The 57671-nt window shown below is 63.5% G+C and carries 56 protein-coding genes (2 of these 56 cut by a window edge); 26 read left to right on the top strand and 30 right to left on the bottom strand.

Going from position 1 to position 57671, the window contains the following annotated elements; translation table 11 throughout:
• From ORS3428_RS19435 to rpsF, 7 genes are all read right to left on the bottom strand, one after another.
• Window positions 1–248: the 5' end (the start) of a replicative DNA helicase gene (locus ORS3428_RS19435; RefSeq protein WP_071100252.1), read on the bottom strand. The gene continues 1243 nt to the left of window position 1, outside the view; 248 of the gene's 1491 nt are visible here — the first part of the coding sequence; the start codon lies at window positions 246–248; the stop codon falls past the left edge of the window.
• Window positions 249–568: 320 nt separating this feature from the next.
• On the bottom strand, window positions 569–1534 hold the full coding sequence (locus ORS3428_RS19430) for a small ribosomal subunit Rsm22 family protein (RefSeq protein ID WP_071099904.1): 966 nt from the start codon (window positions 1532–1534) through the stop codon (window positions 569–571).
• Between the two features lies 1 nt (window position 1535).
• Window positions 1536–1859 (bottom strand): YnfA family protein, encoded by a 324-nt coding sequence (locus ORS3428_RS19425; protein ID WP_071099903.1) that lies wholly within the window; start codon window positions 1857–1859, stop codon window positions 1536–1538.
• Between the two features lie 233 nt (window positions 1860–2092).
• A complete protein-coding gene (locus ORS3428_RS19420) occupies window positions 2093–3379 on the bottom strand; it encodes an SAM-dependent methyltransferase (RefSeq protein WP_071099902.1) in 1287 nt (428 codons plus the stop codon).
• 234 nt (window positions 3380–3613) lie between these two features.
• The gene (gene rplI, locus ORS3428_RS19415) at window positions 3614–4198 is read right to left on the bottom strand and encodes a 50S ribosomal protein L9 (protein WP_071100251.1); all 585 of its coding nucleotides are present in this window, start codon (window positions 4196–4198) and stop codon (window positions 3614–3616) included.
• A gap of 209 nt (window positions 4199–4407) precedes the next feature.
• Entirely contained in the window at window positions 4408–4656 is a 249-nt protein-coding gene (rpsR, locus tag ORS3428_RS19410) for a 30S ribosomal protein S18 (RefSeq protein WP_006203718.1), read from the bottom strand.
• On the bottom strand, window positions 4656–5117 hold the full coding sequence (gene rpsF, locus ORS3428_RS19405) for a 30S ribosomal protein S6 (protein WP_071099901.1): 462 nt from the start codon (window positions 5115–5117) through the stop codon (window positions 4656–4658). Before rpsF ends, rpsR begins: the two co-directional genes overlap by 1 nt.
• Window positions 5118–5587: 470 nt before the next feature.
• On the opposite strand from rpsF, the gene ORS3428_RS34045 reads away from it, so the two are divergent.
• On the top strand, window positions 5588–6235 hold the full coding sequence (locus tag ORS3428_RS34045) for a pilus assembly protein (protein WP_244508040.1): 648 nt from the start codon (window positions 5588–5590) through the stop codon (window positions 6233–6235).
• Complete coding sequence (locus tag ORS3428_RS34040) at window positions 6193–7242, top strand: hypothetical protein (protein ID WP_244508039.1); 1050 nt, start codon at window positions 6193–6195, stop codon at window positions 7240–7242. Before ORS3428_RS34045 ends, ORS3428_RS34040 begins: the two co-directional genes overlap by 43 nt.
• A gap of 70 nt (window positions 7243–7312) precedes the next feature.
• Here the strand turns inward: ORS3428_RS34040 and ORS3428_RS19395 are convergent, their stop codons facing one another.
• Window positions 7313–9241, bottom strand: a complete 1929-nt coding sequence (locus ORS3428_RS19395; protein ID WP_071100250.1) for an LTA synthase family protein — start codon at window positions 9239–9241, stop codon at window positions 7313–7315.
• A gap of 298 nt (window positions 9242–9539) precedes the next feature.
• Here ORS3428_RS19395 and fabD point away from each other — a divergent pair, with 298 nt between their 5' ends.
• The 7 genes from fabD to gmk all read left to right on the top strand — a co-directional run bounded on the left by fabD (window position 9540) and on the right by gmk (window position 16089).
• Window positions 9540–10481 (top strand): ACP S-malonyltransferase, encoded by a 942-nt coding sequence (fabD, locus tag ORS3428_RS19390; protein ID WP_071099900.1) that lies wholly within the window; start codon window positions 9540–9542, stop codon window positions 10479–10481.
• Between the two features lie 59 nt (window positions 10482–10540).
• The gene (gene fabG, locus ORS3428_RS19385) at window positions 10541–11278 is read left to right on the top strand and encodes a 3-oxoacyl-[acyl-carrier-protein] reductase (RefSeq protein WP_071099899.1); all 738 of its coding nucleotides are present in this window, start codon (window positions 10541–10543) and stop codon (window positions 11276–11278) included.
• Between the two features lie 201 nt (window positions 11279–11479).
• Window positions 11480–11716: an acyl carrier protein gene (locus ORS3428_RS19380; RefSeq protein WP_006203723.1), complete on the top strand. Its 237-nt coding sequence runs from the start codon at window positions 11480–11482 to the stop codon at window positions 11714–11716.
• 34 nt (window positions 11717–11750) lie between these two features.
• On the top strand, window positions 11751–13013 hold the full coding sequence (fabF, locus tag ORS3428_RS19375; RefSeq protein WP_071099898.1) for a beta-ketoacyl-ACP synthase II: 1263 nt from the start codon (window positions 11751–11753) through the stop codon (window positions 13011–13013).
• Between the two features lie 88 nt (window positions 13014–13101).
• Entirely contained in the window at window positions 13102–14358 is a 1257-nt protein-coding gene (gene mltG / locus ORS3428_RS19370) for an endolytic transglycosylase MltG (RefSeq protein WP_071099897.1), read from the top strand.
• Window positions 14359–14518: 160 nt separating this feature from the next.
• Window positions 14519–15409: a YicC/YloC family endoribonuclease gene (locus ORS3428_RS19365; RefSeq protein ID WP_071099896.1), complete on the top strand. Its 891-nt coding sequence runs from the start codon at window positions 14519–14521 to the stop codon at window positions 15407–15409.
• A gap of 5 nt (window positions 15410–15414) precedes the next feature.
• Window positions 15415–16089, top strand: a complete 675-nt coding sequence (gene gmk, locus ORS3428_RS19360) for a guanylate kinase (RefSeq protein ID WP_071099895.1) — start codon at window positions 15415–15417, stop codon at window positions 16087–16089.
• A 15-nt stretch (window positions 16090–16104) separates the two neighbouring features.
• Here the strand turns inward: gmk and ORS3428_RS19355 are convergent, their stop codons facing one another.
• From ORS3428_RS19355 to lptF, 8 genes are all read right to left on the bottom strand, one after another.
• Window positions 16105–16398, bottom strand: a complete 294-nt coding sequence (locus ORS3428_RS19355; protein ID WP_071099894.1) for a type II toxin-antitoxin system RelE/ParE family toxin — start codon at window positions 16396–16398, stop codon at window positions 16105–16107.
• Window positions 16395–16703, bottom strand: a complete 309-nt coding sequence (locus ORS3428_RS19350) for a type II toxin-antitoxin system RelB/DinJ family antitoxin (protein ID WP_071099893.1) — start codon at window positions 16701–16703, stop codon at window positions 16395–16397. Before ORS3428_RS19350 ends, ORS3428_RS19355 begins: the two co-directional genes overlap by 4 nt.
• Window positions 16704–16799: 96 nt before the next feature.
• Window positions 16800–17633, bottom strand: coding sequence for a 16S rRNA (adenine(1518)-N(6)/adenine(1519)-N(6))-dimethyltransferase RsmA (gene rsmA, locus ORS3428_RS19345; protein WP_071100249.1), 834 nt, complete (start codon window positions 17631–17633; stop codon window positions 16800–16802).
• Between the two features lie 23 nt (window positions 17634–17656).
• On the bottom strand, window positions 17657–18679 hold the full coding sequence (gene pdxA, locus ORS3428_RS19340; RefSeq protein WP_071100248.1) for a 4-hydroxythreonine-4-phosphate dehydrogenase PdxA: 1023 nt from the start codon (window positions 18677–18679) through the stop codon (window positions 17657–17659).
• Window positions 18680–18968: 289 nt separating this feature from the next.
• Window positions 18969–19892: a peptidylprolyl isomerase gene (locus tag ORS3428_RS19335; protein ID WP_071099892.1), complete on the bottom strand. Its 924-nt coding sequence runs from the start codon at window positions 19890–19892 to the stop codon at window positions 18969–18971.
• A gap of 187 nt (window positions 19893–20079) precedes the next feature.
• The gene (locus ORS3428_RS19330; RefSeq protein WP_071099891.1) at window positions 20080–22485 is read right to left on the bottom strand and encodes an LPS-assembly protein LptD; all 2406 of its coding nucleotides are present in this window, start codon (window positions 22483–22485) and stop codon (window positions 20080–20082) included.
• Complete coding sequence (lptG, locus tag ORS3428_RS19325) at window positions 22485–23567, bottom strand: LPS export ABC transporter permease LptG (RefSeq protein ID WP_071099890.1); 1083 nt, start codon at window positions 23565–23567, stop codon at window positions 22485–22487. The genes ORS3428_RS19330 and lptG overlap by 1 nt, the downstream gene beginning before the upstream one ends.
• A gap of 2 nt (window positions 23568–23569) precedes the next feature.
• The gene (gene lptF, locus ORS3428_RS19320; protein ID WP_071099889.1) at window positions 23570–24766 is read right to left on the bottom strand and encodes an LPS export ABC transporter permease LptF; all 1197 of its coding nucleotides are present in this window, start codon (window positions 24764–24766) and stop codon (window positions 23570–23572) included.
• Window positions 24767–25116: 350 nt separating this feature from the next.
• Here lptF and ORS3428_RS19315 point away from each other — a divergent pair, with 350 nt between their 5' ends.
• Window positions 25117–26643 carry a leucyl aminopeptidase gene (locus ORS3428_RS19315; RefSeq protein WP_071099888.1) on the top strand — a complete coding sequence of 509 codons (1527 nt, stop codon included), beginning with the start codon at window positions 25117–25119 and terminating at the stop codon, window positions 26641–26643.
• Between the two features lie 12 nt (window positions 26644–26655).
• Window positions 26656–27105 carry a DNA polymerase III subunit chi gene (locus ORS3428_RS19310; protein WP_071099887.1) on the top strand — a complete coding sequence of 150 codons (450 nt, stop codon included), beginning with the start codon at window positions 26656–26658 and terminating at the stop codon, window positions 27103–27105.
• Between the two features lie 200 nt (window positions 27106–27305).
• Here the strand turns inward: ORS3428_RS19310 and ORS3428_RS19305 are convergent, their stop codons facing one another.
• Window positions 27306–27713: a hypothetical protein gene (locus ORS3428_RS19305; RefSeq protein ID WP_157895975.1), complete on the bottom strand. Its 408-nt coding sequence runs from the start codon at window positions 27711–27713 to the stop codon at window positions 27306–27308.
• Window positions 27714–27880: 167 nt separating this feature from the next.
• Complete coding sequence (locus ORS3428_RS19300; protein ID WP_083355237.1) at window positions 27881–29059, bottom strand: amidohydrolase; 1179 nt, start codon at window positions 29057–29059, stop codon at window positions 27881–27883.
• Window positions 29060–29158: 99 nt separating this feature from the next.
• Here ORS3428_RS19300 and ORS3428_RS19295 point away from each other — a divergent pair, with 99 nt between their 5' ends.
• Both ORS3428_RS19295 and ORS3428_RS19290 read left to right on the top strand, forming a co-directional pair.
• Window positions 29159–29707, top strand: coding sequence for an AraC family ligand binding domain-containing protein (locus ORS3428_RS19295; RefSeq protein WP_131802927.1), 549 nt, complete (start codon window positions 29159–29161; stop codon window positions 29705–29707).
• Window positions 29620–29988, top strand: a complete 369-nt coding sequence (locus ORS3428_RS19290) for a helix-turn-helix transcriptional regulator (RefSeq protein WP_071099883.1) — start codon at window positions 29620–29622, stop codon at window positions 29986–29988. The genes ORS3428_RS19295 and ORS3428_RS19290 overlap by 88 nt, the downstream gene beginning before the upstream one ends.
• A gap of 48 nt (window positions 29989–30036) precedes the next feature.
• Here the strand turns inward: ORS3428_RS19290 and ORS3428_RS19285 are convergent, their stop codons facing one another.
• Both ORS3428_RS19285 and ORS3428_RS19280 read right to left on the bottom strand, forming a co-directional pair.
• Window positions 30037–30807, bottom strand: a complete 771-nt coding sequence (locus ORS3428_RS19285) for an OmpA family protein (protein ID WP_071099882.1) — start codon at window positions 30805–30807, stop codon at window positions 30037–30039.
• A gap of 75 nt (window positions 30808–30882) precedes the next feature.
• Complete coding sequence (locus ORS3428_RS19280) at window positions 30883–34089, bottom strand: DUF6212 domain-containing protein (RefSeq protein WP_071099881.1); 3207 nt, start codon at window positions 34087–34089, stop codon at window positions 30883–30885.
• Window positions 34090–34375: 286 nt separating this feature from the next.
• Between ORS3428_RS19280 and ORS3428_RS19275 the strand changes: the two genes are divergently transcribed.
• Window positions 34376–35332: a glycosyltransferase family 2 protein gene (locus tag ORS3428_RS19275; RefSeq protein WP_071099880.1), complete on the top strand. Its 957-nt coding sequence runs from the start codon at window positions 34376–34378 to the stop codon at window positions 35330–35332.
• 31 nt (window positions 35333–35363) lie between these two features.
• On the opposite strand, the gene ORS3428_RS19270 is transcribed toward ORS3428_RS19275, so the two are convergent.
• Window positions 35364–35654, bottom strand: coding sequence for a hypothetical protein (locus ORS3428_RS19270; protein ID WP_071099879.1), 291 nt, complete (start codon window positions 35652–35654; stop codon window positions 35364–35366).
• 148 nt (window positions 35655–35802) lie between these two features.
• Window positions 35803–38496: a glycosyltransferase family 2 protein gene (locus tag ORS3428_RS19265; RefSeq protein ID WP_071099878.1), complete on the bottom strand. Its 2694-nt coding sequence runs from the start codon at window positions 38494–38496 to the stop codon at window positions 35803–35805.
• 231 nt (window positions 38497–38727) lie between these two features.
• On the opposite strand from ORS3428_RS19265, the gene ORS3428_RS19260 reads away from it, so the two are divergent.
• The 3 genes from ORS3428_RS19260 (at window position 38728) to ORS3428_RS19250 (ending at window position 42755) form a co-directional block, all read left to right on the top strand.
• Window positions 38728–39243 carry a hypothetical protein gene (locus tag ORS3428_RS19260; RefSeq protein WP_244508038.1) on the top strand — a complete coding sequence of 172 codons (516 nt, stop codon included), beginning with the start codon at window positions 38728–38730 and terminating at the stop codon, window positions 39241–39243.
• A 67-nt stretch (window positions 39244–39310) separates the two neighbouring features.
• Window positions 39311–40129, top strand: a complete 819-nt coding sequence (locus ORS3428_RS19255; RefSeq protein ID WP_131802926.1) for a hypothetical protein — start codon at window positions 39311–39313, stop codon at window positions 40127–40129.
• A gap of 136 nt (window positions 40130–40265) precedes the next feature.
• Window positions 40266–42755, top strand: coding sequence for a sulfatase-like hydrolase/transferase (locus tag ORS3428_RS19250; protein ID WP_071099876.1), 2490 nt, complete (start codon window positions 40266–40268; stop codon window positions 42753–42755).
• A 29-nt stretch (window positions 42756–42784) separates the two neighbouring features.
• Here the strand turns inward: ORS3428_RS19250 and ORS3428_RS19245 are convergent, their stop codons facing one another.
• Genes ORS3428_RS19245 through ORS3428_RS19235 form a run of 3 tightly spaced genes read right to left on the bottom strand, consistent with a single transcriptional unit; the run spans window position 42785 to window position 45805 of the window.
• Window positions 42785–43768, bottom strand: a complete 984-nt coding sequence (locus tag ORS3428_RS19245; protein ID WP_071099875.1) for an NAD-dependent epimerase/dehydratase family protein — start codon at window positions 43766–43768, stop codon at window positions 42785–42787.
• 37 nt (window positions 43769–43805) lie between these two features.
• On the bottom strand, window positions 43806–44882 hold the full coding sequence (locus ORS3428_RS19240) for a glycosyltransferase family 2 protein (RefSeq protein WP_071100246.1): 1077 nt from the start codon (window positions 44880–44882) through the stop codon (window positions 43806–43808).
• Window positions 44883–44887: 5 nt separating this feature from the next.
• A complete protein-coding gene (locus tag ORS3428_RS19235) occupies window positions 44888–45805 on the bottom strand; it encodes a lysylphosphatidylglycerol synthase domain-containing protein (protein ID WP_071099874.1) in 918 nt (305 codons plus the stop codon).
• A gap of 206 nt (window positions 45806–46011) precedes the next feature.
• Between ORS3428_RS19235 and ORS3428_RS34035 the strand changes: the two genes are divergently transcribed.
• On the top strand, window positions 46012–46854 hold the full coding sequence (locus ORS3428_RS34035; protein WP_244508037.1) for a DUF995 domain-containing protein: 843 nt from the start codon (window positions 46012–46014) through the stop codon (window positions 46852–46854).
• 179 nt (window positions 46855–47033) lie between these two features.
• Here ORS3428_RS34035 and galE read toward each other — a convergent pair whose 3' ends face one another.
• The 3 genes from galE to ORS3428_RS19215 all read right to left on the bottom strand — a co-directional run bounded on the left by galE (window position 47034) and on the right by ORS3428_RS19215 (window position 50875).
• Window positions 47034–48167, bottom strand: a complete 1134-nt coding sequence (gene galE / locus ORS3428_RS19225; protein WP_083355211.1) for a UDP-glucose 4-epimerase GalE — start codon at window positions 48165–48167, stop codon at window positions 47034–47036.
• Window positions 48164–49228 carry a UDP-glucuronic acid decarboxylase family protein gene (locus ORS3428_RS19220; RefSeq protein ID WP_071099873.1) on the bottom strand — a complete coding sequence of 355 codons (1065 nt, stop codon included), beginning with the start codon at window positions 49226–49228 and terminating at the stop codon, window positions 48164–48166. Before ORS3428_RS19220 ends, galE begins: the two co-directional genes overlap by 4 nt.
• A gap of 1173 nt (window positions 49229–50401) precedes the next feature.
• Entirely contained in the window at window positions 50402–50875 is a 474-nt protein-coding gene (locus ORS3428_RS19215) for a carboxymuconolactone decarboxylase family protein (RefSeq protein WP_083355210.1), read from the bottom strand.
• A gap of 135 nt (window positions 50876–51010) precedes the next feature.
• Here ORS3428_RS19215 and ORS3428_RS19210 point away from each other — a divergent pair, with 135 nt between their 5' ends.
• Genes ORS3428_RS19210 through ORS3428_RS19200 form a run of 3 tightly spaced genes read left to right on the top strand, consistent with a single transcriptional unit; the run spans window position 51011 to window position 53140 of the window.
• The gene (locus ORS3428_RS19210; protein WP_244508036.1) at window positions 51011–51655 is read left to right on the top strand and encodes a TetR/AcrR family transcriptional regulator; all 645 of its coding nucleotides are present in this window, start codon (window positions 51011–51013) and stop codon (window positions 51653–51655) included.
• An 11-nt stretch (window positions 51656–51666) separates the two neighbouring features.
• Window positions 51667–52284, top strand: a complete 618-nt coding sequence (locus ORS3428_RS19205) for a hypothetical protein (RefSeq protein WP_071099870.1) — start codon at window positions 51667–51669, stop codon at window positions 52282–52284.
• 7 nt (window positions 52285–52291) lie between these two features.
• The gene (locus ORS3428_RS19200) at window positions 52292–53140 is read left to right on the top strand and encodes a 23S rRNA (adenine(2030)-N(6))-methyltransferase RlmJ (protein ID WP_071099869.1); all 849 of its coding nucleotides are present in this window, start codon (window positions 52292–52294) and stop codon (window positions 53138–53140) included.
• Between the two features lie 24 nt (window positions 53141–53164).
• Here the strand turns inward: ORS3428_RS19200 and ORS3428_RS19195 are convergent, their stop codons facing one another.
• On the bottom strand, window positions 53165–53920 hold the full coding sequence (locus ORS3428_RS19195) for an AraC family transcriptional regulator (protein WP_071100244.1): 756 nt from the start codon (window positions 53918–53920) through the stop codon (window positions 53165–53167).
• A gap of 183 nt (window positions 53921–54103) precedes the next feature.
• Here ORS3428_RS19195 and ORS3428_RS19190 point away from each other — a divergent pair, with 183 nt between their 5' ends.
• The 5 genes from ORS3428_RS19190 (at window position 54104) to ORS3428_RS19170 (ending at window position 56414) form a co-directional block, all read left to right on the top strand.
• Window positions 54104–54526 carry a VOC family protein gene (locus ORS3428_RS19190; RefSeq protein WP_071099868.1) on the top strand — a complete coding sequence of 141 codons (423 nt, stop codon included), beginning with the start codon at window positions 54104–54106 and terminating at the stop codon, window positions 54524–54526.
• A gap of 26 nt (window positions 54527–54552) precedes the next feature.
• Window positions 54553–54915 carry a DoxX family protein gene (locus tag ORS3428_RS19185; RefSeq protein WP_071099867.1) on the top strand — a complete coding sequence of 121 codons (363 nt, stop codon included), beginning with the start codon at window positions 54553–54555 and terminating at the stop codon, window positions 54913–54915.
• A gap of 108 nt (window positions 54916–55023) precedes the next feature.
• Entirely contained in the window at window positions 55024–55476 is a 453-nt protein-coding gene (locus ORS3428_RS19180; RefSeq protein WP_071099866.1) for a hypothetical protein, read from the top strand.
• A 307-nt stretch (window positions 55477–55783) separates the two neighbouring features.
• Entirely contained in the window at window positions 55784–55975 is a 192-nt protein-coding gene (locus ORS3428_RS19175) for a DUF4160 domain-containing protein (protein ID WP_071099865.1), read from the top strand.
• Window positions 55965–56414, top strand: a complete 450-nt coding sequence (locus ORS3428_RS19170; protein WP_071099864.1) for a DUF2442 domain-containing protein — start codon at window positions 55965–55967, stop codon at window positions 56412–56414. The genes ORS3428_RS19175 and ORS3428_RS19170 overlap by 11 nt, the downstream gene beginning before the upstream one ends.
• On the opposite strand, the gene ORS3428_RS19165 is transcribed toward ORS3428_RS19170, so the two are convergent.
• Window positions 56411–57671, bottom strand: partial view of an RNA polymerase sigma factor gene (locus ORS3428_RS19165; protein ID WP_071099863.1) — the 3' portion only. 32 nt of this gene lie beyond the right edge of the window; only the last 1261 of its 1293 coding nucleotides appear in the window; its start codon lies beyond the right edge, outside the window; the stop codon is at window positions 56411–56413. The genes ORS3428_RS19170 and ORS3428_RS19165 overlap by 4 nt on opposite strands.

The following is a 57671-nucleotide window of genomic DNA, read 5'->3' as shown; positions in this document are numbered from 1 at the left end:
AGGAAGGTCTTCAGCGTGATCGGCGTCGCGATCTTGCCCATGCGGATCAGCTCGGACGCGACCTCGAAAATCTTGCGGTGCAGGGGCTCGTAGAAATGATGCGGCTTGAGAAAATCGGAAACGCGATAGAAGGCGTCGTTGTTGACCAGGATGGCGCCAAGCAGCGCCTGCTCGGCCTCAATGTTGTTCGGTGCCTCGCGATAGAGCGGTTGCTCCGCGGCGCCGAGTTTGCGCGCTGCCTCTGCCATGATGTCCCCGATTCCGATCCCGCCTTTTTCGATATCAGAACTGAACAAGCCGATGCTGACTTATCTGCAACAGTGCGTGCCCAACCGGCCTTGATGCTCGCGATTCACAACGAAAATTTTTTCGTGGAAAGAATCGTGATTGACTCGAATCGAAGGTGCGAGGGTACCGCTTATCGGCTGAGAACAAAACAGGAAAACGCACGACAGCGTTGCACTGGATTCGGTACGGCTGGAGGCGCCCTCATTGCGGCGGGTTTAAGCAGAGGCGTCAACGTTCGCGACCAGCCGCAACGCCTGTCGTGTCCTCAGGCCGCCAAGACCTATGCCAGTGTGTCGCCCCAGTCCGCCCGCCGCGCGGCCTTGAAGATTTCGCCGTCGCGCTTGCTGAACAGGCGCTCGCCGGCGCTGCCGTCGGGCCGGCAGAGTTTGAGCGTAGCCTTGCCGGAGCCGGCCTTCGGCGACGCAACCACGCGCGACGCGCGCTTCGGCACCGGCTGGCGTGAGGCGGCGAGGTAGATGAACTTCTCATCTTCCCATGGCACATCGGCCTCTTTGGCCAGACGATGCAGACGCGAGCGGGCGACACGGCGCGAGAAGTGGCACCAGTCGGGCGCGACGAGAGGACAGGGCGCGTCGTGCGGGCAGGGCGCCGCGACTTGCGCGCCAGCGTCTATGAGTTGCCGGCGGGCGGCAAGGATGCGCTGCCAGCCGGCCGGCGTGCCGGGCTCGACGATGAGCAGCGTGCCGACGGTCAAACGCCACAGCCGGTCGACGAGTTTCGGCAGCGAGGCCGGCACGATCTCGTCGAGCACATAGGCAGCGCTGACCAGATCGGCGGGCTCAAGTCCATCGAGGTCGATGGTGGCATCGCCGGCGATCCAGTCCGTGCGGGTGGCGATCGCGCCGGTCGCCAGCGACTGGCCGATTTTGCGCACCGCCCCGCTCGCCTCGACCAGAACCGCCCGTTCAAGCTGCGGCCAGGCGTCAGCCGTGGCCCAAAGCATCGTGCCAGGTCCGGCGCCGATATCGAGCAGGCTTTTCGGCTCGAAATCGGGGCGGACCTCGGTCAGCGCGTCGAGGCTGGCCCGGACGGCGGCATAGGTGGCAGGCAGCCTGGTCGCCAGGTAAGCCTTCACCGCCAAGTCTTCGGCCATGTGCAAGCGTCCGTCGCGCAACTCGGAGCGATAGCGGTCTGAAAGCGCTTTCGCCGCCTGTTTCAGCGCCGGCAGCGGAACCTTCTCGAGCAGGCTGTCGACGCCTTGCCGGAGTGGGGCGGGCAGTTCCACCTCAGGCTYCCCTAGGCCCGAGCAGGATGACCGAAGCGCCGAAGATGCAGATTGCAGCCCCTGCCAGGTCCCAGCGGTCGGGCCGCACGCCTTCCACCAGCCATAGCCAACCGAGCGATGCAGCAATGTAGATACCGCCATAGGCCGCATAGGCGCGCCCGGCGGCATTCGTGTCTACCAGCCCCAAGAGGAAGCCGAACAGCGCCAGCGAGACGAGGCCCGGCACCAGCCAGAGCGGCGACTTCGCCAGCCGCCACCAGGCCCAGAAGGAAAAGCAGCCCGCGATCTCGGCAAGGGCGGCTGCGACGTAGATGAGGTAGGTCATGTCCGGTCCGGATTGATTACCGGACCCTTGTCACAGCGGCGGGATCAATGGCAAGCGGGATCGGCGCTTGGGCGCCGGCGCAGCCCCTCATCCGCCTGCCGGCACCTTCTCCCGGTGAAGGACGGGGAGAAGGGACAAGCTCCAGCTCTGGCGGCTCCCTCTCCCCGTCCTTCACGGGGAGAGGGTAAGGGTGAGGGGCAGCGCTGACGTTAGAAAATTTCCGAAAGCGGCTCCTACTCCACGGCCTTGCGCCGCCTGGCCGGCTTGGCTGGCGCCGAGGCCGGTTCCTGGTGGCCGAGGTCGCGCAGTTCCAGCGCCTTCTCGCATTTGGCCATGTAGTCGCGCGTCATCGGCAGCGTGTCGTTCTTCTTGGCGATCTGGAACTGGAAGATGACCAGATCCTGCCAGCGGAAGGCGGCTTCCGAGGCGGCGAGGTAGAACTCCCACATGCGGCAGAAGCGCTCGTCATAGATCGCCTTGGCCTTGTCGCGGTTGGCGGCAAAGCGCTGACCCCAATGCTTGAGCGTCTCGGCGTAATGCAGGCGCAGGATTTCGATGTCGGTGACGACGAGGCCCGACCTCTCGWTCGCCGGTAGCACCTCGGACATCGCCGGGATGTAGCCGCCGGGGAAGATGTATTTGCGGACAAAGGCGCTGGTCGCCCACGGCACGCCCGAACGGCCGATCGTGTGCAGCAGCATAACGCCGTCGGGCTTGAGCAGCGTCGCCGCCTTGTCGAAGAAGGTGCGGTAGTGGTTGACGCCGACATGCTCGAACATGCCGACCGAGACGATGCGGTCGAAGCGCTCGTTGAGCGCGCGATAGTCCTTGAGCTCGAAATGGACGCGGTTCTGCAGGCCCATCGCATGCGCGCGGTCGGTGGCGACACCATGCTGTTCGGTCGACAGCGTCACCCCCTGCACGTCGACGTCAAACGTCTTGGCGAGATAGAGGCCGAGCCCGCCCCAGCCTGAACCGATGTCAAGCACCGTCTGGCCCGCCTTCAGCCTGAGCTTGGACGCGATGTGGCGCTTCTTGGCGACCTGCGCTTCGTCCAGCGTCATGTCGGGCTGTTCGAAATAGGCGCAGGAATATTGCATGTCCTCGTCGAGGAAGAGCTTGTAGAGCTCGCCGGAAAGGTCGTAGTGGCGCTGCACGTTGCGGCGCGAGCGCGAGGCGGTGTTGATCTGCTGCAGGCGGCGGAAGGCGTGTCGCAGGCCCTCGATCGCCTTCGACCATGTCACGTCGATGCCACCGCTGCCCATGTTCTGGAAGGCGATGCGCATCAGCCCGAGCACGCCACCCTCGGGAATGTCGAGCTCGCCGTCCATGTAGGCTTCGGGCACCGCCAGCATGGGGTCGAAGGTGATGGCGCGCTCGGCATGCGAGGTCTTGATGTGGATGTGAACGGGCTCGCCGCTGCCGTCGCCGAAAACATGCGTCGAACCCTTGGGCCCAGTGACCTTGAGGTTGCCGGCCCGCACCAGGCGCTCGAGAACGTGTTTCAACAGGATATTCATGACCAACTGTCCCCTCAGACGGACCTCCGGCAACCGGGCCGGAAACGCCAAATCGAAACTGCCACAGCGCATCGCCCGCGTCCAATCGACGCGCCACGCCGTAATGTGCAACAAGATATAGGCGTTCGAAAAGTTCCGTTTGGCACAAAAATGCCCGGGTCGTGTGCCCGGGCATTAGTCCAGAATTTCTGGAGGCCAGCGAGGCCGGATTTATGCTCCGGCGCTGCGGTCGTGTCAGGCGTTGTCTTCGCCGGCGTCGAACTCGGCGTTCGGGTCGAAGAAGTTCTCCGGCCGGGCGTTGTCGTTGATGTCCTCGCCATAGATGGCTTCGGCCGTCGTCAGCGTCTCGCCCTTGGCCTGGCGCTCCGCCTCCTCGGCCGAGCGGGCGACGTTGAGCGTCACGGTGACCTCGACTTCCGGATGCAGCGCGATCGCCACATTGGAGAGGCCGATGGTCTTGATCGGCTGGTTGAGCTCGACCTGGTTGCGGCTGACGCTGAAGCCTTCGGCGGTCAGCAGTTCGGCGATGTCGCGCGTCGACACAGAGCCGTAGAGCTGGCCGGTCTCGCCGGCCGAGCGCACGACGATGAAGCTCTTGCCGTCGAGCTTCTCGGCGACCTGGCTGGCCTCCGCCTTGCGCTCGAGGTTGCGGGCTTCGAGCTGGGCGCGCTGGCCCTCGAACTTCTTCTTGTTGGCTTCGTTGGCGCGCAGCGCCTTGCCCTGCGGGAGCAGGAAGTTGCGGGCGAACCCGTCCCYGACCTTGACGGTGTCGCCCATCTGGCCGAGGCGGGAAATGCGCTCGAGGAGAATGACTTCCATGGTTTCGTTCCTTCGCTTTGACGCCATCTGCGATGACGTCGGATTCATTGGAACAGGCCAGGAAGCAAAAGGGGCGTCGCCGCCGGTGTCGCTGTCCTGCCTGTCTGGCAGTTAGAGGCTTGCGGCCTCAACTCGGGATTTGATGCTCGACCCGAGGCGCCCGTCGCGCCGGTGAAAGGAACGGGCGGCAAGCCGCCCGTTCGAAAATATCAGCGAACCACGTAGGGCAGCAGGCCGAGGAAGCGGGCGCGCTTGATCGCCTTGGCAAGTTCGCGCTGCTTCTTCTGGCTGACGGCGGTGATGCGCGACGGCACGATCTTGCCACGCTCGGAAATGTAGCGCTGCAGCAGGCGCACGTCCTTGTAGTCGATCTTCGGGGCGTTGGCGCCGGAGAACGGGCAGGTCTTGCGGCGGCGATGGAACGGACGCCGGGTCGGGATCTGGTTGATGTCGACCATTATTCTGCACCTCCGTCAAAGCCTTCACGCGGACGGCGCGGGCCACGATCGCCACGGTCACCGCGGTCACGGTCGCCGAAGCCGCGCGACGGGCGGTCGCCACGGTCACGGTCGCCGAAGCCGCGCTCGGAGCGCTCCTCGCGCTTCTGCATCATCGCCGAAGGACCTTCCTCATGCGCCTCGACCTTGACGGTGAGGAACCGCAGGACGTCTTCCGACAGGCTCATCTGGCGCTCCATTTCATTGAGCGCCGCCGGCGGGCAGGTGATGTCCATCAGCGTGTAGTAAGCCTTCCGGTTCTTCTTGACCCGGTAGGTGAGGGACTTCAGTCCCCAGTTCTCGATCCGGCCGACCGATCCGCCATTGGCGGTGATGACGCCCTTGTACTGTTCGACAAGCGCGTCAACCTGCTGCTGCGACAGGTCCTGCCGGGCAAGAAACACATGTTCGTAAAGAGCCATTATGTTTTTCTGCCTTTCTTCGTTTCTCTTACCGGCCCTCGCGGCTAAGCCTCTGCAACTTGTCCGACCCGGTCTTGAAAGAGCGGGGAAGAAAGGAGCATCGCGAGACGGTCGAGAGCGGAGACACGGGAGGCCAAAAGCGCTTCTGGCTTCATGACGCGGCCTTCGAAAAGGCCGCGGCCCTCCGTTCAGCCCCCAGCAAGGACCGGCAGATTGCGGGCGTCTATACAGCAATTCCCCAGGAAGGCAAGGTGCAAGGCAAGCCCGCAGGTGCGGCGCGGGGTCCCACCGCATCGCCGCGCGGGAAAAACGCGGCTGCATATCTCAGATTTTGCCGATTTCCCGGTAATCGCGTTTTAACCACCATGAACGGTTGTGCGCGGTTGTAACGGCCCGTTTATCATGAAAGGCGCATGAAAATCGCGCGGGCCGCGTGGCGATGAAAATCGTGCAATTCCGGGGGACGAATAATGCTTCTCAAGGATTTCTGGCGCTCCAGGAGCGGCAATTTTGCGTTGATGCTGGCGCTTGGCGTGCCGGCGATCCTGACCGCGGTCGCCTTCGCCACCGACGTCTCCACGCTGATGCAGGCCAAGAGCAATCTGCAGAACGCCGTGGACGCCGCCAACCTCGCCTCCTCGCATCTCGACGATGGCGAGGGGACGCGCACCGATGTCTTCAACCGCTACTTCCAGGCCAATGTCGCCGGCCATGGCGAGCTCTCCAACGCCAGGGCCACGCTCGCCGTCGACAAGGGCGTCAACTTCGTCAGGACCAGGGCCRTGGCCACCGCGGACGTGAATCTGAACTTCCCGTTCCTGTTCGGCGACGACCTGCACATCACCGTCGATACCTCGGCTGTGGAATCCAACAACCAGCTCGAAGTGGTGCTGGTGCTGGACAATACCGGCTCGATGGCCGGCGCGCGCATAACCGCGCTGCGACAGGCGACCAAATCGCTGCTCGATTATCTGGAAGCCGTCAAATCGCCGACGCGTCCGGTGCGCGCAGCGCTTGTGCCGTTCGTCACCGCCGTCAACGTCAACGGTCCCGAGTTCGATCTGCCTGGATCGACATGGACGGCAAGTCGCCGACCAACGGCATCAATTTCCCGGTGATCGACGGCAAGCGCCCCAACCACATGGCGCTGTTCAAACAGCTCGAGCAGGACGTGCCGGTATCCAAGCGCACCGGCTGGAACGGCACCGGCTGGAAGGGCTGTGTCGAGGCGCGTCCCGGCGCCTTGAACATCTCCGACACGCCGCCCGATCCTTCGAAGCCTGAYACGCTGTTCGTGCCTTATTTTGCGCCGGACGATCCCGACGTGGCCAGGAAACCGTCCGCCTCCTACGGCAACTCGGCGACCGGCTACAACAACTCCTATCTCGACGACACCATCGACAAGACCAAGCTCGCGCAACCGGGGGTCAACATCCTCGGCATCGATCTGAGCGGCCTGCTCGGCGCTGTGCTCAACCCCTCGCTCGGCGCCGACCTCCTAAAGATCGCGCGCTACGTCGCCTCGACCAACAAGGTCATAACCGAGACAGGCGGCGCGATCACGATCGGCCCGAACCGTGCCTGCCCGACGCCGATCGTTCCGCTCACCGACGACTTCGACAAGCTGCGCGCGGCGGCAGCGCAAATGACGGAGTGGAACGGCTCCGGTACCAATGTCTCGGAGGGGCTGGCCTGGGGCATGCGGGTGCTTTCCCCGCAGCCGCCCTATACCGATGCTGCGCCGTGGAAGACGCAAGGCGTGAGCAAGATCGTCATGCTGCTCACCGACGGCGAGAACGTGGTCTATGGCGCAAGCGCCCAGYCGACCAAATCCGACTACACGTCCTATGGTTATCTGGCAGGCGGCCGCTTTGGGTCGGATAACCAGACGACGGCGGCGCGCAATGTCGATGGCTGGACCAAGGATGTCTGCACCCAGCTTAAAAGCCAGGGCGTTCAGCTCTACACCATGGTGCTGCAGGCCGACACGCCGGCCAATCGCGCGCTCTACAGCGGCTGCGCGTCCGATCCGAGCAACTATTATGCGGTCGACGATCCAGCCAAATTGCCGAACGTCTTCCAGACGATCGCCAACAAGTTCTCCAGGCTGCAGCTAACCAACTGACGAGGGTCGGCGCCGCGCGCAAACCGGTCGCGGCCGAATGGCTGCGGCACGACTATTTTTTTGCCGCGGCTCAGCTCGTATGAGCCATGAGCGGGGCTACCGTCTCGGGGAAGAAGTCGGGGGCGACTTGGCGCTTGCCGAACATCATGTCGTATTGGATCAGCCGGAAATCGTTGATCGCCGGATCGATCTTCTTCTGCCTCGCCCAGTCGGGCGTCGGCTCGCCGGAGGGCGACAGCAGCAGGTTGCGGTCGACCACCCGGTAGCGCTCGCGCAGCGCGCCGAGGAAGCCGGTGTAGTAGGGATGCGTGATCCCTGCGGTGGTGAGAATATGATACGGGAGGAAGGCCGGGCTCACCGAGCCCAGATTTTCGACCGGACCAGAGCGGTTCGACCAGATGACCAGCGGCGTGTCGTGGTGCTCGAGCGCGGCCTCGGGCGTCGGCTCCTTGCGCGGCGCGACATTGTCCTTGAGGAAGCCGGTCTCGACGTAGACTGGCCCGAGCGGCGGCAGATGGTCGCCGAAGAAGGCGATGACGGTCGGCCGCTCGCGCTTCTTCGCCCAGTCGATCAGCCGCTGCAGGCCGTGATCGGCGTCCGCCGAGCCTTCGGCGTAGGAAAGCAGCGATTCCCGTGCCCAGGTGCTGATCGGCGCATCGACCGTATGCGTGGGATTGGAATAGCGGTACGGCTCGTAGGGCCCATGGTTCTGCAGGCTTACGGCGAACAGGAACACCGGATCCTCGCTGGTGTCCGCCTCGCGGATGATCTCGTCGGTCATCGCCGCGTCGGAGGCCAGCGGCCCGCGCTTTTCCATCGGCGGCAGCGTCTCTTCCGAGCGGAAGTCGCTGAAGCCGAAATCGGCATAGACGGCGCCCCGGTTCCAGAACCAGTTGGTGCCCGGATGGATTGCGTGCGCCCGGTAACCCTCGCTCCTCAGGAAGGTTGCCAGCGACGGCGTCGGCGTGCGCACATATTGCTGATAGGGGATCGAGCCCGCCGGCAGGAAGGCATTGGAGAAACCGGTTAGCGCCTCGAACTCGATGTTGGCGGTCATGCCGCCGAATTCCGGCGAGAACATCGAGCCAGAGCGCATTGCCCGCACCGTCGGAATCGGATCGGGCTTGATGCTGACGCCGGGAAGCTCCGTCGGGTCCCAGAAGGATTCGCTCATCACAATGATGATGTCGGGCTTCTCGTTAGGTACCGAGGCGCCGACCTCGGGGCGCTTGATCGCGGCCATCGTCTTTGGGGAATAGCCGGGCGGGGCCGAGACATGCGCCATCGGCACGTTGAGCGCGAAGGCCAGCGCGAAGCCGTTTGAGGCGTAGTTCTCCTTCTGGTCCCACATGATCGGGATGATCTGCAGCCGGTCGCGGGTCCACGAGAAAGTGGCGTAATCCATGATCGAGACGAAGAAGGCGAGCAGCGGCACGGCCAGCGTCAGTCGTGCCAGCCGTCCCTTGCGGCTGAGGATCGGCACGCGCCGGCGCCAGTGCCGCCAGCCTTGGACGAGCAGCGCGACGCCGCCGACGATCGCCACCACAAGAAGCACGGCGGTCCAGGGGCGCTCACGCACCAGAAGCGGCATCAGCGCCATGATCTGGCGGGCATAGAGGAAATCGGCAGGGTAGAGCGGGTCGCCGAGATAATGCGATTTCTGGTGGCCGACGAAGGCCAGTGCCAGGGTCAGCGGCGCCACGATCATCAGGCTCTGATGGCTGCGGCCGAGTATGGCGTCGAGCCCGATCAGCACCAGCGCGAAGACGATGATTGTGGTCCAGCCCGGCTTGAACGGCTGCAGGAAGAAGTCGACCGTGCCGAAGAAATCGCCGCGCACTATCCATTCGACGGCAAATACAAGCAACGCGGCAGCGAGAAGCGTGGCGAGGCCGTAGCGTACGGTTGGCCAGGTTCGTCCCGGCAGGTAGCCGGTGGACGGATCGTCTTCCAGAAACTGCGGCACGGGTTTGGCCGCGCCCTTCCTGATCCTTGCCACGTTATTTCCCCCGGCCCTAGCCGCGCGCTTGAACTCGCGCCACGCGTCTTCCACTCGCGTCACGCCACTGTCATCGAAATGTCACGAAAAGCTAGCGCCTGTGGCGGAAATAAGAAGAGCCAGCAAACGATTCGTGAGCGGTTTTCATCAGGTGTGATCGCCAAAAAGGACTTTCGGAACAGGCATTCGGCGGGTTTTCCGGGCCGGAAATGGGCAACGAACGGGCGCCCGCGGGCTTGACTTGGCCGTCCGCCTTGCGCCAGAGGCAGGGAAAAGCAAGCCGTTGGGAGACCTGATAATGGCCGTCGCATTCACCTTTCCAGGACAGGGCAGCCAGGCCGTCGGCATGGGCAAGGACCTCGCCGATGCCTTTCCCGAGGCGCGCCGCGTCTTCGAGGAAGTCGACGAGGCGCTTGGCGAAAAACTGTCGAAGCTGATCTGGGAGGGGCCGGAAGAAACGCTGACGCTGACCGCCAACGCCCAGCCGGCGCTGATGGCGGTTTCGCTGGCGGCGCTCAAGGCGCTGGAAGCGCGCGGCTTTTCGCTGAAGGACAGGGTGTCCTACGTCGCCGGTCATTCGCTCGGCGAATATTCGGCGCTTGCCGCGGCAGGCTTCGTCTCGGTCGCCGATGCGGCTCGGCTGCTGCGCATCCGCGGCAACGCCATGCAAGCGGCGGTGCCGGCGGGCGAGGGCGCCATGGCGGCGATCATCGGGCTGGAACAGGCCGATGTCGAAGCCGCCTGCTCGCAAGCCGCACAAGGCTCCGTCTGCCAGATCGCCAACGACAATGGCGGCGGCCAGCTCGTCATTTCCGGGGCCAAGGCGGCCGTCGAGATGGCGGCGAAGCTTTGCACCGAAAAGGGCGCCAAGCGCGCGCTGATGCTGCAGGTTTCCGCTCCTTTCCATTCGGCGCTGATGGCGCCGGCCGCCGAGATCATGCGCGAGGCGCTGGCCGGCGTGGCGAAGACCGCGCCGGCGGTTCCGGTGGTCTCCAACGTCACCGTTACGCCTTCCAGCGACCCGGACGAGATCGCCCGCCGCCTGGTCGAGCAGGTGACCGGCCGCGTGCGCTGGCGCGAGACGGTGGAATGGTTCGGCGGCAACGGTGTTGCGACGCTTTACGAAGTCGGCGCCGGCAAGGTGCTGTCGGGCCTGGCGCGGCGCATCAACCGCGACATCGCCACCGCCGCCATCGGCACGTCGGCTGAGGTCGAGACGGCGCTGGCGGCGCTCGGCTGACAGACTGGCGATATGATCGCACCTGTGCCAAGGGTGCTCTCTGCAATCGGGAGACAAAAATGTTCGAACTGACCGGCCGCAAGGCGCTCGTCACCGGCGCATCGGGTGGCATCGGCGAGGCGATCGCCAGGGTGCTRCACAGCCAGGGCGCCATCGTCGGCCTGCACGGCAYGCGTGTGGAGAAGCTGGAAACCCTGGCCGGCGAGCTCGGCGAGCGCGTGAAGCTCTTTCCGGCGGACCTGACGAACCGCGACGCGGTCAAGGAGCTCGGCCAGAAGGCCGAGGCCGACCTCGAGGGCGTCGACATCCTGGTCAACAATGCCGGCATCACCAAGGACGGCCTGTTCGTGCGCATGTCGGATGCCGATTGGGATTCCGTGCTTGAGGTGAACCTCACCGCCGTGTTCCGGCTCACCCGCGAGCTCACCCATCCGATGATGCGCCGCCGCCATGGCCGCATCATCAACATCACGTCGGTGGTCGGCGTGACCGGCAATCCCGGCCAGACCAATTACTGCGCCTCCAAGGCCGGCATGATCGGCTTCTCCAAGTCGCTGGCGCAGGAGATCGCCACCCGCAACATCACCGTCAATTGCGTCGCCCCGGGCTTCATCGAATCGGCCATGACCGACAAGCTCAACGACAAGCAGAAGGAGGCGATCATGGCGGCTATCCCGACCAAGCGCATGGGGACGGGCGCCGAGGTCGCTTCGGCGGTCGCCTATCTCGCCTCGGACGAAGCCGGCTACGTGACAGGCCAGACCATCCATGTGAATGGCGGCATGGCGATGATCTGACCGGCGAAGGTCCGGCGGGCTGTGAAAACAGCCATTTCGGCTTGGACGGCCGCCTTTTTTCGTGTAATGCGGCCTGCAACCCGGCGGTTCGGGCAAAAACCGGTCTGCGGCGTTGCGTTTCCGCAAGACCATCTTTCAGCTTGATTAGCGGCAATCCGCCCGCTAACGAAGACAACACAGTTTAAGACGAGGATGCCCCAAATGAGTGACACCGCAGAGCGCGTCAAGAAGATCGTCATCGAGCATCTCGGCGTCGACGCCGATAAGGTGACRGAGCAGGCGAGCTTCATCGACGATCTGGGCGCGGACAGCCTCGATACGGTCGAACTCGTCATGGCGTTCGAAGAAGAATTCGGCGTCGAGATTCCGGACGACGCCGCTGAAACCATCCTGACTGTCGGCGACGCCGTGAAGTATATCGACAAGGCTTCGGCCTGAGTTTTTTCGCCGGCATCACCAGGGAGGACCTGCGATGAGGCGTGTCGTCGTCACGGGCCTTGGCCTGCTTTCGCCGTTTGGCATGGGCTTCGAGCACAGCTGGAAGGAACTGCTTTCCGGCCGCAGTGCCGCCCGCCGCGTCACCGAGTTCGAGGTGGACGACCTTGCCTGCAAGATCGCCCACGTCGTTCCGCGCGGCGACGGCTCCAACGGCACCTTCAATCCCGAAGCCGTGCTCGAGCCGAAGGAATTGCGCAAGATCGGCGATTTCATCCTCTACGGCATCGCGGCCGCCGACGAGGCGCTGGCCGATTCCGGCTGGAAGCCCGAGGCGCATGAGGACCAGTGCGCTACCGGCGTGCTGATCGGATCCGGTATCGGCGGCATCGAAGGCATTGCCGAGAACGCGATGGTCCTGAAGGAGCGCGGTCCGCGCCGCATCAGCCCGTTCTTCATCCCTGGCCAGATCATCAACCTGGTCTCCGGCCAGGTTTCCATCCGCCACGGGCTGAAAGGCCCGAACCATGCGGTCGTCACCGCTTGCTCGACCGGCGCGCACGCCATCGGCGATGCCGCCCGGCTGATCATGTGGGGCGATGCCGACGTGATGGTGGCCGGCGGCACCGAGGCGCCGGTCACCCGGCTGTCCATGGCCGGTTTCGCCGCGTGCCGCGCGCTCTCCACCGAGCGCAACGATACGCCCGAGACAGCGTCGCGCCCCTATGACCGCGACCGCGACGGCTTCGTCATGGGCGAGGGCGCCGGCGTTCTCGTCCTGGAGGAGCTCGAGCACGCCAAGGCGCGCGGCGCCAGGATCTATGCCGAGGTCACCGGCTATGGCCTGACCGGCGACGCCTACCACATCACCGCTCCGGCCGAGGACGGCGACGGCGCCTTCCGCTGCATGGCGGCGGCGCTGAACCGGGCGAAGCTCTCGCCCGCCGACGTCGACTACATCAACGCCCACGGCACCTCGACCATGGCCGACACGATCGAACTCGGCGCCGTCGAGCGGCTGGTCGGCAATGCGGCCTCCAAGATTTCGATGTCGTCGACGAAGTCGTCGATCGGCCATCTGCTGGGCGCCGCGGGTGCTGCGGAAGCGATCTTCTCGATCCTCGCCATCCGCGACAACATCGCCCCCGCCACCATCAACCTCGACAATCCGGAACGCGAGACGGCGATCGATCTGGTGCCGAACAGGCCGCGCCAGCGCCAGATCGACGTGGCGCTGTCGAACTCCTTCGGCTTTGGCGGCACCAACGCCTCGCTCGTCTTCCAGCGCTACAATGGCTGAGCAGGTCCGCCGCCTGCCGTCATTTTTGCCAAATTTGCCTCTACGCTCCGGCTAGGGGATTCATTGCAAGATCAGACGGTAGGGCGCCATGAATACAAATCCGGGCGGCGGCGGGGAATTCGGACAGCGTCAGACGCAAGGTCCGATCGTGCCCAAGACAGCCGCCGAGGCGCTGCGCCCCGAGGCCGGCACGCCGCCGCCGTCGAAGCGCTCGCGCGCTTCGCGCAGCCAGGTCGTCGTGTTCCTGAATTTCTTCCTTTCGCTGGTTATCCTGGTCGTGATCGCCTCCGGCGCGGCGCTCTATTTCGGCATGCAGGCTTTCGTCGAGCCGGGGCCGTCCGCCAATGGCGACACCTTCATGGTCAAGCCGAACACCGCCGTGCAGGAGATCGCCGACCAGCTGGAGCGCCGTGGCCTGGTGAGCGATGCGCGCATCTTCAGGCTGGGCGTGCGTGCCACTGGCAATGACGCCGCGCTGAAGGCCGGCGAATACGCTGTCAAGCCGCGCGCCTCGATGCGCGACATCATGGAACTCTTCAAGAGCGGCAAGTCGGTGATGTATTCGCTGACCATCCCCGAGGGGCTGACGGTCGAGCAGGCGCTGCAGCGCGTGGCCGAACAGGAGGCGCTGACCGGCGACATGCCCGCGACAATGCCGCCCGAGGGCAGCATCGCAACCGACACGCTGCGCTTCACCCGCGGCGCCACCAGGCAGCAGATGATCGACAAACTGGTCGCCGATCAGAAGAAGCTGGTCGATGACGTCTGGGAGCATCGCGCCCCCGGCCTGCCGATCGCCAATATCCAGGACTTCGTCATCCTGGCCTCGATCGTCGAGAAGGAGACGGGCCGGAGCGACGAGCGCTCGCGCGTGGCCGCCGTCTTCCTCAACCGCCTTGCCAAGGGCATGCGGCTGCAATCCGATCCGACCATCCTCTACGGCCTGTTCGGCGGCAAGGGCAGACCGGCCGACAGGCCGATCTATCAGTCCGACATCGAGAAGCAGACGCCCTACAACACATATCTGATCAAGGGCCTGCCGCCGACGCCGATCGCCAATCCGGGCCGCGCGGCGCTGGAGGCGGTGGCCAACCCGTCAAAGACGGACGACCTCTATTTCGTCGCCGACGGCAATGGCGGACACGTCTTTGCCGCGACGCTGGAGGAGCACAACCAGAACGTCGCCCGCTACCGGGCGCTGCAGAAGAAGCAGGCGGACGCTGCCGCAAAGGCCTCCGGCCAGACGACGGCGCCGGCCGCTCCCGATGCCAATACCGGCGCCGGCACCGGCGATGCCGGCGAGAGCGGCGAGAATGGCGACTCGGGCGGCGACGCCGCGCAATAGGGCTGCTGCTCGCGCCGCATCAGTCCGGCCTCCTTTGACGCCGGGCCGCATTCATGTTTTGAGGGGAACATCCGGCGTCCGGCCGAAGGTCAGGCGTCTCGCAAGGGTGTGCATGTTGGGGCAATCGCGCCCGGACCTGCGACAGGGGGTGATACGCATTATGAACGTGCAGAGCATGACGGGTTTCGCGCGGGCAAATGCCGAACGTGACGGCACGTCGATCGCCTGGGAAGTGAAATCGGTCAACGGCAAGAGCGTTGAGGTGAGGCTGAGGTTGCCGCAAGGTTTCGACCGGCTGGAACCTGCCGTCCGGCAGACCGTCCAGAAGCGCTTCGCGCGCGGCAATTTCCAAGCAACGCTGACGGTCGGCCGCGCCGCCGCGCAGCAGGCGCAGCCTGTGGTCAACGAGGCTTTCCTGAAGGACCTGGCAGGACTGGCCAAGCGCCTGCAGGAGCAGTTTGGCACCGCGCCGGCGACGGCTGACGGGCTGCTGGGGCTGCGCGGCGTCCTCGATATTCCGGAGACGGTCGAGACCGACGAGGAACGGGCAGCCCTTGATGCGGCAATCCTGTCGGCGCTGGAAACGGCGCTCGCCGGGCTGGAGCAGGCAAGGCAGGGCGAGGGCGCGGCGCTGCGCAAGCTGTTGTCCGGCCATATCGACACCATCGAGGCGCTGACGCTGAAGGCCGAGGCCGATCCGTCGCGCGACCCGGCGGCGATCCGCGAACGCATCACCGAGCAGGTCCGCCTGCTGATGGACGCGTCGGCCAATCTCGACGCGGTCCGACTGCATCAGGAAGCGGCCTTTCTTGCCACCAAGGCCGACATCCGCGAGGAGATCGACCGGCTGAAGACACACGTCGCTTCCGCGCGARCATTGCTCGGCAGCGGCGGCGCCATCGGCCGCAAGCTCGATTTTCTGGCGCAGGAATTCAATCGCGAATCGAATACCTTGTGCTCCAAGTCGAACGCCGCTGCAGTCACCGCGATCGGGCTGGAGCTCAAGGTGGTGGTCGACCAGTTTCGCGAACAGGTCCAGAATTTGGAGTGACCGGGATGGTTGCCAAGGAACCGATGGCTGCCAGGGATTTGGGGTCTCGCATCCGCCGACGCGGGCTGATGCTGGTGCTGTCGTCGCCGTCGGGCGCCGGCAAGTCGACGATCGCGCGCAATCTGCTGGAAAGCGATGCGAGCCTGGAGCTGTCGGTCTCCGTCACCACCAGGCCGCGCCGCGGCTCGGAGATCGAAGGCGTCCACTACCATTTCCGCACCATGCGCGAGTTCGAGCGTCTGCGCGATTCCGATGCGCTGCTGGAGTGGGCGGAAGTGCACGGCAATTTCTATGCGACGCCGCGCGAGCCGGCTGAGTTGGCACTGGCCGAAGGGCGCGACATGCTGTTCGATATCGACTGGCAGGGCGCCCAGCAGCTCAAGGAGAAGATGCGYGCCGACATCGTCTCGATCTTCATCCTGCCGCCCTCGATGAAGGAATTGAAAGCGCGCCTGAAGCGCCGTGCCGAGGACCAGGATCAGGTCATCGAGACCAGGCTGAAGAACGCCCGCGTCGAGATCGAGCATTGGAAGGAATACGATTTCGTCATCGTCAACGACGACCTCGACCGCGCCTTCGCCGAGGTCCGCGCCATCGTCACCGCCGAGCGCCTGCGCCGCGACCGCCGCCCCGGCCTGTTCGACTTCATTTCGGGATTGCTGGACGAGAAGACGGAGTAGAGACGCGAGTCGCCGTCAGCCGTCTGGCAGATCGTCCGGCCAACGTTGCGCTCCATGGAGCACGCGCAGGATTCGAATCGCGTTCCCGGCCAACTGGTAGGCAGCAACATATGGCGTCCCGACGATGACAAGCTCTCGYGTTCCCGCAAGTCGGCCAGGCCGGCCGCTCTCGGGAAAGTCGCGCAGACGACCTGTCGCGGCGACAATCCGCTCGTCAATAAGGATCGCGGCTGCGGGATTTTCAGCCTCGATATGCGTGAATATCCCGTCGCGATCCGAAAGCGCGAAGGCCGACCAGACGATCTTCAAGAGTTAGGTTTACCAGCCTTGCGAGCCGCGGCCGCGCGTCGGCCGGCAAAATGCGTCTCGACTTGATCGTCAGGAATATCGGGTCGGGTGTCGTCGAGCGCCTCGCGCACCTTGGCACGGAACCACACGTCATACGCTTCGCTGTTTGTTACCAGATCGATGGGCAGCGCACCCTCGTTAGCGGTACGGGTCAAGAGTATCCGGACCGCATCCGAAACCGTGAGTCCCAGGTTTTCGAGCACTGCAGAAGCGCGGTCCCGGATGTCGGCGTCGATACGCGTCTGGATAAGTGCCTTCGCTGGCATGGCGTTCTCCTTTGCCACGAATGTAATGCATTTGAATGACAAGTTCCAGCCGCGGCGGCACTCTCCCTTATAAGAACCACAAGGGGAGATCAGGAGCTACACTGCGTTCGTCAGCCGCACGAACTCCTCCACGCTGAGCGTCTCGGCGCGGCGGGTCGGGTCGATGCCGGCGCGGGTGAGCAGCGCCTCTCCGCCGAGGCTTTTCACGCTTTGCCTCAGCATTTTGCGCCGCTGGCCGAAGGCGGCTTCGGTGACGCGGCCCAGTCTCTTGCCGTCGGCGGGCAGGGGGGATTGGCGCGGCACCAGATGCACCACCGAGGAGGTGACCTTGGGCGGCGGCGTGAAAGCCTGCGGCGGCACGTCGAAGGCGATCCTGGCCTCGGTGCGCCAGCCGGCCAGCACGCCGAGCCGGCCATAGGCGTCGCTGCCCGGGCCGGCGGTGATGCGTTCGGCAACCTCGCGCTGGAACATCAGCGTCATCGATTGATAGAAGGGCGGCCATTCGGCCGTCGTCAGCCAGCGGATCAGGAGTTCCGTGCCGATATTGTATGGCAGGTTGGCGGCGATCTTGACCGGGCCGCCGTCTGCCTTGCCGGCCAGGGCGGCGAAATCRGTCTTCAGCGCATCGCCGGGAATGACCTCGAGGCGGCCGGGATAGTGGCTGGAGATCTCGCCCAGGGCCTCCAGGCAGCGTTCGTCGCGCTCGATGGCGACCACGCGCCGCGCGCCGTTGAAGAGCAGTGCTCGGGTGAGCCCGCCGGGGCCGGGGCCGACCTCGATCACCGTCGCGTCGCTGAGATCGCCGGCCGCGCGCGCGATCTTGCTGGTCAGATTGAGGTCGAGCAGGAAATTCTGGCCGAGCGCCTTCTTGGCCTGCAGGCCGTGGCGCTCGATCACCTCGCGCAGCGGCGGCAATCCGTCGATGGTCACGCGCCCCTCGCTCAATYGGGCCCTCACGCGGCCTGGCGGCTGCTGTCGGCAAGCCGGCGCGCGAGCTTCAACGCAGCGATCAGGCTGTCGGCTCGCGCAATGCCCTTGCCGGCAATGTCGAAGGCCGTGCCATGGTCCGGCGAGGTGCGGATGAAGGGCAGGCCGAGCGTCACATTGACCGCCTCGTCGAAGGCCAGCGTCTTGGCCGGGATCAGCGCCTGGTCGTGATACATGCAGAGTGCTGCATCATAGCCGGCGCGCGCCCGCGGATGGAACATGGTGTCGGCCGGCAGCGGTCCGACCGCATCGATGCCTTCGCCTTGAAGGGCTTCGACGGCCGGCAGCACGATGGAAAGATCCTCCGAGCCCATCGCGCCGCCTTCGCCGGCATGCGGATTGAGCCCGGCAATGGCGAGCCGCGGCCGCGCGATGCCGAAGCGGTTACGCAGATCGGCGGCGGTGATGCGGCCGGTGGCAACGATCAGCTCCGTCGTCAGAACCTTCGGCACTTCGGCGAGCGGGATGTGGATGGTAACCGGAACGGTGCGCAGTTCGGGCCCGGCAAGYAGCATCACCGGTGTCATCTCCGTGCCGGCATGGCGCGACGCCAGATGCGCCAGATATTCGGTGTGGCCGGGAAAGCGGAAGCCGGCGTCATAGAGGGGCTTCTTGGCGATGGGGCAGGTAACCACCGCGGCGGCGCGGCCGGCGAGGCAGTCGGCGACGGCGCGGTCGATCGCCTCGATTGTGCCCGCGGCATTGGCCGGCTTCGGCTTTCCGGGGCAGTCCTGATGGCGGGCGTAGAGCGGAACGACGGGCAGYGCGCGCGGAAAGTGATGTGCCGCTTGCCCGGGCACGGTCTCCATGATCGCGATGTTGGCGCCGAGTTTACGCGCGCGGGCCTCGATCAGGGCGGGATCGGCGAGCAGATAGAAGGGCGGCACGCCGGCGCTGTCGCCCTTCTGCCAGGCGGCGATGGCGATCTYTGGCCCGATGCCGGAGGGATCGCCGACGCTGAGTGCCAAGGGCGCATCGGACCTGCGCATGCTCATGGCATCCTGCGCGGCGCAGTGCCCGCTTCGGGGCAGGGCACGAGGCTCGAGCCTTGTTCTGTCACGCGCCGAATTCCTCTAAAGCATGTCTCCCGAAAGCGGGAACCGGCTTCGGGACAAAGACATGCGTAAAATCAGAAACCTAAAGCGCATGGAGCGATTCTGAAAGATCGCGACGCGCTTTAGAGCATTCGCGGAAAACTGCGTGCCGGCTTTCCGCCCGGAATTGCGTAAAAACAAACACTTGGAGCGGATCGGCGATATCGTGAAAAGCTGAACCGCTTCAACGCTCGACGATCTTGGCCTTCTTGCGCAGTTCGTCGACATATTTCTTGCTGAGCTCTTCGGCGTCCTTGTCGTTGCCGCCTTCGGCCTGGAACACCATCTGCGCGGCCTTGTCGTCGGAAACCTCGCGCGAGGAGCAGATGCCGATGAATTCGACGCCGCGTTCGGTCTCGCGCGTCGGCGTCGCGCCGCCGACCTTGGTCGCCTTGATCTGCTCGGCCCAGTCGGACGGCAATTGCGGCGCCAGCACGCGGCCGAGGTCGCGCACGGTGACGTCGATCAGCCCCTTGGCGAATTCGCGCGTCGTGGCGCAGCCGTTGAAGCGCGCGCGCATGGCGTCGGCCTCGCGCTTGCGCTTGGCGAGCGTGGCCGCCCGCTCGGAGGGCGGCACCACGAAGATGACCTGCTGCAGCATATATTCCATGGCGGTCGGCTTGGCGCCGCCCTTGTCGARCATGCGGCGGACCGCGTCCTGCTCGGTCACCGAACCACCTTCGCCGGAACGGTAGCGCGCGCCAAGCGCCTGGTTCCAGGCCATCTGCGCGCGGATGAATTCCTTGAAATGCTCCTTGGTGACGCCCGATTGCGACATGATGGCGTCGAGCTTGGCCAGCGGCATCTTGTTGTTGGAAGCGAAGCGCTGATAGGCGGCATCGACCTGCTGGTCGGTAATGCGGATGCCCAGCCGCTTGGCTTCAGCAAGGCGGAGCGTCTGGTCGWTCATCTCCTGCCCGGCATTGCCCTTCTTGTGCTGCAGCTTGAGGAACGCAGCGCGGTGCGCGATGTCGCCGGTGGTGATCGGTATGTTGTTGACGACATATTTGATCTGGCTGGCGAACGCCGGCGGCGTCATTGCCGTGACAGAAACCGAGGTCGCCGCAACCAGCAGCGCGAATCCTGCCGAAAACAGGTATTTCCTCATCTCACCTTCCCAATTCTTACCCGCCCCAGAGGGGAAAGTCCCATGCCCATTCTATGCGGCGAAACAATGTCGCCGGCRCATGACCCGAGAAWCGAACCCATTTTTCGAAGGGACGCGCGCCCAAATCAAGCTCCGCGGCGTCCTGTGCGCCCGAATTGGCGCCGGACGACCGCTTGCCTGCCTCCGCTTACTGGATCGTGTCGACGCCGGCGGTCGATGAGCCGAAATCGCCGAGCGTGCGGAACGACAGGTTGAAGCCGACATTCTGCGACACTTCCTTGGTTCTGGTGTCGCGCGTTTGTGAGAACGTCATCACATAGGTGAAGCAGGAATCATTATAGGCGAAGCCGACGCCGTCCTTGACCAGGACATTGTCCTCGATGTCGTAGGTGCCGGTGCCGAAGAGGCGCCAGTTCTCGGCAAGATGCGTCGAGGCGCCGAGCGTGAGCTCGTGGCGGTCCGTGGTGAAGCCATAGAGAGGCTGCGCCTGGATGAAGGCGTATTTCGCACTGAGCGAGACAGGCAGGCCGGAATAGGCGGCCTTGATCTCCGCGCGCCTGACCTCAAAGGTCTGCTCGTCGAAACGGCCGCTGACCGAACCGGAGAAGCCGCTCGGACTGTTGAAGCCGACAAGGCCGACATAGTYGGACTTCGAATTCTCCAGTCCCGAATAGGCGCCGACATTGACGAGGTCCGGCGCGGCAAACGAGTTCTCGCCGGCCAGTTGGTAGGACTGGCCGAAAATGGCATTGGTGGCCCAGCCATTCTCGTAGGCGCCCGAGTAACGGAAGCCGACATTGGCGCGCGTGCCGCCTTCTATGCGATCGTAGCCTGAGAATTTGTCGCGCTCGAACAGCGTGGTGGCGTCGAAGACGAAGCTCTGCGCGTCTTCGTTCGGAACGGCCAGACCACCGACATATTGCTCGTTCGGGCGCACGAAGACCTGCGCCGTGGGCTCCAGAATATGACTGGAGTTCGGCATCGAGAACAGCAGCGGCCAGCGTGCCTCCAGGCCGAGCGTCGCCATGTAGCGGGCAAGCGAAGAGCGCATGTCGTCTTCTTCGCCGAGGTTCGTCGCCATCTGGTTGACGGCGGTCAGCGACGCGGAACTGGCATTGACATAGCCGGCATCGCCACGGAAGGCGAGCAGCGGCGTCAACTGCAGGCCGCCGTCGGTGGTGAAGGTGCGCTTCCATTCGGCTTCGGCGGTCAGCCGGCTGGATTGGCCCTCGATTCCGGGGACGCGCTCCACATTTGCCAATTTGTCGAAAGTCTCATCCAGCCGGTTGCGGCTGATGACGCGCGCATTGACGTTGAGCGACAGCTGGCCGCCGGCCACCGACATGTCGGGGATATAGGCGTAGTCGAAGGACGGCAGCACCCACGGCTGCTTGGCGGCGCGCGCCGTCTTGTCGCTGGACAGCGTGTCTTCCTGCACCTCGAAGCGCATGGCCCTGACGTCGAAGTAATTGCGGTCGCTCAGGCCCGTCAGATAGATCGACGACTGGTGGACGGTGTYGCTGTAACCCTCGATGTTGTAGGTGTGCGAGAAATTCTTGTCCGTCTGCAGCAGCACGTCCCAGCCGAAGTTCCAGCGCTCGTTGATGGCGAACTGGCCCTTGGTGCCCATCATGCCGCGGAACTTGTTCGGATCGCCGGGCTCTCCGGAATCGACGGTATAGCGACCGTCTTTGGTGATGAAGGCGTCGGGGTCCTGCTGATTGATGCCGGCGATCTTCAGGCTGTACTCGCCATTGTTGAAGCGCTGGCGCCACTCGGCCTCGCCAAGGAAACCCTGCTTGGTGTAGCCACTGCCCGTGACGGTCAGGTCATAAGTCGGCGAGAGCGCGAAGTAATAGGGGACTTTGACGCCGACGCCGAGATGGGTGTTGTAGACGATGCCGGGGATCAGGAAGCCGCTCTTGTGCTTCACCGTCGGGTCGGCGATCTCGAAGGCCGGCAGATAGGCGAGCGGGAAGCCGAAGAACTCGAAATTCGCGTTCTCGAATCGAACCGTCTTCTTCTCGCCGTTCCAGATGATCTTTCGCGCCTTGACGCGCCAGGTCGGCGCCTTGTCGGGCTTGTCCTCGCAAGGCTCGCAGGCCGTGTAGACGCCGTTGTGGAACGTCGTCAGCACGCCGCCCATGCGCTCTGCGCTTTCCGACGCGAAATAGGCGTCGTTTACGGTCTGGACGCGCAACGCGTTGACGAAGCCGTCGGCGAAATCGTCGGTGATGTCGATATGGTCGGTGTTGATCTTGGTGCCGTCGCTGTTGATGAGCTCGACAGCGCCGCTGGCGACAAGCCGCTTGGTGTCGCGATTGTACTCGACGCGCTGGGCGACCAGCTTGTTGCCGCCATAGTCGATCTGCACCCCGCCGATGGCGGTCACCGTGTGATTGTCGTTGTTATAGACGAGCGTATCGGCGGCCAGCAGCATCTGAGTGCCGGAGGGAACGGGCTTCGCCGTGATGGTCTGCGCCAGCGCCGGTACCGACGGTACCACGCAAGCAAACAGACATGCCAAAGCGGTCGCCCCATAAAGGCGTGCCAAACCGGCCTGCCTATGGCTGCGCAAACCCGCCTCCCTCACTAGCCGTCTTCCTTGTATAGCAGAAAAGTCACGCCGAAGAACATAGCCACGACAACCGGAACCCATGCAGCCACCACCGTAGGCACGAATCCGGCTACCCCGAATGCCTTGACCAGTACCGAAACGACATAAAGCAGAAAGCCGGCCAGGACGCCACCCAGAATCATCGTTGCCGACTGCCCCATCCTCGCAAATCTCATTGAAACTGTTGCCGCAATCAGCGTCATGGCGACGAGGAGGAACGGCAACGCCACCAGCGAATCAAACTGCATGGCGAAGGCATTTGCCTTGAGACCGAAGGAACGGGCAACCTCGATCTTGCCCGGCAGCTGGTAGAAGGGGATGGTTTCTGGGCGCGCCAGGCGCTCCTGAACGAATTCCGGCTTGAGGTTGGTCGGCACCCGGTCGGACGCCTGGGGAAGGATATTGCCGTCCTTGAATATCTTGACGTCCTGCAATTCCCAGTAGCCGTCGCGCAGGAAAGCGTGCGCGGCATCCTTGCGCTCGACGATGTTGYCCTGCTGATCGAGCACGAAGAACACCGCGTCCGCCATCTCAAGGCCCTGGTTGAGGACGGCGCGGGCGCCGATGATGGTGTCGCCCGAACTGGTCTTTTGCCTCAGCCACGGCGTCGAATCAGCGGCGACGGCGTTCGACTTGCCGGCCTTGAGCTGGTTTTCCATCTGCTCGGACAAGGAAAAGCCGTGCGCGGCGATCGGATTGAGCACGCCGACCGACAGCACGCCGAACATCAGCGCCCCGACGCAGCACGGGAACAGGAACTGCCAGGCCGAAACGCCGGCCGAGCGGGCGATGACCAGCTCGTAGCGGCGGTTGAGCGATACCAGCGTCGCCATCGCCGAGAACAGCCCGACGAACGGCACCGTCTGCAACATGATCATCGGCATCCTGAGCGCCGAGATGGCGAAGGCGGTGCCGTAGCTGAAGCCCGGCAGCCCGGTCGTGCGGCCCGAAAGTTCGGTGAAGTCGATCAGGAACACCAGCGCCAGCAGGCCGAGGAAGAACCAGATGGTGATCGACACGTAGCGAAAGAAGAAATAGCGGCCCAGCGTCCAGCCCATCGTCAGGCTCCCTGGCCGGAAGTGCGCCGGGCGARCCAAAGCTTGAATGCTGTCCAGCCCTCGCCGACGCGGCTGGCCAGATTCGTCATCCAGTCGGCCCAGGCGGAGGGGAGTTCCATGCTTCGCGAGGACGCGATGAACCAGATCGAGACCAGCGAAGCAATCAGCGGTACGCCGTAGACCGTGTAGGCGTAGTACCAGACCCTGTCCGCCTTGCCCGCCGCGAGGAAGCCCAGCCAGCGCACGAACAGCGCCATCGCGATAGCCGTGATCAGCGGGTGGATGCGCGCCTCGCGGTGCGAGCGCGCGTCGCCCGCGACAGCCAGCGCGATCAACGCGAACACCAAGGAATAGGACCATTCGGAAAAGCGCTGGTTGAGCTCGGCCGTGTAGCTGTTCGGGTCGCGCTGGTACATCTTGTCGTTGGGATCCGGGTTGAGCAGATATTGCGTCGTCCGGTCCTTGGGCAGAAGCGTGATCTCGTTCGCCGCCGACACGAAGGCCGACAGGTCGAAGGCGTAAGAGGTGAAGCGGATGACCGAAAGGTCGCCGGTCACCGATTTGCGGTTGATGACGCCGTCATTCATCATCAACACCTTCTCATCGCCCTTTTCGACGATGCTGCCGGTCTTGGCGTAATAGGTGAGGTTGGCGCCTTCCTCGCGCGAATCGGCGACGAAGATGCCGCCGAGCTTGTTGTCGGGGAGCCGTTCGCCGATTTGCAGGAACAGGCCGTCGTCGATCTTGCGGAACGTGCCTTCCTGGATGATCAGCGACAGCAGGTCGGCGCGTGAGGCGGCAATCAGCTGGCGGTTCTTCTGCCTGGCATAAGGGTCGACGCCGTTGTCGACGGCGAAGGAAAAGACCGCGGCCGCCAGCGCAAGCAGAAGAATCGGCCGTGCGATCGCCCAGCGCGAAGCGCCGGCGGCRTTGATCACCGCGAGTTCCGAATCGGTGTTCATGGCGCTCAGCGTCTGCGCTACCGCCACTACCAGCGCGAACGGCACCACAATGGGGATGATGGAGGGTATGATCAGGGCCGCGACTTCGAAGAAGGTCAGCGCCGACTGGCCGCTATCGGTGACGAGGTCGATCTTGGCGAGCACCTGCGTCGTCCACACGATCGCCAGCGTCCATACTAGCGCCGCCAGGAACATCGCGGTGGCGCGACGCATGATGTAGCGTTCAACGACCTTCATGAAGGCTTTTCTCGATTGTGCCGAACGGCATCATGCCCGCCGACAAGGTAGTGATCCCGCGGCGCAAGCACAACTGGCTCCATTGGCGGCCCGATCTGGTTTGTCGCCCCACGCCACGTGCCCCAGCGCGGCGAAGTGTCCGCGCCAATCGATAAGAAATGCGAAACATTGATGGTTAACAACAGGTTGCAGCAGGAAGCTTGTGTTCTGCCGCGACGAATCCTTCGATGGTTTCGGTGCCRATATAGACCGCGATTTCGGCCAAAGTCTTGCCAAATGGCACAAAACGACCAAATGTCGCGCACGCTTGAAAGCCGGTTCGCGGCACCTCACCCCGAAAGCAGGATCTGATGACTTCGAGACCTTCGATTGCCTTCGCCAAATTCGCCGCGCCCAAAAAAGGCAGCGTCTTCGTGCTTGCGGCCGATGGCGGGGGGCTTGGCGAGGCCGCGAAGGCCTGCGATCCGGCGGGTGCGCTTGCCCGCGCCTTCCCGGTCGCCGATTTCTCCGGCAAGTTCGCGAGCTCGGCCGAAGTGCTGGCGCCCGAAGGGACGTCGGTCGACCGGCTGGTGGCGATCGGCGCCGGCAAGGTCGCGAACCTCGACGACTATGCCTGGCTGAAGCTCGGTGGCGCCGTTGCCGCTGCGCTGCGCAAGGCCACGGAAGTCGCTGTGATCCTCGACCTGCCCGAGTTGCAGCCGGACGGCAGGCAGGCGGCGCAGCTTGCCGCCGGCATCCTTCTGCGCAGCTATGGCTTCGACAAATACAAGACCCGGAAGGACAGGGAAGAGGGCCAGTCCGATGCCAAGGGGGCGGACGCCAAGAAGAGCGAAGCGGCGAAGCCCGCCAAGATCACCATCCATTGCGCCGAGCCTGCCGCCGCGAAAAAGGCCTTCGCAAGCGAAGAGGCGGTGATCGACGGTGTGCTTTTGGCGCGCGATCTCGTCAACGAGCCGGCCAACGCGCTGGGCCCGGTGGAATTCGCCGCCCGCGCCAAGGAGTTGGAGGCGCTCGGCGTCGAGGTCGAGATCCTGACCGAGAAGGAGATGAAGAAGCTCGGCATGGGCTCGCTGCTCGGCGTCGCTCAGGGCTCGCCGCGGGGCGCCCGCATAGCCGTCATGCAATGGAAGGGCGGCAAGGCCAAGGACGCGCCGGTCGCGTTCATCGGCAAGGGCGTCACCTTCGACACGGGCGGCAATTCGATGAAGCCGGCCTCCGGCATGGAGGACATGAAGGGCGACATGGGGGGAGCCGCCGCCGTCACCGGCCTGATCCATGCGCTGGCCGCGCGCAAGGCCAAGGCCAATGTCGTCGGTGTCATCGGCCTGGTCGAGAACGCGGTCGACGGCCACTCACAGCGTCCGGGCGACATCGTCACCTCGATGTCGGGCCAGACGATCGAGGTGCTCAACACCGACGCCGAAGGCCGCCTCGTGCTGGCCGATGCGCTCTGGTACACCAACGACCGCTTCAAACCGAAATTCATGGTGAATCTGGCGACGCTGACCGGCGCCATCATGGTGGCGCTCGGCCAGCATTATGCCGGCCTGTTCTCCAACAATGACGAGCTGGCCGGCAGGCTCCTCGGCGCCGGCCAGGCGACGCAGGAGCGGCTGTGGCGCATGCCGCTCGGCGCCGAATACGACAAGCTGATCGATTCCAAGAACGCCGACATGAAGAACATCGGCGGCCGCTATGGCGGCGCCATCATCGCCGCGCAGTTCCTGCAGCGTTTCGTCAAGGACRCGCCCTGGGCGCATATCGACATCGCCGGCACCGCGATGGGCGCGCCGGCAAGCGAGATCAACCAGTCATGGGGCTCGGGCTTCGGCGTGCGGCTTCTCGACAGGCTGGTGCGCGATCATTACGAAGGGTAGGGCTTTCGAAGGATGGCCGACATCCTCTTCTACCACCTGACCGAATCGACGCTGGAGGAGGCGCTGCCGGGTCTCCTCGAGCGCAGCGTCGAGCGCGGCTGGCGCGTGGTGGTGCAGACCGGCACCGAGGAGYGGCGCGACGCACTCGACCAGCATCTGTGGACGTTCCGCGACGATGCCTTCCTGGCGCATGCCACTGACCGCGAAGCCCATCCGGCCGAGCAGCCGATCCTGCTCACCACGGGGGAGGCGAACCCCAACGCGGCCCAGATCCGCTTCCTCGTCGATGGCGCGGCCCCGCCTGAGCTTTCCGGCTACGAGCGCGCCGTCTTCCTCTTCGACGGCCATGATGCGGCGCAACTCGAAGCCGCGCGCGGCCATTGGAAGACGATGAAGGAGGCCGGCCACGCCGTCACCTACTGGCAGCAGACGCCCGATCGGCGGTGGGAGCGGAAAGCCTAAAACACGTCAGCGATCGCCGATTGTCACCTGTTGAGTTCGTGCGGTGCGGCAGGTCCCTCACTTGCTCGTCGGACAAATGCCGTCGGCTGCCATGCCGCGGGAGTGCCGGGAGGGATCACTCGGCTGCCGGCGTCGAGCGGCCGGCCACATATAGCGCCACCGGCGCGCACGCTCCGATTTGGCCTGGCGCTGCCACCCGATCAACCGCCTCTCAACTGCCGAAGCACATCTCGATTGGCTCGCAGAAGCTCAAGATAGAGCTCCTTGGCCTTGGGCTCCGCGAAGCAGTAGAAACGAAATAGCTCTTCGCTATTTTCTTTGTAGCCGTGAAAGGCCGGAGCTTCCTTCGTCGCCTCACTTGTAGCCCGATCGAGCGCAAACAACTCCTTGAAAATTGTGCCATCCTCCGACTTCGCGACCACTACTCTTTCCATCCGGCCGTTGCTGAAGACGTACGACACCTTCGATTTTTTGCCTTCGGGGTTCTCGTTGATTGTCTCCAGGACGCCGTTGCCGGGTTCGTCCGGACACTTGACGGAAACTCTGAGGAAATCACTATCGGCGAAGGACGCYGAGCTGCCACACGTGGCGAAAAACAACAGGATCAAGCTCGGCAACATCCCGGAATTTCTGGTCGCGAAGAAGCACATGAGCGGCAATCACCTCCAACCGGGCTATTAGGCATGGTGATTGACCATCTTGCGATGTCTTCGCCAAGTCAAACAGGGTCTGCACAATGCCGGGAACTGCAATCGCCCATGCTTCTGCGATCATTCTACTTCCCACCGACCGGTAGCGCGCGCTGGACGACGCTGAGGAAGAAGCGGATGCCGATCGGGATGATCGCGTCGTTGAAGACGAAGCGGTTGCCATGCAGCCCGGCGCCAGGGCCGACATTGCCGGCGCCGATCCACACATAGGCGCCGTCTCCGACGCCCTGCAGCAGGAAGGCAAAATCCTCGCAGCCCATGCTGGGCTGGAACGCGGTTGCGACGCGCTCCGCACCCACCGTATCCGCGCCGGCCTGCGCCGCGAGCGCCGCGCCGTTCGCCGGGTTCACCACCGGCGGGTAACCGCGCTTGTAGGTGAGTTCGGCGCTCGCGCCGTGCATCGCGGCCGCAGCCTCCGCCACGCGCTCGATCTCGGCCGCGCAATGCTCGGAGAGCGCGCGGTCGTAGAAGCGGCAGGTGCCCTCGACCTTGACCTCGCCCGGCACGAAATTGTTGAAGCGGCCGCCATGGATCTGCGTCACCGAGAGCACGGCCGGCGACAGCGGATCGACGCTGCGTGAGACCAGCCGCTGGATCGCGGTGACGAAGCTTGCCGCGGCAAGCAGCGGATCGTCGCCCAGATGCGGCATCGCCGCGTGGCAGCCGCGGCCGCGAAAGGCGATCTCGAAATCGTCGACGGCCGCCATCTGCGGCCCGGCGCGCACGCCGATATGGCCTTCCGGAAAGCCCGGCCAGTTATGCACGGCAAACACCTGGTCGACCGGAAAGCGCTTTAGCAGCCCGTCCTCGATCATCTTCCTGCCGCCGCCCAGCACCTCCTCGGCCGGCTGGAAGACGAACACCACCGTGCCGTCGAAGCTGTCGCTTTCGGCGAGCAACTTCGCCGTGCCGAGCAGCATGGCGGCGTGGCCGTCATGGCCGCAGGCATGCATGACGCCGTCGTTGCGCGAGGCATAGGCGACATCGGCGGCTTCCTTGATCGGCAGGGCGTCGAGCTCCGCCCGCAGTGCGATCGCCTTGCGGCCCGTGCCCTTCGTCAGGGTGGCGACCACTGCCGTAGCGCTGACGTCGGTATGGACGGCCAGGCCGAATTCCTCGAGCTTCGCCGCGACGAAGCCCGCCGTCTTGTGCTCGGCAAAGCCCAGCTCCGGATTGGCATGGATGTGCTGGCGCCAACCGATCGCCTCAGGGACGATTGCTTCCACCCTGTCGTTTTCCCGCATCGCCATATCTCCGTTTCGAATGCGGCGATGTAGCCCGGGCCTTCGGCTGCCGTCTTGAACGGGATTGACGGGCAGGGCGGTTTCGAAAAGGCTTCCGCCATGAGCGACGCGAGCGAGCAAAGGGAACGAGAGGCAGCGAAGCTGACGCGGCATGAGGGCCTTCGCGGTCTCGAAATGCTCGCCGCCCGCTATCGCGACCATGCCTATGCGCTGCACACCCACCCGACCTGGGTTTTCGGTGTCGTCGTGGCCGGCGTCGAGAAGCTCAGGATCGGCCGCCGCCGGCATCTGGCGCCGGCGGGCTCGATCATCATCGTCAATCCGGAAGACCCGCATGACGGCGAGAAAGGAGCGCCTGCCGGCTGGGCGTACCGCACCTGTTATCCTAATGCCGCGCTGATGGCCGAGATCGCCGAGGAATTCGAACAGCCCGGGCTGCCGATGTTCGGCGAGGGCATCGTTCACGCGCCGGAGCTGGCGCGGGCATTCGTGCGGGCGCATCGGCTCGTGGGACAGGCGCTGAGCAGGAAGCGGCGATGCTGGTGGTTCTCGGCAAACTCGTGCAACGCTTCGGCGACGGCAAGGTCCGCTCCCGCGCTGGCGACGGCGGTGAGACGGAGCGGCGTTTCCGCCTTTACGGCGAGCTGATCGCCGCCGATCTTTCAGTCGGCTTCGACCTTTCGCGTCTGGCAGCGGCCGCCGGTGTCACACGCTTCCAGGTGATCCGCGATTTCCACCGCGCCGCCGGCATGACGCCTGGACAATATCTGCGCGACCGCCGCATCCGCGCCGCCTCGGCGCTGATCAAGACCGACATGCCGCTGGCCGAGATCGCCGCGGCGACCGGCTTCGCCGACCAGAGCCACCTCACCAGGGTGTTCAAGGCGATCAAGGGCCTGTCGCCCGGCGCCTGGCGCGCCGCAGCGTGAGATGTGTCGCGCGGCAATTCTACGGGCGGCGCGCCAGCAGCAGGCGCGCTACATCAGCGATGCCGTGGCGAGACGGTTTTTGGCGATGTTCGGCTTCTTGTCGCCGACATAGTCCACATGAGTGTCGATGAGCCGATCGTTGTTGATGCCGGCCGCGGTCATAACGTCCACGATCGCCTTGATCCGCTGCTTGGCCAGGTCCTTGTTCGTCTTCGCGGCGTCGGCGCCGGTAAATTCCTTGGCGGCCTGAGCCGTCAACTCCACATTGCAGCGCGCGTCTTTGATGCTGGCGGCGAATTTTTCGAGGTCGCTTTTGACCTGCGGCGAGATTACGGAAGACTGGCTGTCGAAGACAAGGTTGACTTGCACCGCGCTCCGCTTCTCGTACTTACGGCAGGATATCCCTTGCTTGGGCAGGGTGTACACGATGGCGCTCCGCGCCTGGTTCGTATCGGCGGCGCCGTCGTCGACCCAATGCTGAACCGCAAGCACCATTTCCGGCTTGACGCCTTGCACCCTCAGGAAGTCGGCGGTTGCGTTGAGCCTGCGGCCAGCTATGTCGTATGCCTTGTTGCCTTCCTTGCTGGCCGTCGCGTAAAGCCTGTAGCCRCAATCGCGCCCGGCGCCCTTGACGAACACCGCCAGGCTCTTCGCGGTTTCATCCGAGATCTTGCCGTTGCCCTTTTTGAACAGGACACGATACGAGTTCCACTGGGTGCACTTCGGCCCGACGTCGCGCTCTTCGGCTGCCGCCTTGAAACAAATCGCGCTACTGGCGACAATAATAAAAGCCAGGGCGAGACTGAATACGAATTTCATCTTCGTGGCTCCTCCCAGGCAACATATTACCGCACTTCGCGCTCTAACGTTAGCGCGACTGGCGGTGGCGGTCTGTCAATCCCATACGAGCAGCAGCTTGCGCCAAAAAGCGTTGGACGGTGTCGGTTTCGAACCGCGTGGCAGCCTGACGGCCAGATAGATCGTCAGCCATTTGCGATCGATCTCCCGGATGGAGACCTTCAGGTCATGCAGCTCGAAAGGTTTCGAAACCCGTGTCCATCCGGAGAACGCCAAGGCGCCGACGGGAGCGTCGCGGTCCCAAACGAGCTTTTCCTCCGGCCTGCCGAGAGCCAAGGCGAACTCGAATGGCGACGCCTCCTCGTGTGCGATCTCCACCGTCGCGATGGCGCTCCTGGCAAATGCCGGGAAAGCGGCGTTGAGCGAGGCTACGACCGGGCCATGCGTGCTCGGCCGCAGAAATATGCCGCCATTGTCGCCAGCGACGAGAAGCAGCGGCAGTTCGGAGGGATAATTCGTCACAAGCGTCGATTGCTTAAGTTCCTCTCCCGTCAGCCGGCGCGTGCGTTGGCGCGATTGCGGCGCGTTGAGGCGTGGGCGCCTCGCGCCAGGCGAAACGACATTGCGGATCTTGATGCTTGAAAAACCGCCGAGCACCGGCGCGTCGGGCCGATTGCCGCCACATCTGACGGCAAGCAGCAAATCGCGCCTGACTGATGCCGGCGTATCGACGCTCGCCATGATCTCGCGGGGTTCGTGCGGACGGCTGACATCGGCCCAGCCGCTTCCATCGCCATTTTCGAGGAGCCGAGCGAGGTCACTGAAAGTCTGGTTCTCCGCATCGACGATCGCGATCTGAAACTGCGCCGGCCCCGTCAATGCTTCGTCGAGGTAGACCCAGCAATCCGCGCCGATTGTGCCGGGTGGGCAGACGCCCTTCAGCAAAGCCATTGAGACAATGTTGCCCTTGGCCTGGAGGAACAATTGGTCTGGCGATTGTTCGACATAGGTCAACAGATCGGAATCGGCATCCGGATACGAGCCGACATGGGCGAGGCGCAGGACTTCGGCCGAGAGGTATCGCTCGCTGTGGAGCGCGGAATGCAGTTCCGGCACGGTATCCTCAGCCGCCGCATCGAGCAGATCGACGACACCCAGGGTGAAGTCCGATCGTCCGGAACGGGCGAGAAGCGAAATCGCCGTATCGGGCCTGCCTTCGCGCGCCGCTATCTCAGCCAGCAACTGCATCGCGTCGGTGGAATTGGCGGGAGCGGAGCTTAGCCGCAGATAGCGGTCATCCTTGACCCGCAGTTCCAGATTCCAAAGGTTGAGATCCTTCTCATGACTGGCAGTATTCGAGCTGATGCCGAGTTGCACGAACATGTCCGTATGCGCGAATTTGTGCTTGCGGAACACGTCGATGATGGGCCTGCGATTTCGAAGCCATTCGGCATTCCGGTTCATGCCGGTCGGCGACGAGCGGTACCAGTAGAGCGGCTCCGGGACGGTCACGATCTCAAGGCCCGCCAGGTCGGCGCGCAGGAAGAATTCCCAGTCGCTTGCTGAAAAGCCGCGCTCCTCGTTCAGGTAGCCGATCTTGTCGAACACCTCCCGCCGCAACATCGCGTTGGCATCGCCATACGGGTTGGTGATCAGGGCGATGTCGGGAGGGCCCCCAACCGGGAAATAGAGCATGTATCCTCCGTTCGTGTCTGGCGGCACAAACGGTTCGTTGAGCCATTTGGAAAAGGTCGTGCAGATGTCGGCGCCGGTCTCTTGAATGGCGGCCGCCAGCGTGCTGACCGCATTCGGAAACAGCGCGTTGTCGTCGTCCAGGAACAGGATCAACGAACCCTTCGCGGCTCGAATTCCGGTGTTGCGCGCCTTGCCGAGGAAACCATTCTTCTGCCGGATTATGCGCCAGCCGCGTCGCTTGAACTCGGGCTCCAGCTCTGCCAGCAGCTGGATTGCCTCCGGATCCGTGCTGCCGTCATCGACGACGATCAATTCGATGTTGGGATAGTCTTGGCGCCGAACCGAGGCAATCGCCTGCGGCAGCAGGCGCGCCCGGTTGTAATGCGCCGTGATGATCGAAACGAGCGGCGGCCGTCTGCGGCTCCGGCTGGGGCTGGCAACCTTGGCGGGGCGTCGGCCGAGCTTGGCGTGCAGCTTGCTCCAGGCCTTCTCCCGCGCTTCCCTGTCATGCTGCGGCTTTGCCGGGCCGAACGATGGGTCCTTAAGCACCGACGCGATCTTGCCCGCGATGGCGGAAGCGGATGCCTGCATCATCACTGCCTCGGCGAACTTCGGATGGAGCAGGTCTCGTATGCTGCCGACGTCCGTCGCGATGAACGGAATTCCCTCGTCGAGACACGTTACCACATCAAGTGGAAGCTGCGCGGCCGAGTGCGTAATCGCCACCAGCGCGTGGCTCTGCCGCAGATAGCGGAAGATTTCGGGCTCGTCCCAGATGGGCAGAAGGTTCAGTTTGAACGGCCATTGCCTGGCGCGGCGAACGATCATGCCGCCCGAATGCTCGCCGAGAACATGGCCGAACGCGCCCATGACTGTCACCGCCAGATCGGTGACGCCACTGTCGGCCAGACGGTCGAGCGCGTCGCAAAACAGCATGAGCCCGTTGCGTTCTTCCGTGCCGGAGAAATGAACCACCTCGTTCGTGGGGCGCGCTCTTGGTCTGTAACGGTCCACTGTAAAGTTGGAGCGCCATTCCTCGGGCTCGAGAGGCGTGGCGATATGACGGCTGGCGGGTAGCTTCCATCCCGCCTTGCTCATCCAGTCGAGCAGGGACTGGCCGGTAACTACGAGATGGTCGCAGGTCTCGACCGACGTCCTTTCCATATGAGCAACCGTCATCTGCTCCTTGCGTTCGATCGCCCGGGCGTTGGCCTCCAGCCTCCATGAAAGCGGCTCATGTCCGAGCACGACGATCACGGGAGGGTTCGGAAAGACGCCCGTCCGTTTGGCGACAGTGGGAAAATGCGCCAGTCCGCCCTCGAGCGAAAAATAGACGACGTCGAAATTGTTTTGCTTGAGATAGTGGTAGACGGCCACCGAGTTCTGGTCCCTCGCTTCAAGGCCACGCAGCAGTTCAGGCGATTGCGGCAGCAGCTCAAGCCGCACCAGAAAATTGTCGAAACACCATTTGGCCAGTTTTGCGATCTCCTGGCCATCGGGCTGGCTGCCGAACGGGTTCGCTACCCAAAGCAACGTCACGGTGTCGCCGGATTTCGCCAGGTGCTGAGCCAGTGCATAAGTCGCGGAGCCGGGATCAGCGGTCACCATTGATCCGAACTCGACCTCGGAGACGACACACACATTGCGGGGCTTTTGGCTTGCCTGTCGCGTTTGCCTCAGCGTCGCGCCTGCCTTAGAACCAACGCTCAATCAGCCCCCCCTCGATCATCAGCCGAACAGGAAAGTCTTGCCAACAGGAGGATAACACTTTGATAATCGTCTCGCGGGATAATCGGCTTTGGGGCCATCATAACACTCCCGGATTGATGACGTTCGGATGCTTAGCCGCCGGTCTCCAAAACACCTCGAAAGGCTGGACGATCGGCCAGTCGCCGTGAGCAAAGGCGAGATTCTGTGCTTTGTCGGACTGCGCAACGAAGCGGCGTTGCTGCCGCACCTTCTCGACCACCACCGCAAGCTCGGTGTCGACCGTTTCTTTTTCCTGGACAATGGCTCCACGGACGGAACGCGAGAGCTGATCCTGGAACAGCCGGACAGCCACTGCTTCCATACGGAAGGATCGCATTTTTCGGAAAACGTCGATCCGCCGCGGTGGATCAATACGCTGATGAATGTCCTCGGCGTCGGCCATTGGTGCGTTTCGATCGATTCAGACGAGCTTCTCGTGTATCCCGATTCCGAACACGTCAACCTGCGCCAGCTTTGCGGCTATCTCGACTCGACCGGTGCCGAAGCYGTCATCGGATCAATGATCGACATGTACGCCGACGGTCCGCTGGCCGAGTACAGCTATGACGGCACAGTCCCGCCTGTCGAGGCATCGCCTTACTTCGATCCGCGGCCAGGATGGCTGCGCGCGAACAATATCTCATATCCGCCGGAGCAGATGTTYGGCGGTGTCAGGGAGCGAGTCTTCTGGCAGGGCCGGTTCAAGCAGACGCTTCCTCCGTGCCTGACCAAGGTGCCGATTGTGCGGTGGGAGCGGGGCAGGCGCTATCACGTGGCGCAGCACACGATCAGCGAGGTCCGGTTCAGTGAGCTGCGTATCGCATTGCTGCATTTTAAATTCGTTTCGGGATTTCATCTGAAATCGGTGTCGTCACTGAGCGAAAACACGAGGCTCAAGGAGAAGGGGCTCGAGGAGCGTGCTACTTACATCGAGGCCCTGGAGCGCAATCCCAAACTGTCGCTTCGCAATGATCGGTCCGTCCGCTATCGCGGTGATAGCGCGCAGCTCGTGGAACTCGGCTGGATGAAAACCTCGGATCGCTACGCCGAATACGTTGCGAAAACGGCCTCGCCGCGGTTACGCGAGACCGCGGCGACCTGAGCTGACGATTTGCCGAACCGGAAGCTGATGCTTAACCGCCGTAGCGGTGTCCACCGTCGCCGTTGCCGTTGCCGGCGCCACTTGCGGCAAACTGCGCCAAGCTGTTGAGGGCCAGCGCCTTGCAAGCCGTCGGCGCGTTCGGATAACGGTGCAAATAGTCCTCCAGCGCCTCGATGGTGCCGATCTTGAGGGCCCGCTCGCAAGCGAGCTCGGCTTCCTTGACCGGAGCAACCTCGATTTGTGCCTGCGCCGCGTTGGAAAAAGCGACGCTAACGCCCAGAATGCTTAGTCCGCCCAACAGTAGCGACTGGATCTTACGCATGACAAACCCCTTTCCACCACATGCCCCATAACACGCCATAATATAACCGGTTAATAATTTGTCAACCATAACGGGAGGTTAACGAGGTGGGTATAGAGAACCGAGTGCGGTTAACCTTAACCGCGGCCGCATGGGTCTCGGGCCGCGCTCAATCGCTGAAAAGCGTCAGCTTTCGAAAGAAGGCGTTGGTAGGAAAGCCATTGGGAATTTCCGTGAAACGAACCGCCAGAAGGATAGACAACGGCATTTTGAGCMGCACGCGAAGCGCCGCCGTCAGGCGGTGGCGCGCGAACTTGTCTCGAACGGTCACCCAGTCGGAAAAAGCGACGGTTTGCGCGGCGATATCCTCCTGCCAGTCTACCACCCGGTCGGGGCGGGCCAAGGCCAGGCCGAAATCAATTGCCGGCGCGTCGGCATGCGCGACTTCGACCGTTGCCTCCAGCCTGCGGAAGAAGGGAGGAAATTGACTACCGAGCGAGGCGGCGACCAGTCCTTCCAGATGCGGGCGCAGGAATATTCCCCCATCGTCCGGGGCCACCAGGAGCAACGGAAGATCGGAAATGCGCGGTGTGAGAAGCCTGGCGCTCCTTAGCGCTTGATAGCCGAGGCTGTGCGATCCGCCAGCCTCGTCCGGAATGCCTTCACCTGTCGTGACCGGGTCCCGTTCAAGCAAGGTCGCCACGGTATCGGGCCGCCCGGTCGATGCGGCGATGGCGGCGAGCCTCTCGATGGCCGCATCGCCGTTCGGTTCGAGACTGCTGAGTTCGAGATACTTTCGATTGGCGGGGATATATCTCAGATTCTCTCGCGCGCTTTCGATTTCGGACCGCGCCGTGTTTTGGGTAGTGGCAAGCTGATAAAGCAGCCGGGCGTCGTCGAACCTGGCTGACCTGAACGTCTCGATGACGGGAAGGCGATTGTCGTACCAGTTCGAGGYCCGGAACATTCCGTCCGGCTTCGAGCGATACCAGTAAAGCGGTTTCGGAATCGGCCRTATCTTCAGCCCGGCGAGGGAAGCTCGCGCAAAGAATTCCCAGTCATGCATCGCATAACCGGGTTCCTCGACCAGAAAGCCGATCCGCGAGAAAACCTCCCGGCGAACCATCGCGTTGGCGTCGCCATAGATATTGTGGATCAGGCCGAGCGCGTCGGGGCCGCCGAGCGGCAGATACTGGATCAACCCGTCCGCCCGGTCCGCGGGAATGAAATCCTCATAGAAGATCAGCTGGAAAGCGGTGCAGATATCCGCGCCAGATGCCGCCATTGCGCGCACGAAATGGTCGACGGCCTCTGGAAAAAGCGCGTTGTCATCGTCCACGAACAGGATGAGCTCGCCGCGCGCGGCGCGCACGCCGGCATTTCGCGCGGCGCCAAGGTGCCTGTTCGGCCGGCGCATAATCTTCCAGCCGCGCTGACGGAACGTTGGCTCCAGCGCGTCCAGCAATCGCTGGGCTTCGCTCAGGTCGCTTCCGTCATCGACCAGCACCAGCTCCAGCTTGTCGTAAGTCTGTGCCTCGATCGCCGCGATCGCCTGTTTCAGATAGAGCGGCCGGTTGCGATGGGCCATGACGATCGAAACCAGCGGCGCTGGACCGGCGCGCTTGCCAACGCGCCGGCGTGCGGCCGATGCCGGCGGATTGCGTGTATCCAGCCAGGCCCGCCGGCATTGACCAGAAACGTCTATCCGTCGCGGGCGGGGCGGGCTGCCGAGCGCAGCGAGGATCGAGCGGGCCAACTGGCCGGCGTCAGGTCCGACCAATCGAGGTTGCTCCGCCTCTGCGTTCCACGCCTCGGCATTGGCGCCGGCGTTGGTGGCAACGAACGGCAGCCCCGCCGCGATACAGGCAGCGACGGCGGCACCGGTCGATGCGGCAAGCGAAGGGATGACCGCCAGCGCACCGCTACGCGCGACGTAGTCGAGCTTCGCACCCAGATCCGCAGCGGGCAAAAGCTTGAGCTTGAACGGCCATTTCTCCGCGCGGCGCAAAAGCAGTCCGCCGCTGTGCTCGCCCATGATCTTGCCGAATGGAGCAAACGCAGTGAGAGTCAGGCCCGCGGGCGCCGACGGCGCGAGCAAGTCCAACGCATCGCAAAGCAGTGTCAGGCCATCGCGAAACCTCGCTCCGGAGAAGACGGCGAGTTCTCGCGCGGTTCCGCTTTCGGGCGCCGGCCGCGCACCGGCCCGGCCGATGCCGGCGGACAGCGGCAACATCGGCAACACCGCCGCCTTGCGGACCTTCCAGCCTTTCGACAGCATCCACTTGCGCAGCGTGGCGGAGGCGCAGATCGTCCGGTCGGCCATCTCCGCGCAGTATTTTTCCATATAGCCGATGGCGATCGCCTCGGTGCTTCCGACGAAGGCCTTGTCGGTTTCGTGTCCCCATTCCTCCGGCGCGTTGGCGAAGACAATGATCGGCGGGGGCGCGAAGGCCCCGGTTTCGGCCGCCAGCAGCGTGTAATAAGCCAATCCGCCCTCGAGGGGCGCGTAGACCAGATCGTGATTGGACCGTTCGAGGTAATGCAGCAACGCTGCGGAGCGGCTCTCGGGCGTCGCCAGCGAAGGAAGCAGTTGGTCGGACCTGTCGAGAACCTCCAGTTTGACCGGGGCGGCCTCGAATTCCGCCCGGCGCGCCGCCACTTCGTCCGTGGATGGCACGTCCAGGCCCACAACCCACAGCAGGGTGACGTCATCTCCGTTCTCGGCGAACAGCCTGGCAAGTTCGCCGGGCGTCGTGGCGTCGTCGATGTCGACGTCGCGCCGGATCGCTTGCGTCACCACGCAGATGCGGCGACGTCCGCCTTGCGGCTTCGACGGCTTCCTCAGTTTGCTCCCAACGGCCATTGGAGGTTCCTCTGACCCAAATCCATAAGCAACGTTTTTGTGCTTCTCTGCCTTTTAACCATCCCAGGTTTACTTTTCAGTGATCATCCTTCTGCGCCGTTGGTAAACCAAGACCATCAAGTGGTCCCTAAAAAGGCTGTACAATCAATCGACTGTTACAAGTTTATCGACACGGCATAACCAATCTTTACGCCTCCCGGCTAATCGTTCACGGCATAGCAGGAGGYGCAAATGAAAACGACGATGAAGTTTCTCGCTGCGCTCGGTCTGATGGGCGCGATGATCTCGACGAGCTCGGCAGGAGAATTGCTGCGTCCGCGCATCAATCTCGGCACCGCCAACGTCAAGACCATCAGCGGCGATCGCGGCGGCTATGTGATCGACTATGCCATCCGTGCCTTGATGTTGCGGCGCAGCGGCGGTTTTGTGCGGTTCGATGGCGCATGCGACTCGGCCTGCACGCTCTATCTGTCGATGCCCAAGAGCAAGATATGCGTCACGCACAATGCATCGTTCGGCTTCCACTTGCCTTATGGCGCCGGCGCGCGGGGCAATCAGGTCGCCGCGGACTTCATGATGAGGAACTATCCTGRCTGGGTTCGCGGATGGATCGCCAAGCGCGGCGGGCTGAAGAATTCCATCGCGACCATGACCTACGCGGATGCGAGCCGGTTTCTGCCGACCTGCCCTGCCGAGCAGCGTATGACCATAACGAGTCTCAGCCCGACGCGCCTGCGCGGCGGTTGATCCGCGAAGCCAGTGCTGGAACAGGCCGCGACGGCGGGCGCTCCATAGTGCCCGCCGTTGCCGTTTCATGCGGCGGCTCGTAATTGAACCGAAAGGCCGTTTGTGTATTTTCGGGCATCTGGTCATCCTGTTGGGCGTGGTACGAATGCAGCCTTGCCAAAAGTTCGTGCTGATCGCTTCGCCTAGAACCGGATCACAAGCGCTCAATCGCCATCTCAACCAGTATGATGGGATGGTCATGCACGGCGAGGTTTTCAATCCGAGCTTTGTCGGGTTGCGCCACGACTACCACGAGAAGATGAATCTGCCGCGCGAACGCGTCGATTTGCGAGACGCCGAGCCGGACGAGTTCATCGCGCGGATTTTCGACGATCCGTCGGCCAGTTTCGTTGGGTTTCACATATTTCCTGATCAGACCCGCCCCGCCATACTGCCCGTGCTCGAAGATGAAAGCGTCAAGAAGCTTTGGCTCGTAAGGAATCCGATCGCGTCCTTCGTCTCGTTGCTTGAGGCGGAAGCGTCCGGGGTCTGGACGGTCCACGCTTCCGATCCGCCTTCGGCCGACAGCCCCAGGAAGAAGGTGTATTTCGACATAGACCGGTTCAACRCATTTTTGCGCGAGCTGAATTTGTTTCGTGCAAAGATCAGATCCGTGTTGTTCGAGGCCCGGCAGGCATTCTTTCCGATCCGGTATGGCGACATCGGCGATCCGCTGGTCGGCAACGCGATCATCGCCTTTCTCGGGGGCTCCCAGCGCCTGGATCATTTCGAGAGCGAGATCCTTAAACCGCCGCAACGACCGTTCGTCGATCGTATCGAGAATTACTGGGAGTTCGTGAACTATTTCAGGGCCGTCTCCACGGACGACCTGTATGCGTTCGGTTAACCAGTTCTGAAGAGACATGGTTAACTCACAGTTGATTTTGTTGACTCTTTTATAGCCTGGGCTGAATCTGCGAGCGGGGGTTTGAAGGCTGTCGGCGAGGTTCTGACCGAAGCGCAAACTGGTGGCGGGAAATTGCATGACTATCGGCGGCAGTACGGGATCGGCGAGCCGATCCGAAGGCGGCCAGGCGCAATCGCAGACGAAGACGGCCTTGACGCGGGACCAGCGCTTCCGGCGCATGTCCCTGCGCATCATTTGCACGAGCCTGCTGTCATGGCTGCTGCTGGGCGTCTACCGCGGCGTTATCCTCGATCCGCAAACGACGGTTCAGGGCGTTCTTGCGGCCATCCCTACGGGATTGGCCGCAAGTTACTACGATCTGATCCTCATTGCGTCGCTGTCGGCGGCAACGCTGATCCTGCTCTTTCTTGTGAAGGCAAGCAGGCTAGCCGCCGCGGCAATTGTCTTCCTGTTCTATTTTGCCATCATGGCGTCGCTGGGGTGGGGTTTTGCCAACATCAATCTCGTCAAGATCTTGGGCGAGCCATTCACGTTCCAGTGGCTGGTCTATGGCGATTTCCTGCAGAATGCCGACGCCAAGAACGCCATGGGCGACGCGCTCAATGCGAGAGACGTCGCTATCCTCTGCGGTTCCAGCATTCTCGTGCTGACCGTTGGTTACGCCGCGGGCAGGTTGAGCCATCGGCTAAGCGCCGCAGGTCACCGGGCGTTTCTGATCGCGCTGGTCCTGTGTCTCGGAGCAACCCTGGCCGGCACCGGCTACCACGTGCGCGCGGAGGCGTTGCCCGCGGCCAAGATCGACAATCCGATCGTTTATTTTGTTCAGTCGGCCTGGTTCAGCTCAACGCCGGTCATGCTCGCTATCGGCGCCGGCGCCGATGATCCCGACGTCGCCAGCGTCGGCGAGCGTCCGCCGGAAGCGTCAAGCTTCAGGGCGCTGGCGCCAAACGCGATCAAGAACGTGTTGATTTTCATGATGGAGTCGGTGCCGTCAAAATACATCGAGACCTTTGGCGGCAAATATCCGGTCACGCCGACCATAAAGAGCTACGCCGCGGATTCTATCCGCTTCGACAAAATCTATGCGCACGCGCCATCCACGCACTACTCAATATTTTCGCTGCTGACCTCGATGTATAACGACATCTCATTCTATGGGATGACCAGCAGGTATCCATATCTGCCGTTGGAGTCGATTTCCAACACGCTGTCCAAGCACAATTTTCGGACCGGGTTCTTCTGGAGCGCGGATTCCCGCTTCCAGCGAGTGGACGAGTTCCTGCTCAACAAGGGGCTGGACGTAATCCAGGACTATCGGGGGCAGAAATGCGCCACCCCGACGTTCAAGCTCAGCACCGAGCAGTGGAAGAACATGGATTACAACAGTGATCTCTGCACGGCGCAGTCGATCATCGACTGGATGAACAAGGATTCGGAGAAGCCTTTCTTCGGTATCATGTTCACGGCGATGACTCACTATCCCTATATCGCCGGCAGCCCGATGTTCTCGAAGATGGCGCCTTCCGCTAGAGACATCGGGCCGGTGCACTACGTTGAGGACGAAAAATTCAACGCCTATCTCAACGCCTTGAAGGTCGGCGACACCGCGCTCGGCGAGATCCTTGAATCGCTGAAGCAGTCCGGCAAGCTCGATTCGACGCTGGTCGTCATCCTGGGCGATCACGGCGAGGCGTTCGGGGAGYACGGTGACTACGTCCATGCCACCGCGATCTACGACGAGAACGTCCACATCCCGCTCGTCATGATCAACAAGCACCTTTTCCATGACGAGGTCGCGCATCCGGTTGGCGGCATCATCGATGTCGCCCCAACGATCATGGACATACTGGGACTGYCGCTGCCAAAGGAGTGGCAGGGGCRCAGCCTGTTCAGCACGCAACGGTCAAACAAGACCTTCTTCTTCAACCCCTGGGCCGGTTCCCTGTTCGGCTATCGCGACAATGATCGAAAGGTGATTTTCAACGCGACCACCGGCAAGGTCGAGGAATATGACCTCAAGGCCGATCCCGAGGAAAGGACGAACCTCTTCAAGGAGGATGCCGGCGGCCGAACGGCGCTGTTGCAGCCGATCACTGGATGGGTGCAGTCGCAGAAGCGGCGTATAGCGAACCTCGTCACCCAGGCGTCGCAGGCGGCAGGGCACTGTACCGCCACGACCCTGGAGATCGACGCGGCCGGCACGGATTACCAGGGGCCGCCTCGCGTCGACGTCTTCGTGGACGGCAATCGTCTTGCCGAGATAGCCGTGCAGGGCAAGAACAGTACAGCGTCGACGGCCGAAACTCGCGTGGCCGAGATGAAGGAAGCGGCCGCCGACGCACGGCCATTCCGCATCGACCTTTCTGGCGTGCCCAACCCGAAGTCAATCGAAATTCGCTACGTCAATGACCAGTGGGCCGGAGACGGCTTGCCTGGCGACCGCAACCTTTTCATCAAGAGTATAAAGGTGAACGGGCAGTTGGTGCCTAACAGCAAACTGCACGTTGACGAGCAGTCCCATGGCTATACCGACGACAGCGGGACCGCCATGTACACCAACGGCTCTCTGTGGGTCAGCGGCCCCTTCATCGAAGGGTGCATGTAAGGTAGGAGGACTAGCGGCAGCCCTTCGCGCTACCTCTTGCCCTCCGGCCGCCATTCCTGCCGGTACCAGTCGACGAATTTGGCCAATCCTTCCTCGATCGACACTTTCGGCTTGAAGCCGAAGTCGCGCTCCAGCGCGCTGGTGTCGGCATAGGTCTTCTCGACATCGCCGGGCTGCATCGGCAGGTCCTCGCGCATCGCCTTGACGCCGAGAAGCCTTTCCAGCGTCTCGATGAAGCGGCCGAGATGCACCGGCTGGCTGTTGCCGATGTTGTAGATCCTGTGGCATTCGCCGCCGGCTGCCGGCGGCTTGTCGAGAACTGCGACCACGCCGTCGACGATGTCGTCGATATAGGTGAAATCGCGCCACATCTCGCCATGGTTGAAGACGCGGATCGGCTTGCCTCCCAGCATCGCCTCGGTGAAGATCCAGGCCGCCATGTCCGGACGCCCCCAGGGGCCGTAGACGGTGAAGAAGCGCAAGCCGGTCTGCGGCAGGCCGAAGAGATGCGAATAGGTCGAGCTGATCAGTTCGTCCGCCTTCTTGGTCGCCRCGTAGATCGATACCGGATTATCGACGCGGTCGGTCTCCGCAAACGGCACCTTCTTGTTGCCGCCATAGACCGAGCTCGAGGAAGCATAGACCAGGTGCCTGACGCCGGGCGCCGCGCGGCAAAGCTCCAGCACTTCCAGATGGCCCGCAATATTGGCGTGGATATAGGCGCGCGGATTTTCCAGCGAGTAGCGGACGCCCGCCTGCGCGCCGACATGGACGATGCCGCTGACCTGGGTTCCCTCGAGCTTCGCCGCCAGCGCGCCCGGTTCGGCGATGTCGAGCTGGTGGAATGAAAACCCTTTTTGACCAGAAAGCCTGGCGAGCCGCGCCGCCTTAAGCGCCGGATCGTAATAGGCGTTCATATTGTCGACGCCGATAACCTCATCGCCGCGCGCGAGCAGGCGCTGGCAGACATGGCTGCCGATGAAACCGGCGGCTCCGGTCACCAGGATGGTCATGCGTCAATTGCCTCCTGCGCAACGGGGGCGAACAGCGTCATTTCCGGCGCGTTCTTTTTTTGCTGCTCGCGGGCGGGCTCGGCAAGTGCCAGCCATCGGCTTCGCCATGTGCGGGCAGTGGGCGTGCGACATAGGCCGAGGCACCGTTGGACTCATGGTAGACGCGCGACAGCATTTCGGCGAGCACACCCGATGTCACCATCTGCAACCCGGCAATCACCAGGAAGAAGCCGGTGAACAGCATTGGACGCGTACCGATGCTGAGACCGAAAAACACCTTCAGGCCAAACAGATAAGCCAGGATCAGGGAGCCCAGCACGCCGAGCACGATGCCTATGCCGCCGAAGAAATGGCCAGGCCTAGTGCGGTAGCGCATGAAGAAGAACATGAAGACGAGGTCCAGCACCACGCGGAAGGTGCGTGAGATGCCGTATTTCGACTGGCCGTAGATGCGGGCGTGATGCGTCACCACCTCCTGGGCAATGCGGCGCGGCGTCGTCACCGTCGCCAGCCAGGCCGGAATGAAGCGGTGCATCTCGCCATAGAGCCGGACGCTGCGGATGACGCTGCCGCGGAAGACCTTCAGGCTGCAGCCATAGWCCTTCAGCCGCACGCCGGTGACGCGCGCGATCAGCGAATTGGCGATGCGCGAGGGCAGCCTGCGCATCCAGAAGCCTTCCTGGCGATTCTTGCGCCAGCCGGCGACAAGGTCGAGATCCTCGGTCAGCAGCCGATAGACCATGCGCGGTATGTCGAACGGATCGTTCTGCAGGTCGCCGTCAAGTGTTGCGATGACATCGCCGCGCGCGGTGTCGAGGCCGGCCTGCATGGCTGCGGTCTRCTTGAAGTTGCGCACCAGCTCCACGGCGTGCACATGCGGACCGTATTCCGCCGCGAGCCTGCGGATTTCGTTCGGCGTGGCATCGGTACTGCCGTCGTCCACCAGCACGACTTCCCAGGGCTGGCTGTAGTTCTCCATCGCCTGGTGGATGCGGGCGAGCAGCGGCTCGACATTGTCGGCCTCGTTGTACATCGGAATGACGATGGAAAGCCTGTGCTCGGGCATGACGGCGCCCTCGGGGAGCCCCGAAAGAGGAATGGGAAGCACGTTCATGGCGGTCATTTCCTTGCGGGTCCCGTGGCCGGGGTCTCCGGCAGCGTTGATTTCGAGGGAAACAGCCAGGCGATCGCGCCGGTGGCGACGGCCGAGCAGAGGATGAAAAGATGCAGCGCAAGTGCTGCCTGCAGGCCGTCCTTCATGGCGATGCCGGAATAGAGCAGCGCCGCCGCGGCGCCCGCCTCGTAAGTGCCGAAGCCGGCGACGCCCTGCACCGGCAGGATGGCGGCGGCCTCGGCCCCGACAGCGCCGGGAAAGGCGGTCTGGAAAGAGGTTCCGAGCAGCATGGCGAGCAGCCACCCCTGCACGGCAAGCTTCAGCGCCCAGTTGGCGACCGTCCACCACCAGCCGTAACGGGAGCGCCCGGTCGCCTCGGTGAAGATGTCGCGCAGCTTGCCGAGCTTCGAAACGATGCGGCCGCGCCCGGCCCAGTCATGCGGCGCGCGCGCCCAGCGCGGCAGGTACCAGGCCAGGGCAATCAGCGCCACGATGCCCGCGGCCTTGAGCGCCGGGTTAAGGCCGGGCCACACCAGACATGCAAGCACGCCGACGACGAAGGCGTCTTGCAGCCTGAACCACAAAAGCGAAGCGCTGGCGCGCACGATCGAAATGCCGAACACCTGGCGAAGCAGCAGCGGAAACGCGGTCTCGCCGCCGCGGAACGGCACGACGTTGATCATTGCGTTGTGGATCAGGATGACGCGCAGGCAGGCGCCGAAGCGGCCGCTCACCTCTTGGCGGAACTCGTCGCACACGCGCAGCGCGCGCAGCACATAGGTGACGAACAGCGCTGCCGCCACCGCCGCGAAGGCGCCCGGCGTGATGCTGACGAAGGCATCGCCCACCATCTTCCAGCGCGAGTCGCCGGCAAGCCATGCCAGCAGCGCCAGAGTCACGATTATCGAGAACGCTCTTTTCAACCAGTTCTCCGAATGGCGCCGACCGCCGCATTCCGGTAATCGCTTCGATTTCGAAAATCCGCCGCGCGGCCGGGAGGCGTTTTGCGTCGACGGTTGTCCTGCCGGTTTCCAACGGCCCGGCGGGGTCGCCGAAATTCCGAGCCTAGCTTCCGGCCCGCCCAATGTCTGTGCTCCATCATAAGCGGCTGATCCTATAGACCAGCGGCTTGTCCGAATCCACAAGCTTGGTTTTGGTCCGGCCGGTGGGGCAGTTCCGTGGATCGGGCGGTTATGCCGATCTGTCCCGCGCGCTCCCATTCGGCCGCGACTTGCAGTCCACCAACACAGCTGTTTCGGCGGCAACAGGAAGATTGACTCTGCACTCCGAGCAGCGGTTAATGGCGTCTGGGGGCGGTAGCTGCGATGGAGGGATTCCAAGACCCTGCCTGGTGGTGACGCCGGATCAAAAGGCGACTTCCGACATGTCATCACTCACTGTGCCAACAGCTCGAAACATGTGGCCGTCCAGATCGGCCAGTGGCGTGGAACGCCGCCGGCCGGCGAGGCGCATCGCCCTGATGCTCCTCCTCGCCTGCGGCGGGATGACGCTTTCCGGCGCCGCTTATGCAGCTGGCGCCCAGGATGCCGCGCCGGCTGAGGCAGCCACCATCCCGACAGCGTTCGAACTGCAGCTGTTCTACGCTGACCGCACCTGGAACTGGGAGGACGGCGCCGCCTATTTTGCGCAGGACAGGCATATGCGGGCCTGGACCTCTGTGCCGGATGCGGCCTCCGTAGCCGAAGGCACGTGGCATCTTAGCAATGACGGCAAGATGTGCATGGATCTGATCTGGCGGTCCAGGGCCTATGCGGCAAAGCCAATTCGCACCTGTTTCAGCCATCGCGTCCTGGAAGGGAGGGTCGAGCAGCGCAAGGAGCCGGATGGCCGGTGGTACAGCTTTAGGCACACCTCCGAGGATCCAGCTGACGAGCTCCGGAAATTCCAGCCGGGTGATGCCAGGGCTGCCGAGTTCGAAAAGGTCCGGAAACAGATCGATTCAAAGAGCTGAAGCAACTCCCAATGGAAGCCGCTGCGCACTCTTCAGGAACCGCTCCAGAGCAATTAATGCATGCCGCCCAAAGTGCGCAGCGGTTTTGGGAGAACGATATGCATAAACCAAGACTTAAAGCGCGCCGCCCGAATCCGTTTCGTGGCGACAAGCTTCAACAGGCTCGCTGAGACCAGCCCTCAACCCAGCTCAGCGAGCCCGTGCCCCGACTCATTACTCACGGGGACGACTGCCGGCCGCGCGAGCCGGCGTTTCTTCGTGGCGTCCGCGCCGCGTTGCGCGCCCTTTGCGGGCGAAACGGTGGCGAATGCATTGGAGGCCGTCGGCTTCAGCGTCTGTTCCAGCCCGAAGAAGGGCGCGGCCGTCCTGACGATGGTGTCGATATCAGAATTCTCCGCCACGAAGCCCAGCTGCTCGCGAGCAAGGCCGGGGTCGGCGAAAAGCTCGGCGGGATCGCCGGGCCGGCGCGGCCTGTAGGCGACCGGGACCGGCCGCGACGTGATGCGGCCGACCGCGTCGAGGATTTCCTTGATCGAGATGCCGCGGCCGGTGCCGAGATTGACGGCGAGGCTGGCGCCGCCGGCTTCCAGATGCATCAATGCCTTGAGATGCGCGCGGGCGAGGTCGCTGACATGGATATAGTCGCGCACGCAGGTGCCGTCCGCCGTGTCATAGTCGGTGCCGAAGACCTCGATCGCCTCGATCATTCCGGACGCCGCCATCAGCACCCTCGGAATGAGATGGGTTTCGGGCGTGTGCCATTCGCCGAGCTCGCCTTCGGGATCGGCGCCGCAGGCGTTGAAGTAGCGCAGGATCGCGTATTTCAGTCCGTAGGCCGAGGCATAGTCCTTGATGATTTCTTCGCCCATCAGCTTGCTGCGACCATAGGGACTGATCGGGTTCTGCGACGAAGCCTCGCTGACCGGCAGTACCTCCGGTACGCCATAGGTCGCGCAGCTCGAGGAAAAGATGATCTTGTCGACGCCGTTTGCCCGCGCGGCATCGAGCACCGCGATCGTGCCGCCGACATTTGTCGCGTAGTAGTCAGCCGGCTCGCTGACCGACTCGCCGACATAGGCGAGGGCGGCGAAATGGACGACCGCCTGCGGCCGGTGGGCATCGATCGCCCGCTGCAGCGATCGGCGGTCGCGGATGTCGCCGACGACCAGCGGTCCCCAGGCCACGGCCTTCTCGTTGCCGCGGCTCAAGTTGTCGTAGACCACCGGCAGGTAGCCTGCCGCCGAGAGCAGCTTGCAGGTATGGCTGCCGATGAAGCCGGCGCCACCCGTCACCAGAACGCGGCGGCGGGTCATTGCGCCGCTGTCTCCCTGACAGAGGATGCGCGGGCGCTCCGCGGAACGACGAACCGGCGGCCGCCCAGCAGGGCGTCGAAATAGGCGGTGGTGCGGGCAAGCCCCTCGCCGAGGGCCACTTTCGGCTCCCAGCCGAGACACTGCCTGGCAAAAGAGATATCGGGCTTGCGTTGCCTCGGGTCGTCGACCGGCAGCGGCCTGTGCACGATGCGCGAGCTCGAATTGGTGTAGTCGACCACCAGCTCGGCCAATTCCATGATGGTGAACTCGACGGGATTGCCGAGATTGACGGGGTGCTGYGGCGCCACCGGGGCGTTCATCAGGCGGATGAAGCCCTCGACCAGGTCGTCGACGAAGCAGAAGGAGCGCGTCTGCGTGCCGTTGCCGTAGACGGTGATATCGTCGCCGCGCAGCGCCTGGACGATGAAGTTCGACACCACGCGCCCGTCGTCGGGCTGCATGCGCGGGCCATAGGTGTTGAAGATGCGCGCGACGCGGACATCGATGCCGTATGTCCGCGAATAGTCGAAGAACAGCGTCTCGGCCGAGCGCTTGCCCTCGTCATAGCAGGAACGCGGGCCATGCGTGTTGACGTTGCCGAAATAGCCTTCCGGCTGTGGATGCACAAGCGGGTCGCCATAGACCTCCGAGGTCGATGCCTGGAAGATCCTGGCGTTGTGGCGCCGGGCGAGCTCCAGAAGGTTGATCGAGCCGAGCACGCTTGTCTTGAAGGTGTGGATCGGATCGGCCTGGTAATGGGGCGGGGATGCGGGGCAGGCGAGGTTGTAGATCTCGTCCACGGCGAAGTCCGTTGGGAGTTCGTCGACAATGTCGTGCTTGATGCAGGTGAAGGAAGCGTCGCGCGCTATGCCGGCGAGATTGTATTTTTTGCCGGTGTGGAAATTGTCGAGCGCAATGACCTCATAGCCGTCGGCGAGCAGCCTCTCGCACAAATGCGAACCCAGAAATCCCGCCCCGCCGGCAACCAGGGSGCGACCGCGATCGAAACCCCGCCGACCCGGCCCGCCGTCCAGCTTCAAAACCTTGATGACCCCGCTCATGGCAACCCTCGTACGCGCACACGTTACCGATCCGGGCCGGGACAACAGCGTTGCCCGACCAAGCCAAAACCAAAGGCGATCCCTCCGCATGCGCGGAATCGCCTGCACGATGTGTGCTCGTAAATTTCTGAGTTCGCGGAGCTTCTGCTTGCGGCTTATTTTCTGCCGCTCAGCATCCCTTCGCCCCTTAGTCGCGATTCCACGAATATGGTTGCCACCACCGCGGACTGCTCGCCCAAATTGCACACCCAACGCATATAAAGATATACCTGTGGATGGCGTAGTCAACTAAATTAGCTATTCGTTAACCAAACTTGTCTGTGATTGGTTAACCATGGTCGTGCGAGTTGAACCCGCTGGCGGCCGCAAGTATTGCCGCCGCGTTGCTTGCGTGCCTTGCAATGGGCCGGTTCGTGAAGATGCCCCGGCGGGCTGATGTATGAAAAGCCGCGGCGGACGCCACGGCTCACTGAAAGARCTGTGCGAAAATGACATTCGGCACCAGCGCCCGGTGCGTCCGGTTTTATTTCTATACCAACATCGAACCTCAGATATCTTGCGTCGAAAGCGGTGCAAGTCCTCTCAGGAAGCAATGCGATTGCTGTCCGAATCCGCTCGGGCTGCAGATATGCGCKGCGTTACCAAAATAGGGGTTGGCGCTCACGTTGGTGACCGAGGTGGGCGCGGTTCTGGTCTGTGCCGCTCGATCCGGTTCAAGTTGAGCAAGGCGGCGTTGCCGCTCTGCGATATGYTGAATGCGGTCGGTTGTCCGAAATCAAAGTACTGGCAACCAGAAATCGCCAGAAATGATCCGAATACCAAAATTATATAAGGAAATTGACTTGGCTTGCAGAACTTATTGCTTTGCGATGGTTCGCTTTGCTTCTTATGAGTTGTGATCATCGCGATCCTTTTGGGCGCGCAAGGGGAACTTGCGTTCGAATCATCGGCCAAAAACCCACATCAATTATGTTATGCAAACCCGGTTAATTTAGCGATAGCTTTTGAATGGCGGGATTTTGAATGCTTGGCGGAAGACCGCCGGGAAGCGACGGGCCGGACAGTCGTTCACATCCGCCGGTTGTCAGGCCGGGTCTGCCGGCGTTGGTGACGCTCGTGACAAAAGCATGGCCCGCGAAGCTGCGGGCCATGCTTCTTGCGGTCGCGCGGGCTTCACTCCCCGCCCATTTCCTTCTTGAACTGGGCGAAGTCGATCTGCATGCCGTTGAAGACCGTGCTCCAGTGGCGGGTCAGCGCCGACACGGCGACAGCCTCCTGGATCTCCTCGTCCGTGGCGCCGGCGCGCTTGGCGTCCTGAGTGTCCGACCAGATGCAGTAGCTGCACGGGATTTGTGCTGCAACCGCCAGCGAGATCAGCGATTTCACCTTCGGCGACAGCGCCGTCTTGTCGCTGAGCTGCAAGGCCTTGACCTCTGCCCAGGCGCCGGGCACAGCGGCTTTCGGGAACTGCTTCACGAAGCTGGGCACGCCGCCCATCGTCGCCTGCATGTCCTTGAGGGCAGCCTCATAGTCATCGGCGCTGGCCGGCGCCGAGGTCAGCATGGCCGCGACTGTGCAGGCGGCGGCGAGCAGAGAAGCGGAACGAAGGCGGGAATGCACATTTAAGGCGATGCGAATGACAGACATGACGTTCTCCTCTGGTTTTTGCTAGCCTTACGGTGTAAGGTGATTGGAAAATGAACCTTACAGCGTAAGTTGTCAAGCGACGCCATGGACTCATCGATCAAAAAAAAGCGATCCCGCGGTTGGCTGTCCCGCGAGATGATCGAGGACGCCGCCTTCGAGGTGATCGAAAGGGAAGGGCTCTCCGGCTTCTCGATGCRCAAGCTCGCGGCCGCGCTCGGTTGCGAGGCGATGAGCATCTACCATCACTTCCCATCGCAGGCGCATCTCTACGAGGCACTGGTCGACCGGCAGATGAGCGGGCTTGTCGTCCCTGACAACAGCCTGCCCTGGCGCGAGCGGGCGCGCATCGGCATGCAGGAATTCCGCCGCGTCGCGACCGAGCACCCCGCCTTCGCGCCGTTCATCGTCGTCTATCGCATGAACTCGCCGCCCTGCCTCGCCAAGCTGAACGCCATCATCGGCCTGTTCGAGGATGGCGGCTTCGGGCCCGAGCTCAGCGCCCGCCTGTTCCGCGCCGCCGGCTATTATCTGATGGGCGCGATCCTCGACGAGACCGCCGGCTACGCCAAAGGCCCTTCGGCGGTCACAACCGTCAGCGACGAGGATCTGGCGCGCGACTATCCCAGCGTCGGTGCGGCCGGGACCTATTTCGGCGCGAGCGAATTCGACAAGACTTTCGAGCTTGGCCTGGAGATGTTCCYGGACGAGATGGAGCGGATTCGCGACGCTGCCCGGAGCGGAACCTCGAAAGTCGACGGTCACGCTCGGAAGAGAAAATAGCCAGGCTCTCAATGCGCTTCCTCTCGGTTCTTGTCCTCATTGCCGGCGCCGCCATCGGTGTCTTCTACCCCTGGGCGATGAGCAATTTCTCCGGCCATGCGATCGGCACCTGGCGCGTCTACGAGGGCGGCCGCTTCAAGCCGGTGACGGTGCAACTGGCGGCCGGCGACGCGCCGGTCCGGGTGCTGGTCGACCTCACCRCACGGGGCGAACGCGTCGCCTCACAGCAGCGCACCGTGTTGACGCTGACCGCGGCAAGCGGCAGCCGAACGGCGCTCGCCTCGACGCTCTCCTTCAACCACACCGACAATCCGCGCCAGGTGAGCCCGCAACTGCCCGACAAGATCTTTCGCGACGAGGCCGGCGTGATCAAAACGGTGACACCGGGCCCTTACGTTTTCACCGTCGCTCCGGGCGACGCCGACGGGATTGACATGCGCGCCGTCGACCTGATCTTGCGAGCCGGCGCCGGCTCGATCGACGAGAGGGTGCGGCCGGCCGGTTATGTCCTGATGGGTCTCGGGCTGGTCGGGCTGGTGGTGTCGCTGGTCTTCGGCGGCAAGCGGCAGCAGAACCCCAACGCGCAGCCGCCACCGCCGCGCTGGGGCCGCGGCGGCGCGCCGAGGTGAGGGCGGCATGAACTACCGTCACGCCTATCACGCCGGCAATTTCGCTGATGTCGTCAAGCACGCCGTGCTCAGCCGCCTGGTCGAGTACCTGAAGCAGAAGGACAAGGCCTTCCGCGTCATCGACACCCATGCCGGCATCGGCCGTTATGACCTGGCCTCTGTCGAAGCCGGCAAGACCGGCGAATGGCAGGGCGGCATCGGTCGGCTGTTGGATGCCGCGCTCGATTCCCGGACCGCAACCCTTCTTCAGCCCTATCTGGAAGCGGTGCGCGCCGAAAATCCCGATGGCAACCTCGGCCGCTATCCCGGCTCGCCGCTGATCGTGCGCCACCTGCTGCGCAAGCAGGACYGGCTGACCGCCATCGAGCTCCACCCCGAGGACGCAGCGCGATTGAAGTCGGTCTTCGCCGGCGATTTCCAGGCGAGGGTGATCGAGCTCGACGGCTGGCTGGCGCTCGGCGCGCATCTGCCGCCGAAGGAAAAGCGCGGACTGGTCCTCGTCGATCCGCCTTTCGAGGAGGAGGGCGAGTTCCCGCGTCTGGTCGAGAACCTGCGGCGGGCGCACCGGCGCTGGCCGGGCGGCATCTATGCGCTCTGGTACCCGATCAAGGACCGCAAGGCGGTCGCCGCCTTCCGCACGGCGCTGAAGGAGGCGGGCATCCCGAAGCTGCTCGACATCGGCTTCGAGATCCGGCCGTCCTCGAGCGAGCCCAGCCTCGACGGCAGCGGCCTGGTGGTGGTCAACCCGCCCTATACGCTGGAGGCCGAATTGCGGATCCTGCTGCCGGCGCTGCACAAGACGCTGGCCGTCGATCAGCCGTCGCGCTGGACGATCGAATGGCTGGCCGGGGAGTAGGCCGGGTGCGGCGCCGATATTCAGCTATGTCAGCGCCGCCGGCGTGATGCCGGTCAGGCGCCGGCTCTCGCGGATCAGATGCGCCTGGTCGGCGTAGCCGGCCTCGACGGCAAGCACGGCGGTCGAAGCGTCGCCGGCCTTCTCGCGCAGGTGCCGGAAGCGGTGGAAGCGCAGGATGCGGTCGAGCGTTTTGGGCCCATAGCCGAAGGCATCCTCGAAGCGCCGCCTCAGTGTCCGCTCGCTCATATGCAAGTGACGCTGCAGGAAGGGAACCAACGGCGTTTCCGGCGGCAGGCCCGCTTTGATGACGTCGAAGGCCCTGCCCATCAGCGGATCGAGCGCATCGCGCCCTTCGGTGCGCATGCCGATAGTATTTTCCAGTTGCCGCACCATCCCGGCGAGGTCCGGCGTGGCCTTGATGCGGTTCGACAGTTCCCGGACCCGTGTGCCCCAGAGCTCGCTGAGATCCAGCCGGCCGCCGAGGATCTCGCCGGCCGGCACGCCGAGCCAGCCGGCCGCTGCTCCCGGCCGGAAGCGGAAGCCGACGATCACCGCGCCGGCCGGCAGCCGCTCGATCTGCGGCTCCTTGTCCGGCCCGGCGATCCGGAACCGCCCGTCGATCCATTGCAAGTCGATGGTCGCGTCCGGCGTGATCACGATGGGCGGCGCGTCATGCTCCGCCATGCGATGGACCCAGACCGCGGAAAAGGCGCTTGCCAGGCCAGCGGCTGCGGGCCTTTCCTTGAAGAAGCCGGTGGACTGGGCGAGGACCGCTTCCATTCCTTCTCCGATCTTTTCGGCATTTCCTGCCGGATCGACGCCTCGGCCATTTTTGGCCGAAATCTTCAATGCCGGCCGCCTCCGCTGTGGCAAAACGGATGCAACCTGCTGGCGCGTCAGCGGCTCTTGCCGACCCGCATCCGCTATCCGTTGTGGGCCCGAATATAGAAAGGAGAAAGAGAAATGAAAGCTCGCATCACCGTTCTCACGCTCGGCGTCGACGATCTCGAAGCGTCGCTGAAATTCTATCGCGACGGCCTTGGCCTGCCGACCGAAGGCATTATCGGTCGCGAGTTCGAGCATGGCGCCGTCGCCTTCTTCGAACTCGCCGGCGGCCTGAAGTTCGCCATCTTCGAACGCTCGAGCATCGCCCACGACGCCACGGTGCCGCAGAGCAGCCGCAGCCCGACAGAGCTCACCATAGGCCATAATGTGGCGAGCGAAGCCGAGGTCGACGCTGTGATGGCCGAGGCCGTCAAGGCCGGCGCGCGCGTGGTCAAGCCGGCGCAAAAGACCTTCTGGGGCGGCTATGCCGGCTATTTCCAGGACCCCGACGATCATCTCTGGGAAGTCGTCTACAACCCGGCTTTTGTCCCGAAGGACTGAGCCGGCAGAGCCCGCAGGAGGCCGACATGACCCTTGATACCGTTCAGGCGATCGGCGCGTTTCTTATCGGCGGCGTGTTCGTCTTTGCCGGCGTCGAGCACTTTGTGAGGTTCAAGGCGATGTGCGCCTATCTGGCGAACCGGAATTTCCCGGCTCCCGCCCTCATGCTGGCGGCCGGGTCGGCGCTCGAGATCGTCGCCGGCCTGATGCTCGTCCTCGGCCTCGCTATGCCTTTCGCCGCCGGCGCGCTGATCCTGTTCACGCTGGCGGCGAACTTGATGCTGCTGCGCTTCTGGGCCTCCGAAGAGCCGGAGCGGCAGGTGCTGCGCAATGCCTTTCTGATCAACGTCGCCGTCATCGGCGGATTGCTGCTGGCCGGCGCCGGCTAGGGGGCACGCGTCCCCAACGTTGCTTTCCGGAAACCATTGTCTTCGCAACCGCTTGACCGCCGCCAAGCGAAACCGCAGAGTGCGCGCAATCGACCTTGAGAGGCTGTCATGACTCGCTTCGCTCATTCCGCCCTTGCTGCGCTGATTTCGCTTTTGACGCCGCTTGGCACGTCGCTCGGCTTCACCCAGGCTGCGCATGCCGCCGATCTCTCCGTTTACACCGAGAACGACGGCAGCGTCTGCGGGGAGGCATGGGTGCTGAACAAGATCACCCATCGCTTCAACTACCAGGTGCATAACGTGCCGCACCTGCCCAACGTCGCGATCGCCGATTTTCGCAACATCCGCCAGCACCGCTACCAGCCGGCGAGCGACGAATGGCCGATCGGCCGCCATTATTGCCGCGCCACGGTCGCCCTTTCGGACGGCCGCGACCGCTCGATCTTCTACCTGATCGAGGAAGGCCAGGGCTTTGCCTCGATCGGCGACAATGTCGAGTTCTGCGTCTCGGGCTTCGACCGCTGGATGGTCTATAACGGCCGCTGCCGCGTGCTGCGCTGAGGCATCCGCCTTACGAGCGCTGCTCGCGTCGGCAGACCAGAGTCCCACAGCTCTCGTTTGCGCGTCCGATTGGACGCGCTGTAGTGCCAGCACGCCGGCAGTGCCAGCATCCTTCCATGGCCGACTCTCATCGGTAGCAATGTGAAGCCCGTTCGCCGATGACTGAACTTGCCAAGAATTGTCCCGCCGAAGGATGGTCAGACCGGAAAGAGTCCGCGACGTGGACTATTTCCCTTGATTTAGTCCGCATGGTGGACTAAATTCAGTCGTGCCAACGCTGGCTCGCCTCGGAAACATTTTGATCCGCATGTACGCAGACGATCATGTGCCGCCGCATTTCCATGTGGCGACACGGGATGGTGAGGCGCTGGTGAGCATCGACGGCCTTGAAATGCTGCAGGGATCGATTGACCGCCGTAGTCTCGAAGCGGCGTTGGAGTGGGCTGGCGAAAACATCGAAACGCTGACCAGCGAATGGAGACGTCTCAATGAGAGATGATATCATCGCAGTAGGCAACGCTCTGCCGCGGATTGCCGCCGCATTTCCTCTAGATGGCCGCAAGGTGAAGATCGTCTGGTCAGACGGCTCCGTAAAAGTGGCTGATCTGACAGGTGCTTTTGCCAGCCGTCGCATCTTCATCCCGCTCCGGAAAGATGAYGCGTTGTTTCGAACCCTTCGGGTTTCTGAGATGGGCGACGGCATTGAATGGGACRGACCTGATCTTGAGTTCTCCGCGCTTTGGCTTGACCGGCTTCCCGAAGCGGAATTCACCAACGACGAATTCCGGGCAGCTATGGATGCTCTCGGCCTTTCTTTAGATGGAATGGCAGCCGACCTCGGCCTCTCCCGAAGCCTTGTTGCCGAATATCGGCAGGATAAGCCGATCCCCAGGCACGTGGCACTGGCCACACGATACCTGCTAAGGAGGGCAGCTTAGAGCGGTTTCCGCTTAGCCACGTTCCTGCGGTTGGCCACGGCAGAATCGCCAGCATCGGCGCGTGCCAGCAGCAGGGCGCKCTGCCTCTCATTGCCGGTCTGTTCGGCGGCGCGGCGGAATTCTGCCTGGGCTTCCTCCGTTCGTCCGAGCTTTTCCAAGAGGTCGCCGCGCACCGTGGGTAACAGGTGCGAGTCCCTAAGCCGCGGCTCGTCTTGCAGCGCATCGGCTATGGCGAGGCCCTGTGCCGGTCCGAACGCCATGCCGACCGCTACCGCCCGGTTGACCTCGACGATGGGCGAGGGCGTCGCGAGCGACAGCGCCTGGTAATAGGCGGCGATTGCGATCCAGTCGGTGTCGGCGGCGCTCACCGCGCGGGCATGGCAGGCGGCGATCATTGCCTGCAGCAGGTAGGGGCCGGGTGTCGGCGTGAGCGCCATCGCGCGATTGAGGCCATCGAGACCGCGCCGGATCAGCGACCAGTCCCAGCGGCTGCGGTCCTGGTCGAGCAAAAGGATCGGATTACCCGCCCGGTCGGTGCGGGCGGCAAAGCGCGAGGCGTTGAATTCCATCAGTGCCACCAGCCCGAGCGCCTCAGGCTCTTCCGGGACCAGCGCGGCGAGGAGGCGACCGAGCCGCAATGCTTCGCCGCTGAGATCCGCACGCAGCCAGTCCGGCCCTGCCGAGGCCACATAGCCTTCGTTGAAGATCAGGTAGACCACCTCCAGCACGGTGCCGAGACGTTGGCGCCGGTCCTCGCCGCGTGGCGTCTCGAACGCTATGCCGGCGTCGCGCAGCGTCCGCTTGGCGCGCACGATGCGCTGGGCGATTGTGGCTTCCGGCACCAGGAAGGCGCGGGCGATCTCGGGTGTCGAAAGCCCGCCCACCATACGCAAGGCCAGTGCCACGCGCTGGTCGGTCGGCAGCACCGGATGGCAGGCGGTGAAGATCAGCCGCAGCAAATCGTCGTCGATATCCTCGTCGAGCGCCGCCTCGAGATCGGGTATCTGCCGCTCCAACTCGGCGAGGTCGATCGCCAGTTCGCGGTGCTTGCCGTCGAGCATTGTGGTGCGGCGCAGCCGGTCGAGCGCCCGGTTGGTGGCGACCCGCGCCAGCCAGGCAGCCGGGTTGTGCGGTATACCATCCGTGGGCCAGCGCTCCAGCGCCTGCAGGAAGGCATCCTGCACGACTTCCTCGGCCAGGCCGATGTCGCGCAGATAGCGGGTCAGCCTGGCGGCGAGCTTCGGCTGCTCGATCCGC

Source organism: Mesorhizobium sp. ORS 3428 (genome assembly GCF_001854785.1).
Lineage (GTDB): Bacteria > Pseudomonadota > Alphaproteobacteria > Rhizobiales > Rhizobiaceae > Mesorhizobium.
The sequence above is the reverse complement of the archived record's forward strand: the minus strand, read 5'-3'. Positions and strand labels throughout refer to the sequence as shown.

Bases quoted from the DNA above. Each gene is read 5' to 3' on its own strand.
- rpsR (WP_006203718.1), bottom strand. From the start codon at position 4,656: ATGGTCGACATCAACCAGATCCCGACCCGGCGTCCGTTCCATCGCCGC.
- rpsF (WP_071099901.1), bottom strand. From the start codon at position 5,117: ATGGCTCTTTACGAACATGTGTTTCTTGCCCGGCAGGACCTGTCGCAG.
- fabD (WP_071099900.1), top strand. From the start codon at position 9,540: ATGGCCGTCGCATTCACCTTTCCAGGACAGGGCAGCCAGGCCGTCGGC.
- fabF (WP_071099898.1), top strand. From the start codon at position 11,751: ATGAGGCGTGTCGTCGTCACGGGCCTTGGCCTGCTTTCGCCGTTTGGC.
- mltG (WP_071099897.1), top strand. From the start codon at position 13,102: ATGAATACAAATCCGGGCGGCGGCGGGGAATTCGGACAGCGTCAGACG.
- ORS3428_RS19350 (WP_071099893.1), bottom strand. From the start codon at position 16,703: ATGCCAGCGAAGGCACTTATCCAGACGCGTATCGACGCCGACATCCGG.
- ORS3428_RS19300 (WP_083355237.1), bottom strand. From the start codon at position 29,059: ATGCGGGAAAACGACAGGGTGGAAGCAATCGTCCCTGAGGCGATCGGT.
- ORS3428_RS19295 (WP_131802927.1), top strand. From the start codon at position 29,159: ATGAGCGACGCGAGCGAGCAAAGGGAACGAGAGGCAGCGAAGCTGACG.
- ORS3428_RS19280 (WP_071099881.1), bottom strand. From the start codon at position 34,089: ATGGTGACCGCTGATCCCGGCTCCGCGACTTATGCACTGGCTCAGCAC.
- ORS3428_RS19270 (WP_071099879.1), bottom strand. From the start codon at position 35,654: ATGCGTAAGATCCAGTCGCTACTGTTGGGCGGACTAAGCATTCTGGGC.
- galE (WP_083355211.1), bottom strand. From the start codon at position 48,167: ATGACCCGCCGCCGCGTTCTGGTGACGGGTGGCGCCGGCTTCATCGGC.
- ORS3428_RS19215 (WP_083355210.1), bottom strand. From the start codon at position 50,875: ATGTCTGTCATTCGCATCGCCTTAAATGTGCATTCCCGCCTTCGTTCC.
- ORS3428_RS19195 (WP_071100244.1), bottom strand. From the start codon at position 53,920: ATGGAAGCGGTCCTCGCCCAGTCCACCGGCTTCTTCAAGGAAAGGCCC.
- ORS3428_RS19190 (WP_071099868.1), top strand. From the start codon at position 54,104: ATGAAAGCTCGCATCACCGTTCTCACGCTCGGCGTCGACGATCTCGAA.
- ORS3428_RS19185 (WP_071099867.1), top strand. From the start codon at position 54,553: ATGACCCTTGATACCGTTCAGGCGATCGGCGCGTTTCTTATCGGCGGC.
- ORS3428_RS19180 (WP_071099866.1), top strand. From the start codon at position 55,024: ATGACTCGCTTCGCTCATTCCGCCCTTGCTGCGCTGATTTCGCTTTTG.
- ORS3428_RS19175 (WP_071099865.1), top strand. From the start codon at position 55,784: ATGTACGCAGACGATCATGTGCCGCCGCATTTCCATGTGGCGACACGG.